Annotated in this window: 56 protein-coding genes (2 of these 56 running past the window's edge); 28 read left to right on the top strand and 28 right to left on the bottom strand. The window is 70.3% G+C overall.

All coding sequences use genetic code 11. From position 1 onward, the window contains the following. Together R4I43_RS15735 and R4I43_RS15730 are read right to left on the bottom strand one after the other, a co-directional pair. On the bottom strand, positions 1-694 hold the 5' portion of the coding sequence (locus R4I43_RS15735; protein ID WP_324266349.1) for an MFS transporter. The gene continues 623 nt to the left of window position 1, outside the view; the window shows 694 of its 1317 coding nt (coding positions 1-694); the start codon lies at positions 692-694; its stop codon lies beyond the left edge, outside the window. A gap of 47 nt (positions 695-741) precedes the next feature. After that, the gene (locus tag R4I43_RS15730) at positions 742-1503 is read right to left on the bottom strand and encodes a 3-hydroxybutyrate dehydrogenase (RefSeq protein ID WP_324266348.1); all 762 of its coding nucleotides are present in this window, start codon (positions 1501-1503) and stop codon (positions 742-744) included. Between the two features lie 125 nt (positions 1504-1628). Here R4I43_RS15730 and R4I43_RS15725 point away from each other — a divergent pair, with 125 nt between their 5' ends. The 5 genes from R4I43_RS15725 (at position 1629) to R4I43_RS15705 (ending at position 7734) form a co-directional block, all read left to right on the top strand. Next, positions 1629-1949, top strand: coding sequence for a hypothetical protein (locus tag R4I43_RS15725; protein WP_324266347.1), 321 nt, complete (start codon positions 1629-1631; stop codon positions 1947-1949). Positions 1950-2321: 372 nt separating this feature from the next. Further along, positions 2322-3272 carry a hypothetical protein gene (locus tag R4I43_RS15720; RefSeq protein ID WP_324266346.1) on the top strand — a complete coding sequence of 317 codons (951 nt, stop codon included), beginning with the start codon at positions 2322-2324 and terminating at the stop codon, positions 3270-3272. 110 nt (positions 3273-3382) lie between these two features. Next, positions 3383-4117 (top strand): hypothetical protein, encoded by a 735-nt coding sequence (locus tag R4I43_RS15715; RefSeq protein WP_324266345.1) that lies wholly within the window; start codon positions 3383-3385, stop codon positions 4115-4117. Positions 4118-4542: 425 nt separating this feature from the next. Beyond that, a complete protein-coding gene (locus R4I43_RS15710) occupies positions 4543-5940 on the top strand; it encodes a serine/threonine-protein kinase (protein WP_324266344.1) in 1398 nt (465 codons plus the stop codon). Between the two features lie 249 nt (positions 5941-6189). Beyond that, a complete protein-coding gene (locus R4I43_RS15705; protein WP_324266343.1) occupies positions 6190-7734 on the top strand; it encodes a serine/threonine-protein kinase in 1545 nt (514 codons plus the stop codon). Here the strand turns inward: R4I43_RS15705 and R4I43_RS15700 are convergent, their stop codons facing one another. Next, a complete protein-coding gene (locus tag R4I43_RS15700) occupies positions 7735-8634 on the bottom strand; it encodes a LysR family transcriptional regulator (RefSeq protein WP_324266342.1) in 900 nt (299 codons plus the stop codon). Positions 8635-8744: 110 nt separating this feature from the next. On the opposite strand from R4I43_RS15700, the gene R4I43_RS15695 reads away from it, so the two are divergent. Next, entirely contained in the window at positions 8745-9698 is a 954-nt protein-coding gene (locus tag R4I43_RS15695) for a DMT family transporter (RefSeq protein ID WP_324266341.1), read from the top strand. Positions 9699-9747: 49 nt separating this feature from the next. On the opposite strand, the gene R4I43_RS15690 is transcribed toward R4I43_RS15695, so the two are convergent. Then, positions 9748-10434 carry a response regulator transcription factor gene (locus tag R4I43_RS15690; RefSeq protein ID WP_324266340.1) on the bottom strand — a complete coding sequence of 229 codons (687 nt, stop codon included), beginning with the start codon at positions 10432-10434 and terminating at the stop codon, positions 9748-9750. Between the two features lie 39 nt (positions 10435-10473). Then, positions 10474-11724 (bottom strand): ATP-binding protein, encoded by a 1251-nt coding sequence (locus R4I43_RS15685; protein WP_324266377.1) that lies wholly within the window; start codon positions 11722-11724, stop codon positions 10474-10476. Between the two features lie 282 nt (positions 11725-12006). On the opposite strand from R4I43_RS15685, the gene R4I43_RS15680 reads away from it, so the two are divergent. The 3 genes from R4I43_RS15680 (at position 12007) to R4I43_RS15670 (ending at position 14487) form a co-directional block, all read left to right on the top strand. Beyond that, the gene (locus R4I43_RS15680; RefSeq protein WP_324266339.1) at positions 12007-13197 is read left to right on the top strand and encodes a PspC domain-containing protein; all 1191 of its coding nucleotides are present in this window, start codon (positions 12007-12009) and stop codon (positions 13195-13197) included. Next, positions 13190-13378 (top strand): hypothetical protein, encoded by a 189-nt coding sequence (locus tag R4I43_RS15675; RefSeq protein ID WP_324266338.1) that lies wholly within the window; start codon positions 13190-13192, stop codon positions 13376-13378. Before R4I43_RS15680 ends, R4I43_RS15675 begins: the two co-directional genes overlap by 8 nt. Positions 13379-13572: 194 nt before the next feature. Continuing rightward, positions 13573-14487: a glycoside hydrolase family 16 protein gene (locus tag R4I43_RS15670; protein WP_324266337.1), complete on the top strand. Its 915-nt coding sequence runs from the start codon at positions 13573-13575 to the stop codon at positions 14485-14487. Positions 14488-14539: 52 nt separating this feature from the next. Here the strand turns inward: R4I43_RS15670 and guaA are convergent, their stop codons facing one another. The 4 genes from guaA to guaB form a co-directional block, all read right to left on the bottom strand. After that, the gene (gene guaA / locus R4I43_RS15665) at positions 14540-16126 is read right to left on the bottom strand and encodes a glutamine-hydrolyzing GMP synthase (RefSeq protein ID WP_407691252.1); all 1587 of its coding nucleotides are present in this window, start codon (positions 16124-16126) and stop codon (positions 14540-14542) included. A gap of 203 nt (positions 16127-16329) precedes the next feature. After that, positions 16330-18030 (bottom strand): GMC family oxidoreductase, encoded by a 1701-nt coding sequence (locus R4I43_RS15660; protein ID WP_324266335.1) that lies wholly within the window; start codon positions 18028-18030, stop codon positions 16330-16332. 85 nt (positions 18031-18115) lie between these two features. After that, positions 18116-19246, bottom strand: coding sequence for a GuaB3 family IMP dehydrogenase-related protein (locus R4I43_RS15655; RefSeq protein ID WP_324266334.1), 1131 nt, complete (start codon positions 19244-19246; stop codon positions 18116-18118). A gap of 167 nt (positions 19247-19413) precedes the next feature. Next, complete coding sequence (gene guaB, locus R4I43_RS15650) at positions 19414-20925, bottom strand: IMP dehydrogenase (RefSeq protein WP_324266333.1); 1512 nt, start codon at positions 20923-20925, stop codon at positions 19414-19416. 287 nt (positions 20926-21212) lie between these two features. Between guaB and R4I43_RS15645 the strand changes: the two genes are divergently transcribed. Continuing rightward, complete coding sequence (locus R4I43_RS15645; RefSeq protein ID WP_132677023.1) at positions 21213-21584, top strand: DUF5319 domain-containing protein; 372 nt, start codon at positions 21213-21215, stop codon at positions 21582-21584. Positions 21585-21781: 197 nt separating this feature from the next. On the opposite strand, the gene R4I43_RS15640 is transcribed toward R4I43_RS15645, so the two are convergent. Further along, on the bottom strand, positions 21782-22849 hold the full coding sequence (locus tag R4I43_RS15640) for an anti-sigma-D factor RsdA (protein WP_324266332.1): 1068 nt from the start codon (positions 22847-22849) through the stop codon (positions 21782-21784). Next, entirely contained in the window at positions 22850-23422 is a 573-nt protein-coding gene (locus tag R4I43_RS15635; protein WP_093414059.1) for a sigma-70 family RNA polymerase sigma factor, read from the bottom strand. A 177-nt stretch (positions 23423-23599) separates the two neighbouring features. Between R4I43_RS15635 and R4I43_RS15630 the strand changes: the two genes are divergently transcribed. After that, positions 23600-23734 carry a hypothetical protein gene (locus R4I43_RS15630; RefSeq protein WP_324266331.1) on the top strand — a complete coding sequence of 45 codons (135 nt, stop codon included), beginning with the start codon at positions 23600-23602 and terminating at the stop codon, positions 23732-23734. Positions 23735-23917: 183 nt separating this feature from the next. Here the strand turns inward: R4I43_RS15630 and R4I43_RS15625 are convergent, their stop codons facing one another. Beyond that, on the bottom strand, positions 23918-24514 hold the full coding sequence (locus R4I43_RS15625; RefSeq protein ID WP_029536209.1) for a response regulator transcription factor: 597 nt from the start codon (positions 24512-24514) through the stop codon (positions 23918-23920). 296 nt (positions 24515-24810) lie between these two features. Next, positions 24811-25944 (bottom strand): MerR family transcriptional regulator, encoded by a 1134-nt coding sequence (locus R4I43_RS15620; RefSeq protein WP_324266330.1) that lies wholly within the window; start codon positions 25942-25944, stop codon positions 24811-24813. A gap of 200 nt (positions 25945-26144) precedes the next feature. Here R4I43_RS15620 and R4I43_RS15615 point away from each other — a divergent pair, with 200 nt between their 5' ends. After that, entirely contained in the window at positions 26145-26450 is a 306-nt protein-coding gene (locus R4I43_RS15615) for a WhiB family transcriptional regulator (RefSeq protein WP_093414062.1), read from the top strand. 155 nt (positions 26451-26605) lie between these two features. On the opposite strand, the gene groL is transcribed toward R4I43_RS15615, so the two are convergent. Both groL and groES read right to left on the bottom strand, forming a co-directional pair. Continuing rightward, positions 26606-28228: a chaperonin GroEL gene (gene groL / locus R4I43_RS15610; RefSeq protein ID WP_324266329.1), complete on the bottom strand. Its 1623-nt coding sequence runs from the start codon at positions 28226-28228 to the stop codon at positions 26606-26608. Between the two features lie 120 nt (positions 28229-28348). Continuing rightward, positions 28349-28639 carry a co-chaperone GroES gene (gene groES, locus R4I43_RS15605; RefSeq protein WP_324266328.1) on the bottom strand — a complete coding sequence of 97 codons (291 nt, stop codon included), beginning with the start codon at positions 28637-28639 and terminating at the stop codon, positions 28349-28351. Positions 28640-29360: 721 nt separating this feature from the next. Between groES and R4I43_RS15600 the strand changes: the two genes are divergently transcribed. Continuing rightward, positions 29361-30932, top strand: coding sequence for an alkaline phosphatase D family protein (locus R4I43_RS15600; protein ID WP_324266327.1), 1572 nt, complete (start codon positions 29361-29363; stop codon positions 30930-30932). 187 nt (positions 30933-31119) lie between these two features. After that, positions 31120-31692, top strand: coding sequence for a SanA/YdcF family protein (locus R4I43_RS15595; protein ID WP_324266326.1), 573 nt, complete (start codon positions 31120-31122; stop codon positions 31690-31692). A gap of 3 nt (positions 31693-31695) precedes the next feature. On the opposite strand, the gene tsaD is transcribed toward R4I43_RS15595, so the two are convergent. From tsaD to R4I43_RS15560, 7 genes are all read right to left on the bottom strand, one after another. Continuing rightward, the gene (gene tsaD / locus R4I43_RS15590; RefSeq protein WP_324266325.1) at positions 31696-32748 is read right to left on the bottom strand and encodes a tRNA (adenosine(37)-N6)-threonylcarbamoyltransferase complex transferase subunit TsaD; all 1053 of its coding nucleotides are present in this window, start codon (positions 32746-32748) and stop codon (positions 31696-31698) included. A gap of 71 nt (positions 32749-32819) precedes the next feature. Continuing rightward, positions 32820-33299 (bottom strand): ribosomal protein S18-alanine N-acetyltransferase, encoded by a 480-nt coding sequence (gene rimI, locus R4I43_RS15585; protein WP_324266324.1) that lies wholly within the window; start codon positions 33297-33299, stop codon positions 32820-32822. Continuing rightward, positions 33296-33934 carry a tRNA (adenosine(37)-N6)-threonylcarbamoyltransferase complex dimerization subunit type 1 TsaB gene (gene tsaB, locus R4I43_RS15580; protein WP_324266323.1) on the bottom strand — a complete coding sequence of 213 codons (639 nt, stop codon included), beginning with the start codon at positions 33932-33934 and terminating at the stop codon, positions 33296-33298. Before tsaB ends, rimI begins: the two co-directional genes overlap by 4 nt. Positions 33935-34133: 199 nt before the next feature. Further along, positions 34134-34733 (bottom strand): GTP-binding protein, encoded by a 600-nt coding sequence (locus R4I43_RS15575; RefSeq protein WP_132676949.1) that lies wholly within the window; start codon positions 34731-34733, stop codon positions 34134-34136. Then, positions 34714-35085, bottom strand: a complete 372-nt coding sequence (locus tag R4I43_RS15570; protein WP_132677025.1) for a DUF742 domain-containing protein — start codon at positions 35083-35085, stop codon at positions 34714-34716. Before R4I43_RS15570 ends, R4I43_RS15575 begins: the two co-directional genes overlap by 20 nt. A gap of 5 nt (positions 35086-35090) precedes the next feature. Continuing rightward, positions 35091-35507, bottom strand: a complete 417-nt coding sequence (locus R4I43_RS15565; RefSeq protein ID WP_145744423.1) for a roadblock/LC7 domain-containing protein — start codon at positions 35505-35507, stop codon at positions 35091-35093. After that, positions 35504-38239 carry a sensor histidine kinase gene (locus R4I43_RS15560; protein WP_324266322.1) on the bottom strand — a complete coding sequence of 912 codons (2736 nt, stop codon included), beginning with the start codon at positions 38237-38239 and terminating at the stop codon, positions 35504-35506. Before R4I43_RS15560 ends, R4I43_RS15565 begins: the two co-directional genes overlap by 4 nt. A gap of 792 nt (positions 38240-39031) precedes the next feature. On the opposite strand from R4I43_RS15560, the gene R4I43_RS15555 reads away from it, so the two are divergent. The 4 genes from R4I43_RS15555 to R4I43_RS15540 all read left to right on the top strand — a co-directional run bounded on the left by R4I43_RS15555 (position 39032) and on the right by R4I43_RS15540 (position 42962). Next, positions 39032-41251, top strand: a complete 2220-nt coding sequence (locus R4I43_RS15555) for a xanthine dehydrogenase family protein molybdopterin-binding subunit (protein ID WP_324266321.1) — start codon at positions 39032-39034, stop codon at positions 41249-41251. A 35-nt stretch (positions 41252-41286) separates the two neighbouring features. Continuing rightward, positions 41287-41745, top strand: a complete 459-nt coding sequence (locus R4I43_RS15550; protein WP_324266320.1) for a (2Fe-2S)-binding protein — start codon at positions 41287-41289, stop codon at positions 41743-41745. A gap of 156 nt (positions 41746-41901) precedes the next feature. Continuing rightward, positions 41902-42477 carry a hypothetical protein gene (locus R4I43_RS15545; protein WP_324266319.1) on the top strand — a complete coding sequence of 192 codons (576 nt, stop codon included), beginning with the start codon at positions 41902-41904 and terminating at the stop codon, positions 42475-42477. Beyond that, positions 42462-42962, top strand: a complete 501-nt coding sequence (locus R4I43_RS15540; protein WP_324266318.1) for a copper resistance CopC family protein — start codon at positions 42462-42464, stop codon at positions 42960-42962. The genes R4I43_RS15545 and R4I43_RS15540 overlap by 16 nt, the downstream gene beginning before the upstream one ends. 135 nt (positions 42963-43097) lie before the next feature. Here R4I43_RS15540 and R4I43_RS15535 read toward each other — a convergent pair whose 3' ends face one another. Then, positions 43098-44225: a glycerate kinase gene (locus R4I43_RS15535; RefSeq protein WP_324266376.1), complete on the bottom strand. Its 1128-nt coding sequence runs from the start codon at positions 44223-44225 to the stop codon at positions 43098-43100. 10 nt (positions 44226-44235) lie between these two features. Further along, positions 44236-45036, bottom strand: a complete 801-nt coding sequence (locus tag R4I43_RS15530) for a hydroxypyruvate isomerase family protein (protein ID WP_324266317.1) — start codon at positions 45034-45036, stop codon at positions 44236-44238. Positions 45037-45099: 63 nt separating this feature from the next. Here R4I43_RS15530 and R4I43_RS15525 point away from each other — a divergent pair, with 63 nt between their 5' ends. The 9 genes from R4I43_RS15525 (at position 45100) to R4I43_RS15485 (ending at position 51731) form a co-directional block, all read left to right on the top strand. Beyond that, positions 45100-45348 (top strand): hypothetical protein, encoded by a 249-nt coding sequence (locus R4I43_RS15525; RefSeq protein WP_324266316.1) that lies wholly within the window; start codon positions 45100-45102, stop codon positions 45346-45348. Positions 45349-45358: 10 nt separating this feature from the next. Then, entirely contained in the window at positions 45359-45721 is a 363-nt protein-coding gene (locus R4I43_RS15520; protein WP_324266315.1) for a helix-turn-helix domain-containing protein, read from the top strand. 171 nt (positions 45722-45892) lie between these two features. Further along, positions 45893-46393: a 2-oxo-4-hydroxy-4-carboxy-5-ureidoimidazoline decarboxylase gene (gene uraD / locus R4I43_RS15515; protein WP_324266314.1), complete on the top strand. Its 501-nt coding sequence runs from the start codon at positions 45893-45895 to the stop codon at positions 46391-46393. Next, positions 46390-46734: a hydroxyisourate hydrolase gene (gene uraH, locus R4I43_RS15510; RefSeq protein ID WP_324266313.1), complete on the top strand. Its 345-nt coding sequence runs from the start codon at positions 46390-46392 to the stop codon at positions 46732-46734. Before uraD ends, uraH begins: the two co-directional genes overlap by 4 nt. Positions 46735-46737: 3 nt before the next feature. Further along, positions 46738-47628, top strand: coding sequence for a factor-independent urate hydroxylase (gene pucL, locus R4I43_RS15505; RefSeq protein WP_324266312.1), 891 nt, complete (start codon positions 46738-46740; stop codon positions 47626-47628). A 276-nt stretch (positions 47629-47904) separates the two neighbouring features. Next, the gene (locus R4I43_RS15500) at positions 47905-49242 is read left to right on the top strand and encodes a nucleobase:cation symporter-2 family protein (protein WP_324266311.1); all 1338 of its coding nucleotides are present in this window, start codon (positions 47905-47907) and stop codon (positions 49240-49242) included. A gap of 173 nt (positions 49243-49415) precedes the next feature. Further along, positions 49416-49580 carry a hypothetical protein gene (locus tag R4I43_RS15495; protein WP_324266310.1) on the top strand — a complete coding sequence of 55 codons (165 nt, stop codon included), beginning with the start codon at positions 49416-49418 and terminating at the stop codon, positions 49578-49580. Between the two features lie 12 nt (positions 49581-49592). Further along, complete coding sequence (locus R4I43_RS15490) at positions 49593-50471, top strand: S8 family serine peptidase (RefSeq protein ID WP_324266309.1); 879 nt, start codon at positions 49593-49595, stop codon at positions 50469-50471. Between the two features lie 345 nt (positions 50472-50816). Beyond that, positions 50817-51731 (top strand): serine/threonine-protein kinase, encoded by a 915-nt coding sequence (locus tag R4I43_RS15485; RefSeq protein WP_324266308.1) that lies wholly within the window; start codon positions 50817-50819, stop codon positions 51729-51731. On the opposite strand, the gene R4I43_RS15480 is transcribed toward R4I43_RS15485, so the two are convergent. Further along, the gene (locus R4I43_RS15480) at positions 51728-52048 is read right to left on the bottom strand and encodes a hypothetical protein (RefSeq protein ID WP_324266307.1); all 321 of its coding nucleotides are present in this window, start codon (positions 52046-52048) and stop codon (positions 51728-51730) included. The genes R4I43_RS15485 and R4I43_RS15480 overlap by 4 nt on opposite strands. A gap of 184 nt (positions 52049-52232) precedes the next feature. Between R4I43_RS15480 and R4I43_RS15475 the strand changes: the two genes are divergently transcribed. After that, positions 52233-52892, top strand: coding sequence for a DUF742 domain-containing protein (locus tag R4I43_RS15475; RefSeq protein ID WP_324266306.1), 660 nt, complete (start codon positions 52233-52235; stop codon positions 52890-52892). Positions 52893-52921: 29 nt separating this feature from the next. Here the strand turns inward: R4I43_RS15475 and R4I43_RS15470 are convergent, their stop codons facing one another. From R4I43_RS15470 to R4I43_RS15460, 3 genes are all read right to left on the bottom strand, one after another. Then, positions 52922-54025: an alcohol dehydrogenase catalytic domain-containing protein gene (locus R4I43_RS15470; protein WP_324266305.1), complete on the bottom strand. Its 1104-nt coding sequence runs from the start codon at positions 54023-54025 to the stop codon at positions 52922-52924. 54 nt (positions 54026-54079) lie between these two features. Beyond that, positions 54080-55141: a protein phosphatase 2C domain-containing protein gene (locus R4I43_RS15465; RefSeq protein WP_324266304.1), complete on the bottom strand. Its 1062-nt coding sequence runs from the start codon at positions 55139-55141 to the stop codon at positions 54080-54082. A 287-nt stretch (positions 55142-55428) separates the two neighbouring features. Continuing rightward, positions 55429-55775, bottom strand: partial view of a DUF6986 family protein gene (locus R4I43_RS15460; RefSeq protein WP_407691251.1) — the final stretch only. The gene runs 838 nt beyond the window's last position; only the last 347 of its 1185 coding nucleotides appear in the window; the start codon falls outside the window, past its right edge; it ends in the stop codon at positions 55429-55431.

Raw genomic sequence — 55775 nt, 5'->3', positions numbered from 1 at the left:
TCTGCTCGGCACCGGACTCCTCGGCCTTGCGCTGGGCCTCCAGGAACACCGGCGACTCGGCGACCGCCAGCCGCACCCACAGGCCGATGAGCACCAGGACGCCGGAGAGCAGGAACGCGATCCGCCAGCCCCAGGCCAGGAAGGCCTCGTCGGACTGCACCGCCGCCAGCAGCGCCAGCACCGCGGTGCCGAAGACGTTGCCCAGCGGCACCCCGGCCTGCGGCCAGGACGCCCAGAAGCCGCGGCGCTCGGGCGAGCCGTGCTCGGAGACGATGAGCACCGCACCGCCCCACTCGCCGCCGATCGCGAAGCCCTGGATCAGCCGCAACGCCGTGAGCAGCAGCGGAGCGATCACGCCCACCGACTGGTAGGTGGGCAGCAGGCCGATCGCGAACGTCGCGCCACCCATCAGCACCAGGCTGAACACCAGCAGCTTCTTCCGGCCGATCCGGTCGCCGTAGTGCCCGAAGACCAGACCGCCCAGCGGTCGGGCGACGAAGCCGACCGCGTAGGTGATGAACGCGAGCAGGGTGCCCATCAGCGGGTCGCCCGCCGGGAAGAACAGCTTGTTGAACACCAGCGCAGCGGCTGATCCGTAGAGGAAGAAGTCGTACCACTCGACGGTGGTGCCGACGAGGCTCGCCAGCACCACCCTGGTGGTGGACGAGCGTGCGGGAGCGGGCTCGGTTGTCATGGCTGGCGTCCTCCTTGACGGGCCGTGGTCACCTCGGGAAGAGCTGGTCAGTTGGCCGTCCATCCCCCGTCCATCGACAGCGACGCCCCGGTGATCGACGTGGTCCCGGGACCGCACAGCCAGGCGGCGAACTCAGCGACCTCGTCGGGTTCGACCAGCCGCTTCACCGGGGTCCGGGCCAGCAGCACGTCCTCGGTGACCTGCTCCTCCGGCACCCGGTGCAGCCGCGCCTGCTCCGCGATCTGCCGCTCCACCAGCGGGGTTCGCACGAACCCCGGGCACAGGCAGTTCGAGGTGACGCCGTAGGGGGCGCCCTCCAGCGCGACGGTCTTGGACAGCCCTTCGATGGCGTGCTTGGCGGTGACGTAAGCGCTCTTGAACGGCGAAGCGCGCAGGCCGTGCACCGACGAGATGTTGATGACCCGCCCCCAGCCGTTGCGGTACATGCCCGGCAGCGCGGACCGCACGATGCGGAACGGCGACTCGACCATCACCCGCAGGATCGTGCCGAAGACCTCCGGCGGGAACTCCTGCAGCGGCGCGACGTGCTGCAACCCGGCGTTGTTGACCACGACGTCCGCGCCCTCGCCCAGGCCGTCGGCGTTGCCCGGGTCCGCCAGGTCGACCACCCGCGCGGTGGCACCCAGCTCCCCGGCGAGCGCGGTGACCGACTCCGCGGCCCTGTCCACGGCGATCACCTCGGCACCCGCCGCGGCGAATCTCCTGGTCACGGCGGCACCGATGCCGCTGGCCGCCCCGGTGACCAGGACGCGCTTGCCGTTCAGATCGAGACCGGTTCGCTCGCTCATAGCGACAGAACCTAAGCGTGACGACGATCTCAAACCAGACTTGATTCACAACCTTTTCGAACCGATCCGTGAATCAGGGCGATCCCCCATATCGGACATGCCCCGTCAAGGAGCAGACTGGGGGCATGGGCATGGTTATCGGTCTGGTCGCACTCCTGGTGACGCTGGGCGCCGTGATCGCGGCGGCCGGGCACGCGGGCTATCTGGCGATGCTGACCTCCGCTGCGAAGAAGCGCCCCGGTGGGCAGCCGGCAGCCGACTTCGCCAAGAAGCGCTACCCGATCGCCGGCGTCGGCCTCGGTGTGACGCTGCTGGCGCTGTTGATCGGCACCGGCGACACGGTGGGCGCGGACGTCTTCGCCACGCTGCTCGGCCTCGGCGGCGGCGTGGGGTCCCTCAAGGCCCTGCAGAGCACTCAGAGCCGCTTCCGAAAGGGAGAGTTCTGATCTGCTGGTCCTGAACTCGACCTGCTAGTCGGTGCGGGTAGCGGAACCTGACACGCCGTCTGGCTCCGGGCGCCACTCCTGATGTATGCCAATACACGGCGTCGCGGCGTCCTCACCAGACGACGCGTCAGAACCCGCGGCGGTGAGGCTGCGAGGGTGGTTCACACGACTCGCGGCTGCGCCGCTCGCACAGGACCGACACAAGTCTCGCGTCCTTCGCACCTCGGTTCCGTCTTTGGGTGACGTTCGTCCGGGTGATCCTTGATCCTTATCACCCGTTCGATGCATCAAGAGCGCCGTTCGGAGTACCGATCTTCTCGACGCGAAGCTCGCCGTGAAACCCTCGCGGGTTGCAGAAAGTCGAGATCTCCGATGCAGAGCGGCAGAACCATCGGCTGGAGCGGCCGACTCGATTGGCCGCCGCAGTCCCCGGCACCGGCTCCTGGCCGGCATCGCAAGAACGAGACCGGCGCCGCCTGGGCGCCGGTCCCCACGCAGCGGACCGGGTCGGAGGAGCCTTCGCCCCGGCTGGCGATCGATCCGCTGACCGACACCGCACCGGTGGGCGGGCTGCACAAGTTCGACCTCGGCATGGTGCCCGCCTCGGTGACCCCACCACCCACCTGGCGCCGCGCGGCGTGGTTCGCGATCGCCTCCTCGGTCGCCGCGCTGGGCGGGCTGGTGTTCGCCACGACGCTGGTGTCCAGCCACACCACCCGCATCGACGGCCTGGACCTGCCGTCCATGCCGCGCGGCGGCCAGTACCCGCCGATCCCGCGCGACCCCTACTTCCTCACCGGCGACCCGACCCGGCCCTCGACCGCGGGCGCCACGCCACCACCGAGCAGCCCGAACCAGCTGGTCGCGGGCCCCGTCCCGACCGCCACCCCCGTCCCGCAACCCGGCGAGGAGGACTCGGGCGCCGACCCCGAACCGGGCTCCCCGGGCAGCGGCACCCCCGGCGCGCCGCCGACCACGAGCCGACCGCCCACCAGCGAGGCCCCGCAGCTGCTGAAGCTGACCGACACCGAGGGCATGCAGCGCAGCAGCGAGCAGTACTACGCGGCGATCTCCGGGGGTGACCTGCCGGGCGCCTACGCGATGACCACCGGCCGGTTGCGCGAGGAGGGCTACGAGGCCTTCGCGGGCCGCTACTCGTACGCGAAGCGGGTCGAGGTCGAGCAGGTCTACGTGACGCCGACCAGCACCACCCACACGCTGCGGCTGACCCTGCCGGACGGCTCGGTGCGGACCGAGCGCCGGATGCTGCGCTACGAGATGGCCGAGAACCCGATGATCGCGGCGGACGACCGCCTCTCCTGATCACGGATCGTGAAGCACTGCTCCGTTCGTGATCTTCGGCGCCACCTCTTCCGGTGATCTATCTGAGAATCCTTCCTATTCGGACCGAAGGCGGGGTACGTCTTCACGCCGTGGACCACCCCAGCGATCGCCCGACCATCGACGACACCGTCACGGTCGCCGAGCTGATCCGGCGCGGCCCGCACACCCGCGAGCAGGGCCTGCTGGCCACCGAGCTCGGCTCCGACGCCGACAGCACGCCCACCCGGTCCCCGAAGGCCGGGTTGATCGTCCTGACCGCGCTCGGCGTGCTGCTGCTGATCTCCGCCGCCGGCGCCGGGGCGCTGATCATGACCAAGCCCGCGCAGCTGCCGCGACCGGCCCACTCCAGCGCCGCGATCAGCGGCGCCCTCGCGCTGCGCCCGGACCTGGTGCTGCAGGCGAAGTGGCCGTTCGAGGGCAACGGCGGGTTCGAGTCCGCCACCGAGGGCGGCGGGACCGTCGCCGCCGCCGAACCCGGCAACGCCTACCTGGCCAACCCGGCCGCGGGCAGCCAGAGCACCACGCTGCGCGTCGTCGAGGACTTCTACCGCCTCGCGCAGGACGCCCCGGCCCGGCTCGACGAGCTCCTCGCCCCCGAGCTCGGGCAGGCCGAGGAGCTCCACCGGGCGTGGGAGTCCGTTGACGCGGTGCGCGTCGTGAGCCTGCGGGCGCAACCCGACTCCTCGGTGTCCGCGCTGGTGGAGGCCGTCTACCCGGGTGGCGACCGGGTGCTGCTGGACCAGAACCTGCACGTCTCGCCCGGCCCGCTGCCGCGCATCGTCGGCGCCGAGCTGCGCAGCGCACGGCAGCTGCCGCCCGGCTGAGGTGCACAACAATGCGGCAACGACCCGCATCTGCTCACACCCGGGCCCACCGGGGCCACCGCCGCCGGTACCGTGGCGTGAGCCGGTCGGTGCCGAGGGTCACAAGCCCGCGGGCACCGGCCGCCTGGGGTCCGGACCACCAGCGCAAACGACTGCGGTGCGAGGCCGGATCACGGTGGTTCCGGGCGCGGTCGGCGTAGTCTCGAAATAGGTCGTACCGATCTTTTCGACTTCGGACCTACGCCCACACGGCGTCGGCTAGGCTGCCGTATCGCGGTTCGGTGGCAACCCGAGTCGTGCTTTGAACGTGTACTTGTGGGGGGCCGATGCCGGTCCGCCCTAATCCGCCGGTGTTCGGCGGGCCACCTCCGGGACTCCCGGTGGGCGGCGCCGCTGGGCATCGATAGCAGTACGGGGAGACGTCGGTGAGCGACGAAGGTCGCCTGGTCGCCGGACGCTACCGGGTGCAGCGACGCATCGGCAGTGGCGCGATGGGCGTGGTGTGGGAGTGTGTTGACGAGCGCCTGCACCGCACCGTTGCGGTCAAGCAGTTGCTGTTGCAGCCCGGTCTTGATCCGGGTGAAGCCGAGGAAGCGCGGCAACGGGCAATGCGGGAGGGCCGGATCGCGGCCCGGCTCCAGCACTCGAACGCGATCTCGGTGTACGACGTGGCCGAGGACGAGGGGCAGCCGGTCCTCGTCATGGAGTACCTGCCGTCGACGAGCCTGGCCGCGATGATGTCCGACCACGGCCCGCTGCCGCCGCGCGAGGTCGCGCGGATCGGTGCGCAGGTCGCGTCGGCTCTCGGCGCCGCGCACGCGGCAGGTGTCGTGCACCGCGACATCAAGCCGGGCAACATCCTGCTCGGCGACAACGGCCAGGTGAAGATCACCGACTTCGGCATCTCCCGGGCGCAGGGTGACGTGCAGGTCACCAAGACCGGCATGCTCGCCGGCACGCCCGCCTACCTGTCGCCGGACGTGGCGATGGGCCAGGAGCCGACGCCGGCCTCCGACGTGTTCTCCCTCGGCGCCACGCTCTACGCGGCCATCGAGGGACACCCGCCGTTCGGCCTCAACGAGAACACCTTGGCGCTGCTGCACGCCGTGGCCGCGGGCAAGATCGAACCGCCGCAGCAGGCGGGGCCGATGGCACAGCCGCTGATGGCGATGATGGCCGCACGCGTGCAGGACCGGCCCGACATGGCGCAGGTCCGCGAGATGCTGCAGGCCGTGGCCGACGGCGGTTCGGTGAGCTCGATCCCCACGATGGCCGCACCGATCCCGCCCGCGCTGGCCCCGGAACCCCCGGAGAACGCGACGAGCGTGATGGGCGCGGGTGCCGCGGCGGGCACCACGGTCGCCTACTACGAGGACGACCCCTACTCCGAGCAGCCCTACGAGGACGCCACGTCCTACATGGGCGCTGACCCGCGCGCCGACGAGGTGGCCTACGAGGAGCCGCGGCGCAGCAAGCGCCCGGTGATCATCTCGGCCATCGCGCTGGTCGCCGTCGCCGTGATCGCCGTGCTGGTCACCTCCGCGCTGCGCGGTCCGCAGGAGCCGACGCCTCAGCCGGCCAACCAGCAGACCGAGGCTCCGCAGCTCCCGCCCCCGCCGCCGGAGACCAGCAGCGAGGAGGAGACGACCACCAAGTCGACCCGCACCACGACGAGGGAGACGGAGACCTCCTCCGAGGAGCCGCCGACGACCTCGCAGCAGCAGCCGTCGACGACGCAGCAGCCGACGTCGACGACCGAGGAGACCTCCAGCCAGCCGACCCGGACCTCCACCAGCCAGAGCGGTAGCGTCACCACTCAGTGAGGTAGACCCGGACATTCGGTTCACGTGCTGCGGCCGGGGTGCTCATCGACAGGTGAGCGCCCCGGCCGCAGGCGCATTCCGGCCCCGGGGTGCCGTCGGGAACGCACGGCCCAGTAACGTGGCTGCGGGCGTGACACCGTCGGGTGAAGCCGGCAGCGGGGAGTCCGGTCCGCCCGCATCGCTAACGAGAAAACAGGCAGTCCTTAGACAGGCGAGCCCCGTCGGGCGAGCCAGTACCAGGAGACACCGGTGAGCGCCGAAGGTCGTTTGATCGCGGGCCGGTACCGCTTGCAGCAAAAGATCGGCAGCGGCGCCATGGGCGTGGTGTGGAAGGCCGTCGACGAACGCCTCCACCGCACGATCGCCGTCAAGCAACTGCTGCTGCAGCCCGGTTACACCCCCGAGGAAACCGAGGAAGCGCGCCAGCGGTCGATGCGCGAGGGCCGCATCGCCGCCCGCCTCCAGCACCAGAACGCAATCGTCGTGTTCGACGTGGCCGAGGACGAGGGCCAGCCCGTGCTGGTCATGGAGTACCTGCCCTCGACGAGCCTCGCCGCGGTCATCGACGAGCAGGGCGTGCAGCCGCCGATGCGGGTGGCCCGGATCGGCGTTCAGGTCGCCGGGGCGCTGGCCGCCGCGCACATGGCCGGCATCGTGCACCGCGACCTCAAGCCGGGCAACATCCTGCTCGGCGAGAACGACCTCGCCAAGATCACCGACTTCGGCATCTCCCGCGCGATCGGGGACGTCGCCGTCACCAAGAGCGGCATCCTCGCCGGCACCCCCGCCTACCTGGCCCCGGAGGTCGCGCTGGGCCGCGACCCGGCACCCGCGTCGGACGTGTTCTCGCTGGGTTCGACGTTGTACGCGGCGATCGAGGGCGGCCCGCCGTTCGGCACCGACGAGAACGCGATCAGCCTGCTGCACCGGGTCGCGCGCGGCCAGTTCGAGCCACCGCGCCAGGCCGGGCCGATGACGCCGGTGCTGATGCAGATGCTGTGCCCGGACCCGGTCGACCGGCCGACGATGGCGCACACCCGCGACCTGCTGCAGGCCGTCCTCGACGGCCGTCCGGTGCCCAACGCGGCCCCGGGAGCCGGAGCGGGCTGGCAGCGCCAGCAGCAGCCTCCCGCACCGGCCCAGCACGGTGCCGGGCCGACGATGGCGTACCAGGGCGGCATGGGCGGCGGCGCGAACCCGCCCACCCGCGTCGGTGGCGCCGCCCCGGTGGCCGCCGCCGCTGCGCCGCGCCGCGGCGGCAAGCAGGTGGCGCTGTGGATCGTGGCGATCGTGGTGGCGATCCTGGTGGGCGTGCTGGCCGCCAACGCGTTCGGTTCCGGCGCGCAGGAGCGCAGCGCCCCGCCGCCGGCGCCGAAACCCGTTCCCAGCGCCGCACCGGCCACGACGACCTCGGCCGCGCCCACGTCGTCCTCCGCCGCGCCGACGACCAGCCACGCCCCCACGTCCAGCGCGACGAGCACCAAGAAGCAGGTGACCAAGGAGGAGCTGGTCTCCACGGTCAAGAAGTACTACGGCCTGGTGCCCAAGCAGCTCGACGCCGCGTGGAAGCTCCTCGGCCCGAGCCTGCAGTCGCAGGGCAAGGAGCGGTACGAGGCGTTCTGGAAGCAGATCGACGACGTGAAGATCATCGGCGAGCCGGTCCAGTCCGGCGCCAACGTCGTGGTCACCCTGCAGCTCACCAAGGACGGCAAGAAGAGCACCGAGATGCACGTCCTCGGCATGGTCGCCAACACCGACGGCCAGGCCTTGATCAACACCGACAGCCGGAGCTGATCAGGCGGTCTTCGCGGTCTCCTGCAGGCATTCGAGCAGGGACCGCGTGGCCGGGAGGTCGGCGACGGCGTCCCGGGCTGCGACGTAGAGGCGGCGGGTCGGCTCCGGGTTGGTGACCGCGCGGACCTCCACGCCCGGGTGCACGACGTCGAGGCCGAGCCGCGGCACCAGGGCGATCCCCATGCCGGCCGCGACGAAACCCTGGGCGGAGTAGGTGCTGTCGGTCTCCACCGCGACGCGCGGCGTGAAACCGGCGCTGGCGTAGGCGTCCCGCAGCAGCCGCGAGCAGATCCCTCCGTCGGTCACCGCGCTGTTGACCCAGGAATCGTGGGCCAGCTTGGCCATGTCGACGCTGTCCTGGTCGACCTGCGGGTGGGAGCCGGGCAGCACGACCCGGTAGGGGTCGTCGGCCAGGTGCACCAGCCGCACCCCGCGCCGCTGCGGCACCGACTCGCCGACCACGATGACCGCCAGGTCCGTCTCACCTGACGCGACGTCCTCGAGCAACCCCTCCTCCTGCAGCTGCAGGTCCAGCTGCACCTCGGGGTGCTCGGCGCGGAACTTGGCCACGGCCTGCGGGATCAGGCCGACGGCAGCGGTGGTGAAGAACCGCAGCCGCAGCAGGCCCGTCCGGCCCGCGCGGATGTCGGCGAGCTCGGCCTCGGTCTCGTTGAGCAGCTCGGAGATCCGCCCGGCCCGCTCGGCCAGCAGGGTGCCCGCCGGGGTGGGCCGCAGGCCGCGGCCGGCCTTCTCCAGCAGCGGGGTCCCGGCCTCCTTCTCCAGCGTCGAGAGCTGCTGGCTGATGGCCGAGGGGGTGAAGCCGAGGTTGGACGCGGCAGCGCTCACCGAGCCGCTGGTGACCACCGCGCGCAGGACCTGCATCCGCCTGACGTCGAGCATGCCCCGATGCTACAGGATATCTTAACGGTTCGTTGAGATTAATTCGCTTGTCCTTACGCCTCAGCTTTTGCAAGCTGGTCTTGACGACACGACGGCACTGGGGAGCGGAGATGAACAACCCGACCAGCTACCTGCGGCTGGGGGCGCTCGCACTGTTCTGGGGAGCGAGCTTCCTGCTGATCAAGCTGGGCCTGGAGGCCCTGTCGCCGACGCAGCTCGCGCTGGCCCGCATCGTGCTGGGCGCGCTGACGCTGCTGGTGATCTGCGCGGTGCGCGGCCTGCGCATGCCCGGCGACCGGAACCTGTGGCGGCACGTCGCCGTCGCCGCGGTGTTCGCCAACGCGCTGCCGTGGGTGCTGCTGGCGGTGGGCGAGCAGAGCGTCGAATCCGGGCTGGCGGGCGTCATCAACGCGACGACGCCACTGTGGACGGTGCTGTTCGGGCTGCTCGCCGGGCGCGAGGCGCTGCCACCCCACCGCGCCGCCGGACTGCTGGCCGGATTCCTCGGCGTGCTGGTGATCTTCGCCCCGTGGCAGGGCGGCGGCCTGCTCGGCTGGGGCGTGCTCGCGTGCGTCGCGGCGGCGGCCAGTTACGGCATCGGGTTCGTCTACACAGGACGGTTCATCACCGGCCGGGGCACGCCGCCGCTGGCCCTGGCGAGCATGCAGCTCACCGCCGCGATCGGGTTCTCGCTGCTCGCGCTGCCCATCGACGGCCTGCGGATGGTGCACTGGAACCCGGTGGCGCTGCTGGCGGTCTTCGCCCTCGGCGTCGTCGGCACGGGCATCGGCTTCGCGCTGAACTACCGATTGATCGGCGACGAGGGACCGACGACGGCCTCCACCGTCACCTACGTGATGCCGATCTTCTCGGTGCTGCTCGGCTGGCTCCTGCTCGGTGAGCAGCTCCCGTTCCGGGTGCTGCTCGGCATGGCCGTCGTCCTCATCGGAGTCGCCCTCACCCACCGCAAGCCCCCGGGCCCGGCGGGCAACCGCTTCTGGACGGGCTTCACCCGAGCCTCCCAGCTCTACGCCGACCTCGCCTCGAACCACCCGATGAAGTGACCCTCACGCTGGGAAGTTCGAATTTCGCGCGAAATTCGAATCCCCCTGGTCACACGAGGCGGCGGTCCGAGGCCCAGCGGGAGAGCTCGTAGCGGTTGGAGAGCTGGGTCTTGCGCAGGACGCTGGAGACGTGGGTTTCCACCGTCTTGACCGAGATGAACAGCTCGGAGGCGATCTCCTTGTAGGCGTAACCCCGGGCCAGCAGGCGCAGGACCTCGCGCTCGCGGCGCGTCAGCAGGTCCAGCTCGGGGTCGCCGACGGGGGCCGCGTTGGGCCCCTCCGAGAACGCGTCGAGGACGAAACCGGCCAGGCGGGGCGAGAACACCGCGTCGCCCGCCTTCACCCGGGTGATCGCGTCCACCAGCTCGCGCCCGGAGATGGTCTTGGTGACGTAGCCCCGGGCGCCGCCGCGGATCACCGCTATCACGTCCTCGGCCGCGTCGGAGACCGACAGGGCCAGGAAGACGATCTCGCCCTTGTCCTCCCCGGACTTGCCGCGCACCTGGCGGAGGACCTCGGCACCGCCGCCGTCGGGCATGTGGACGTCGAGCAGCACGACCTCGGGCCGGTAGTGCCCGATGCCGGCCACCGCCTCGGCGACCGAGCCCGCCTCGCCCACCACCTCGACGCCGTCGGCGGCGGCGAGCTCGGCGCGAACACCGGCGCGGAACAACGCGTGGTCGTCGACGAGGAACACCCGGACCGGGCCGGTCTCCTCGGTGGCTTCACCGGTCACAACATCCTCCGAACGCCGTTTCCCCTGGCAGACTACGCGTCACGTCGCCGACCTGGGCATTTCCATCGCCACCTCGGTGCCCTGGCCGGGTGAGGTGCGCACCTTGACCGCACCGCCGTGCCGCTGCACGCGACCGCGGATCGAGTCGGCCAGCCCGTGCCGGTCCTCGGGGACCGAGGACGGGTCGAACCCGGCACCGCGGTCGCGGACGAACACCGACACCAGTTCGGGTTCGACCTCCGCGTAGACGCTGACCTCGCTGACCCCGGCGTGCTTGGCCGCGTTGACCAGCGCTTCCCGGGCCGCGTTGAGCTGGGCGGTGAGCCGGTCCTCGAGCTCGCAGTCACCGACGACGACCTGCTGCACGGTGATCGCGAAGTGGTCCTCCACCTCGCCGCAGATGCGGGCCACCTCGGCGGCGAGGGTCCCCTTCTCCTCGACGGGCACGTCACCGCCGTAGCCGTCCGGGCCGTAGAGCCAGCCGCGCAGTTCCCGCTCCTGGCCGCGGGCGAGCCTGCGGACCTCGCGCTCGGAAGCGGCCTGCTTCTGGATCAGCGCGAGCGTCTGCAGCACCGAATCGTGCAGGTGGGCGGCGATCTCGGCGCGCTCCTGGGAGCGGATGCGGCTCGCGCGCTCGACGTTGAGGTCGCGCACCAGGCGCACCCACCACGGAACGGTGAGCACGGCGACGCCGACGAGGGTGGCACCGGAGGCGAGCAGCCCGGTCGGCAGCGCGTCCAGCGAGCTCGTGCTTCCCACCAGCAGGGCCATGCCGAGCACGACCAGGACAGCACCGGACATGACGCGGATCCAGGCGCTGCGCGCTCCCGTGCCGAGCAGGGCGCCCGCGACCCCGGAACGGGCGCCCTGCCGCCAGCGGCGGCGTTGTGAGTCGTCCGCCTCCCGCCACACGACCGCCGCCCCCACCAGGGCCACCACGAGCGGAACCGTGAACCAGGCCGGCATCGACAGCACGGCGCCGAAGGCGGCCAGCGCGCCGACGCCGAGCAGCACGATGCCGAACCCCTGCTGCCACTCCCGCTTCGTCGCCGGGCGCGATCCGCCGCCCTGCGGCACGAAGACCCACAGCAGCGCGTACCCGAGGATTCCGGCACCGCCGAGCGCGGAGAGCACCGCGAAGGCCATCCGCACCCACAGGACCCGGACGCCCAGGTGTTCGGCCACGCCCGCGCACACCCCGGCCAGCAGCCGCCCGTCGCGCGTCCGGTGCAGCCGGGGCAGGGCCGTCGGCATCGGCTCGGTCGGTGCGTTCGAAGTCGACTGCCGCATACGCGGGTCGGTCCGCACCGGGTTCACCTTGCGCCGGGTGGGCGGGGTCTGATCGTCGGGGGCCGTCACGTTTTCGATGGTCACACGGTCGAGGTGACCCGGGCATCAGGGACCGCCCTGACATCCCCACGGGACCGAGGTCCCAGTGGGAACTCCCCCCTCCTGGCCAGACCACGAGCCCCACCGAGAGCTCGTTCCCCACCGGGAACCTCGCCGACCCCGGGGCGGATTCAGGGGGCTCCCCGATGCCCGCGGACGGCGCCGGATCGGATAGTGGTCGTCATGAACAGCACGCAGCAAACCGGTGGTGTCGAGGCCACCCTGCGCGACTTCTGGGCCACCCGCCCGGTCCGCCCGCGCAGCGGTTCCAAGGCGGCGGGTGTGTCGGCGGCGATCGCACGCCGGTACGGCGTCGACCCGATCCTCGTGCGCGTCGCCTTCGTGGTGCTCTCCTGCTACGGCGGAGCCGGTCTCGTCCTCTACATGCTGGGCTGGCTGCTGTTCCCGAAGGAGGCTCCGCCGCTGCCCGGCCAGACCACGCCGAGCCGCCAACCCACCGAGACCTGGATCGCGGTGGTGCTGGTGGTGCTGCTGGTCCCCGGCATGATGTGGATGATCAGCTCGATGGCGGTGCTGGGCCTGGCCGCAGGACCGGTCGCGCTGTACTTCCTGCACCGCAACCAGGGCGACCGCCAGGTGACCGGGACGTCGAACCCGCCACCGCAGGCTACGCCGACCGGCGAGAACACCTGGGTCTACCCGGGTGCCGCGCCGCAGCAGCAGACGCCACCCGCGTGGGATCCGCTGGGCGCGGCGCCGTTCGCGTGGGACCTGCCCGAACCGCAGGAACCCGAACCGGCGGAGCCGAAGTCCCGCCGGTTCCGCTGGTACAACCCGGTCGCGCTGCTCGTCGCGATCATCGGCGCCACCTTCGTCGCGTGGCTGGGCGCACCGGCGTACTTCGCTGCGGCGACCGGCCTGGGACTGCTGGGCGCGGCGATGATGCTCGGGGCGTACCTGCACGTGGGCCGCTGGCCGGTCCTGATCGCGGTGCCGCTGGCGCTGGTCGCGCTGGTCACCTCGGTCGCGCACCAGTACCGGATCGACGGAGACCTCAGCGTCGGCGACCTGCGGAGCGCACCTGTCGAGATCGCCGACGTGCAGCCGAACTACGACCGCTCGGCCGGAACCATCGACCTGGACCTCTCGCAGCTGCGGATCAGCACCGGTCAGGTCCTGCACACCGGCGCCACCGTGGGGGCCGGACGTGTGCAGGTCCGCGTGCCTCCGACGGCGGACGTGCGGGCGGAGTGCGGCGTCGACGTCGGCGAGCTCGACTGCCTGAACCGGCGTTCCAACGGCCAGGGGTTGCACCAGGTGATCACCGACGAGGGCCCGGACGGGCCTGGCGGTGGCGAAATCGTGCTCACCGCAACGGCGGGCACCGGCGACGTGGAGGTCATCCGTGACTGACGAGAGCAAGCCCTACGAGGGCCCCGACCCCGTCCTGCTCTTCGGGGGCGCCATCTCGGCGATCATCGCGGTCGCGGTCGCGCTCGACCTGGAGAGCCACCTGCAGTGGATCCTCGCGGGTGTGGCGGTGCTCGTCGGGATCGCGCTGCTGGTGGTGTCGCTGCGCCGCCGCGCCGAGTGAATTTGCCAGTTCCACCGGCATTTTCGCGGTGCGGTCGGGAGTTCTCCGGGAATTTTTCCCACTCGTCGCCCGATCGCTTCTCTGTCCTCTTCCAAAACACGACAACATCGCCCGAGCTCGGTTCCGGTCTGCTGATACTGCGGTCTTGATCGATCTGAACAGCGTTGCTCCCACAATCCCCGCAAGGAGCTGCTATGACCAGGAACCGCGTGCTCGCCGGCGGCGCCGTGCTCGCCCTGTTCGTCTCGCTCCCGTCCGCCGCTGCGGCGAACCCGAGCGAGGCGCCGAAGGACGTCAAGCCGCGCGCTGAGGTCTTCTTCGACGACTTCTCCGGCGGCGAGCTCGACCGCTCGAAGTGGCAGGTCGAGGTGACGGGCGAGAACTTCGGCACCGTGAACAACGAGCAGCAGGCCTATGTGGACTCACCCGAGACGATCTACATCGACCACGACGGCGGAACCGGCGCCCAGAACGGCGCGCTGGCGCTGCACCCGCGCTACAAGCAGGGTTTCCAGGCGCCCGACGGCGGCACCTACGACTTCGTGTCCGGCCGGGTGAAGACCGAGGACAAGTTCGAGTTCACCTACGGCAGCTACTCGGCGCGCATCAAGCTGCCGGAGAACGCCACGGGTTCCGGCCTGTGGCCGGCCTGGTGGTCGCTGGGAACCAGCATCAACGAGGGCAAGCCGTGGCCGCAGTGCGGCGAGGTCGACGTGATGGAGCACGTCGGCGAGCCGTGGACCAGCTCGGCGATGCACGGCCCCGAGTACAACGGCGACACGCCGATCACCCACCAGCAGAACTTCGAGGGCAAGGACCCGGCCGACTGGCACACCTACCGGGTGGACTGGACGCCGGAGGGCTTCACCTTCTTCGTCGACGACACCCAGACCTACCAGGTCACCAAGGCCGAGTTCGACGCCAACGGCTGGACCTGGGTCTTCGACGACCCGCAGTACATGATCCTGAACTTCGCCACCGGCGGCCAGTACCCGCAGAACGTCAACGGCGTCACCGAGCCCTACCCGGGCCTGCCGCAGGAGAGCGTCGACAAGATCAAGGCGGGAACGGCCCGCTACCTCATCGACTGGGTCAAGGTCGAGCAGTGAGGCGCTGACCGACGAAGGGCCCTTCTGACCAGGTCAGAAGGGCCCTCTCGCGTCACTCCCACTCGATCGTCCCCGGCGGCTTGGAGGTCACGTCCAAGGTGACCCGGTTGACCTCGGGGACCTCGTTGGTGATGCGGGTGGAGATCTGCGCCAGGACGTCGTAGGGCAGCCGCGTCCAGTCCGCGGTCATCGCGTCCTCGCTGGAGACCGGCCGCAGCACGACCGGGTGGCCGTAGGTGCGGCCATCGCCCTGGACACCGACGGAGCGGACGTCGGCGAGCAGCACCACCGGGCACTGCCAGATGTCGCGGTCCAGGCCGGCGGCGGTGAGCTCCTCGCGGGCGATGGCGTCGGCGGCGCGCAGCGTCTCCAGCCGGTCCGCGGTGACCTCACCGATGATGCGGATGCCCAGGCCGGGGCCGGGGAACGGCTGCCGGTGCACGATCGTCTCCGGCAGGCCCAGCTCCAGGCCGACCCGGCGGACCTCGTCCTTGAACAGCGCGCGCAGCGGCTCGACCAGCGAGAACTGCAGGTCCTCGGGCAGTCCACCGACGTTGTGGTGGCTCTTGATGTTGGCCGCGCCGGAGCCGCCGCCGGACTCCACCACGTCCGGGTAGAGGGTGCCCTGCACCAGGAACTCGATCTGCTCGCCGGCGGCACCCGCTTCGGCCTGCAGGTCGCGGGCGGCCTGCTCGAAGACGCGGATGAACTCCCGGCCGATGATCTTGCGCTTCTCCTCGGGGTCGCTGACCCCGGCCAGCGCGCCCAGGAACCGGTCGACGGCGTCGATGGTCACCAGCCGGACGCCGGTGGCGGCGACGAAGTCCCGCTCGACCTGCGCGCGCTCGCCGGCGCGCAGCAGGCCGTGGTCGACGAACACGCAGGTCAGCTGGTCACCGATGGCGCGCTGGACGAGCGCGCCCGCGACGGCGGAGTCCACGCCGCCGGACAGGCCGCAGATCGCGCGGCGGTCGCCGACCTGCTCGCGGATCGCCGCCACGGTTTCGTCCACGATGGACGAGGTCGTCCACTGCGGACGGACACCGGCGATGTCGTGCAGGAACCGGCGCAGCACCTCCTGGCCGTGCGGCGAGTGCACGACCTCCGGGTGGTACTGCACGCCGGCCAGCCGCCGCTCGACGTTCTCGAACGCGGCGACCGGGGTGTCCTTGGTGCCCGCGGTGACCTGGAAGCCCTCGGGAGCCTTGCTCACCGAGTCGCCGTGGCTCATCCACACCGGGTGGTGGCCGGGCAGGTCGTTGTGCAGCCGTCCACCGTCGCCGCTGATCTCGACCTCGGTGCGGCCGTACTCGCGGGTGCCGGTGTGCTCGACGGTGCCGCCGAGCGCGGCGGTCATCGCCTGGAAGCCGTAGCAGATGCCGAACACCGGGACCCCGGCGTTGAACAGCTCCGGGTCGACCTGCGGCGCGCCGTCGGCGTAGACGCTGGAGGGGCCGCCGGACAGGACGATGGCGGCGGGGTTGCGGGCCGCGATCTCCGACACCGGGGTGTCGTGCGGGACGACCTCGGAGTAGACCTGCGCCTCGCGCACGCGCCGAGCGATCAGCTGGGCGTACTGGGCGCCGTAGTCGACAACGAGAACAGGCCCGTTGGCGCTGTTGCTTGCGGAACCGGACACGTGGTCGCCGACCTCCTTGGCCATCGCACTGCGGTCCGGCCATTGTCGCAGGTAACGAAGGCCACAACCGCATCGGCCCGGCCAACCGCCCGACGCACCCCCACCCCGGGCGACGCGATTTCAAGGGAACTCGGGTTTCCGATTTCAATGGAAGTCGGGAACAAGATTTCCATTGAAATCGCGGCGCCCCCGGAGGGACGGGGTCAGACGAGGGGGAGTTGGAGGGCGGCGGGGGCCGACGGCGGGACGGCCGGGGACTTCGGCTCGACCGGGGCGATCTTGCGGTAGCCCGCGGACTGGTCAGGGCGGGTGTCCGCCTCGCCCTTGTTCGGCCACATCGAGAAGGCGCGCTCGGCCTGGGCGGTGATCGTCAGCGACGGGTTCACGCCGAGGTTCGCGCTGACCGCCGAGCCGTCCACGATCGACAGCGTCGGGTAGGACCACGCCCGGTGGTACGCGTCGATGACGCCGGTCTCGGGACTGTCGCCGATCGCGCAGCCGCCGAGGAAGTGCGCGGTCATCGGGATGTCGAACATCTCGCCCCAGGTGCCGCCCGCGATGCCGCCGATCTTGTCCGCGACCAGCTCATTGGCCTGCTCACCGGACTCGATGTAGCTCGGGTTCGGCGCACCGTGCCCCTGCTTGGAGGTCAGGAGCCGCTTGCCGAGCACCCGCTTGACGCTGGTGGTCAGCGAGTTGTCGAGGCTCTGCATGACCAGCAGGATCACCGTGCGCTGGCTCCAGTTGCGCACCGAGAGCATGCGCAGCGACAGCTTGGGGTTCTCGCGGATGAACTTGCCCAGCTGCTTCCACCGCGAACCCCGCCCGCCCCGGGTCGCCGGGATCTGCAGCAGCCCCATCGCGTTGGCGCCCTTGGTGTAGCGGACCGGCTCGACGTGGGTGTCCTCGTCCGGGTGGAACGAGGAGGTGATGGCCACGCCGGTGGAGAAGTCGCGGTCCGGGTCGACCTTCGCCACCTGCGAGCCGATGATCGCCTCGGAGTTGGTGCGGGTCAGCATGCCCAGCCGCTTGGACAGCTTCGGCAGGTCGCCGTTGTCGACGCTGCGGTGCAGCAGGTTCTGCGTGCCCCAGGTCCCGGCGGCGACCACGACCTGGTCGGCGCTGAAGATCTTCGGCTTGCGGTTGAGCTTCGCGCCGGTGCGCGAGGTGGCGATCCGCCAGCGGCCGTCGCGGCCCTTGCCGAGCCGGTTGACCGTGGTGAGCGGGAAGACCTCCGCCCCGTTCTTCTCCGCGAGGTAGAGGTAGTTCTTGACCAGGGTGTTCTTGGCGCCGACCCGGCAGCCGGTCATGCAGGCGCCGCACTCGGTGCAGCCGGTGCGCGCCGGGCCCGCCCCGCCGAAGTACGGGTCGGCGTCGGTGCGGCCGGGCTCGTTGAAGTACACGCCGACCGGGGTGGTGTGGAAGGTGTCGGCCACGCCCATGTCGGCCGCGACCTGCTTCATCACCACGTCGTGCGGGGTCTCGGACGGCTGGTCGATGACGCCGAGCATCTTGGTGGCCTGGTCGTAGTGGGGCGCGAGCTCCGACTCCCAGTCGGTGATGTGCGCCCACTGCGAGTCCTGGTAGAAGGGCTTGAGCGGTCGGTAGAGCGTGTTGGCGTAGTTCAGCGATCCACCGCCGACGCCGGCACCAGCGAGGATGAGCACGTCGCGGAGCATGTGGATCCGCTGCACGCCGAAGCAGCCCAGTTGCGGGGCCCAGAGGAACTTGCGCAGGTCCCAGGAGGTCTTCGGCAGCTCCTCGTCGGAGAACCGGCGACCCGCTTCGAGCACCGCGACCCGGTAGCCCTTCTCGGTCAGGCGCAGGGCGGCAACGCTGCCGCCGAAGCCCGAGCCGATGACCACCACGTCGAAATCGGTACCGCCACCACCACGTTGTGCCATGCGCGACAGCGTAAGCGAAACTACTCGCGAGTAGCTAGCCCCGTTCCGGGCTCTGAGAGGTGGCGGATTTCCGCCCGGAACCTCGTCAGCCGCGGAGCATCAGGCCGACCTTCTGGAACTCCTTGAGGTCGCGGTAGCCCGTCTTGGCCATAGCGCGGCGGAGGCCGCCCATGAGGTTCAGCGTCCCGTACGGGTCGCTGCTCGGGCCGAAGAGCATCTTCTCGAGGTCGGCATCCGTACCGGCGAAGCCGACGATCTCGCTGCGCGGCATGTTCGGGTGCGCGGCGGCGGACGTCCAGTAGTAGCCCTGCGCGGGCGACTCGGTGGACTCGCTCAGCGCCTCGCCCAGCATCACGGCGTCGGCGCCGCAGGCGATGGCCTTGGCGATGTCGCCGGAGTAGGACAGCGCGCCGTCGGCGATGACGTGCACGTACCGGCCGCCGGTCTCGTCGAGGTAGTCGCGGCGGGCCGCGGCGGCGTCGGCGATCGCCGTCGCCATCGGGACGCCGATGCCCAGCACCTGCGTGGTCGTGGCCGCGCGGGACTGGCCGAAGCCGACGATCACACCGGCCGCACCGGTGCGCATCAGGTGCATCGCGGTGCGGTAGTCGCCGACGCCGCCGGCCACCACGGGCACGTCCAGGTCGTTGATGAAGCGCTTGAGGTTCAGCGGCTCGCCGTCCCGGGCCACGTGCTCGGCGGAGATGATCGTGCCCTGCACGAACAGCAGCTCGACACCGGCGGCCAGCAGGTCGGGTGTCAGCTCCTCGGCGTGCTGCGGGCTGACCCGCGCGGCGACCGTGACGCCGGAGTCCTTGACCTGCTTGAGGGCCTCGCTGAGCAGGTCCAGCCGGATCGGGGCGGCGTGCAGCTCCTGCAGCCGCCGGATCGGGGCCTCCAGGTCGCTGCTCTCCTCGGCGATGCGGACCACGTCGGCGATCTTGTCCTCGACGTTGGTGTGCCGCGCCCACAGGCCCTCGGCGTTGAGCACGCCCAGCCCGCCGAGCTCGCCCATGCGCACCGCCGAGGCGGGGGAGACGACCGCGTCGGTCGGGTGCGTGATCGCCGGGATGTCGAAGCGGTAGGCATCGATCTGCCAGGCCAGCGACACGTCCTTGGACGAACGGGTGCGCCGCGAGGGCACGATCTCGACGTCGTCCAAGTCGTAGCCGCGCATGGCGGTCCGGCCCATGCCGATCTCAACCTGATCCCGCACCGTGTGTCCCTCCTAGCGGCGGATGTCCAGCGAAACATTCTCTCCGCAAGCACCGCGTCTCCGCCGCGCGGGGTCCCTCGATCACCACCCGAACCCGCGAGATCACGCACAGCGACCGAGAGCCCGGCGCCGCACCGGGCACCGGGCTCTCACGAGATCAGCCGACCTCAGCGGGTCGTGTAGTTCGGAGCTTCGACGGTCATGGTGATGTCGTGCGGGTGCGACTCCTTGAGCCCGGCCGCGGTGATGCGGACCAGCTTGGCCTCCTGGAGCTCCGGGATCGTGGTCGACCCGGTGTAGCCCATGCCGGAGCGCAGACCGCCGACGAGCTGGTCGACGACCTGGGACAGCGGGCCGCGGAACGGGACCCGGCCCTCGATGCCCTCCGGGACCAGCTTGTCCTCGGAGAGCACGTCGTCCTGGAAGTAGCGGTCCTTGGAGTAGGACTTGCCCTGGCCGCGCGACTGCATCGCGCCCAGCGAACCCATGCCCCGGTAGACCTTGAACTGCTTGCCGTTGACCAGCACCAGGTCGCCGGGCGACTCGGCGGTGCCGGCGAGCAGGCTGCCCAGCATCACGGAGCTGGCACCGGCGGCGATGGCCTTGCCGATGTCACCGGAGTACTGGATGCCGCCGTCGCCGATGATCGGCACACCGGCCGGTTTGCAGGCCACGCTGGCCTCGTAGATCGCGCTGATCTGCGGGACGCCGACACCGGCGACCACGCGGGTGGTGCAGATCGAGCCCGGGCCGACGCCGACCTTCACCGCGTCCGCGCCCGCGTCGACCAGCGCCTGGGCGCCGGCGCGGGAGGCCACGTTGCCGCCGATGACGTCGACGGAGTTGCCGAGCTCCTTCTTCAGCGTCGCGACCGTGTCCAGCACCGCGCGGGAGTGGCCGTGGGCGGTGTCCACGATCAGCACGTCGACACCCGCGTCGACCAGGGCCATCGCGCGCTCGTGCGAGTCGGCGCCCACACCCACGGCGGCGCCGCACAGCAGCCGGCCGTCCGGGTCCTTGGTGGCGCTCGGGTACTGCTCGGTCTTGACGAAGTCCTTGACCGTGATCAGGCCGCGCAGCTTGCCCGCGCCGTCGACGATCGGCAGCTTCTCGATCTTGTTGCGGCGCAGCAGGCCCAGGGCCGCGTCGGCGGTGACCCCGACCTGCGCGGTGATCAGCGGCGCCGTGGTCATCACCTCGCGCACCTTGCGCGTGTAGTCGACCTCGAAGCGCATGTCGCGGTTGGTGATGATGCCGACCAGCGTTCCGTCCGGGTCGGTGACCGGCAGACCGGAGATCCGGAAGCGGGCGCACATCGCGTCGACCTCGGCGAGGGTGTCCTCCGGCGAACAGGTCACGGGCTGGGTGACCATGCCTGCCTCGGAGCGCTTGACGACCTCGACCTGGGCGGCCTGCTCCTCGACGGAGAGGTTGCGCTGCAGGATGCCGACGCCGCCCTGGCGGGCCATCGCGATCGCCATCCTCGCCTCGGTCACGGTGTCCATCGCCGCGGACAGCAGCGGAACGCGCAGGCGGATGTTGCGCGAGAGCTGGGTCGACGTGTCCACGGCGCTCGGGATGACATCCGATTCGTCGGGCAGCAGCAGCACGTCATCGAAGGTCAGACCCAGCGTCGCGAACTTATCGGGGAGGCCGGGAGCGGAGAGTTCGCTGGTCATGGCGAGGGATGTGCCTTCCTTCACGATATGGCCCACAAACCTTCAAGGTGCGGCTTGCTGGGATTACCACGGCGATCGCGTCGAAGCGTTCAGCTGTGCTGAGTAGCAACGCGGTGTCGAGATATGGGATTCCCCAGATGATAGAGACCACAGGTCAGGGCGCAGTTGCCCCGTCCCGGCAGGGGTGCGCCAGACCACGGACGGTGGTCGCAGGCGTGTGAAACCCGCCCCGACAGCCCCGCACGGGCGATCCGCCCGGTACCGTGCGGGCCGTGCCGCACGATCCGATGCCACCAGACCCGTTCGCGGGTGATCCGGAAGATCCGAGCATGGCACTCGGTGATCACGACGCCGAGGACGGTCCGCCGCTCGGTGACGAGGAGCGCGCCGAGCTGCTCGCCGACCTGACCGACCTGGCCGTCTACCAGGCGCTCCTGGAGCCCCGGGGCGTCCGGGGCATCGTGGTCGACTGCGCGGACTGCGGCGAGTGCCACTACCACGACTGGGAGTTGCTGCGCTCCAGCCTTTCCCAGCTGCTGCACGACGGCCGCATGCGCCCCCACGAACCAGCCTTCGACCCGGACCCGGGCCAGTACGTCACCTGGGAGTACTGCCGCGGCTACGCAGACGGGATGACCGAGAGCGAAACCGCCCTCTAGCCTTCTTCTCCTGATGTTCCAGGCTCAACTCGCTCGGCGGTGCGGGTAGGGGAACCTGAGCGGCTCCGTGGACCCCCGGAGGGGACGACACCGCGGTGCCAGCTGCTCAGGTGGCGCGACGAGAAAGCGCCTGCTGACGCTCGCCTGACGTGAAGAAGGGGTTCCCGAACCAGTTCGGGAACCCCTTCTTCACGGACTCAAGGCGTTGAGGTCTGCGGTTGGTTGGGCCAGAACCATCCGCCTGACGAGCTCTCCGAGCTGCTGGTCTCGCTCGGCGAGGTGGTCGGCGAGGTCGGGCCGGTGGTGCTCGACGGCGGGGTCGTGCTGCCGGTGGGCGGGACGCCCGGGTTCGGCGGGAGCGGCTGCGACGGGGACGGCTGCGTCGTCGGCGGCAGCGTCGTGGTCGGCGTCGAGGACTGCGAGGACTCGCCGCTGCCGTGGTCGATGCGCTTGGTCAGCGACTCGTGCGCGGCCCTGAGCTCGGACAACCCGTTCTCGGCGTCGACCTTGGCCATGTGCTCCTTGGCCGAGCGCAGCGCCTCCTCGGCGGCGATCCGGTTGCCCCGGTCCACGGCGCTCTCCGCCGTGTCGAGGTCCGTGCGCGCCGAAGCCGCAGCCTGCACCGCGCGGGTGTGGTCGGTGTAGAGCACCTGGGCCACGCCCCACAGCATGTCGCCGGGCTGCGCGTCGCGAGCGGCCACGCCGACACCGGTGAAGGTGATCATCAGAACCGCTGCCGCGGTGGCCACCGGGACGAGGTGCCTGCGGCGCAGGAAGCTGCGCGGCCGGCCGGCCTCGGCGATCGCCGCGGCGGCGGTGTCGGTGTCCACCAGGTCACCGATCGGCGCCGAGTCGACGTCCTGACGCCAGGCCACCAGCAGTTCTTCCAGGCTGGGACCGCCGTCGGCCGACACGGGCACGTCGGGGTTCGTTCCGCCCAGCGCGTCGAGCAGGACGTCGTCATCCTGCAGCGCGGCCAGGTCGATCGGTTCGTCGCTGAAGTCGTCGAGGTCGGCGAGCTCCGCGTCCGCGTCACCGCGCGGACGGAAGGTCAGCACCTCGGCACCGGCCTCTTCGCGGGAGGTCTCGGGCTCCTCGGAGCCGGAGTCCCGGTGGTTGTCGCTCAGTTCCGTTCCCTCGTCTGCGGATCCCTCAGCGGGAGCCGAGTCCCGCTCGTCTGCATGGGTCGAACGGTCCTGCTCCAGGGCGGACTCCTCGGTGGGGTCGCCTCCCAGCTCCCCTCCGGGCCCTTTCCGCTCAGCCATTCAGACCACCTCCTCCGCGGACAGCGTCTTCCGCAACCGGGCCAGTGCGCGATGTTGTGCCACGCGCACAGCGCCCGGTGTCGAGCCGACCGCTTCGGCGGTTTCCTCCGCCGACAGCCCGACTACCACCCGGAGCAGCAGGATTTCCCGCTGCTTGGCCGGGAGGATTTGGAGCAACTGCGCCATCCTGCCCGAGAGCTCACCCTGCATCGCCCGCTGCTCTGGACCGGCCTCGGACTCCGGGGTGTCCGGCATGTCCGCGACCGGTTCGGAACGGTTGCGAGCTGACGCACGGTGCGCATCAGCCACCTTGTGCGCGGCGATGCCGTACACGAACGCCAAGAACGGACGACCCTGGTCCTTGTAAGTGGGCAGCGCGGTCAGAACCGCCAAGCACACTTCCTGGGCCACGTCGTCCGCCGAAGCGAACGACCTCTCGTTTCGTCCGACCCTGGCGCGGCAGTACCGCACCACCAAAGGACGGATTTCGGCCAGCAAGCGCTCAATCGACTGACGATCGCCGTCGACGGCGGCGCTTACAAGAGCGTCCAGCCCGTCCCCCACATTGGTCATCGCAGACAGCAGCCCTGGTGTTACGCGTTCAAGCGATTCGGATTTGCCCGGCGAGTTTCGCGTGCACCGCACGCCGCGCCGTGGCCACCGTACCGGGCAGGAGGCGTTCGCAGAACAGGGACCGGGGATCGGGGGCCGTCGTCGTCACGCATCCACATCTACCAGAAGCCGGGGCCGGTGGTGTTCGTCCAGGCCACCGGCATCTTGGTGGTGCGCGGAAAAGCTCTCGGAGACGAGCTTCACATCGTCTCGCGCTGCCGCCCGGCGGCGGTGACGGCCGAGGTGGAGAAGGTTCTCGCCGCCGGCGGCTGAAAGTCGGGCCGACCGGAGGTGACTATGGCGCACATCACGAAATCCCGTGCGCCGCGGTGAAACGCGGCGCGGGGCGCGATGCGAGCCATAGCCACTTCCGAAGCGTCAGCTCACCCGAAGGCACTCTCGTCGGGCGGTCACCGGCGTCCCCCAACTCCGTGCCGGTGCCACCCGATCACTGGCTCAGGCGACGAGGCCGCGGCGGAACCCGTGCGCCACCGCTTGAGCGCGGTCGCGGACGCCGAGCTTGCGGAACAGCCGGCGCGCGTGGGTCTTGACCGTGTCCTCGGAGAGGTAGAGCTCGCGGCCGATCTGGCCGTTGCTCTTGCCCTGGCTCATGCCGCGCAGCACCTGGAGCTCGCGCTCGGTGAGCTGCACGCCGGGGTCGGACGGTTGGCGCGGTGCGGGCACCGAGGTGCTTGCCAGCGTGTGCGCCAGCGCCGCGACCAGTTCGGGCCGGGACGCGTCCCAGCGGAGGTAACCGCGGGCACCACCGGCGATGGCCGCGGCGATGCTCGCCGCGTCGTCGGGGGCACCGAAGACGATCACGTTGGCTTGGGGATGCGCGGACACGAGCCGCCGGGTGGCTTCGACGCCGTTGGGCACGGCGCGTTGCGTTCCCACCAGCACGACGTCCACGGCTTGCCGCGAGAAGCGAGCCAGCAGCTCGTCGCCGTGGGCGACGCAATCGATCCGGCTCACTCCGGGGACAGCCGACATCACACGAGTGAGCCCTTCCCGGACGCTACGTCGGTCATCGCAGATCAGGACCGTCGTCACGGGAACTCCTTCCTGCAGGCGAGTGACGTTCCACAAGCCCTATCGGACGCATGAGGCCAAACCTTGACACGATCCGGTGCTTAATCCGTCCAGAAATCCGGCCGCAGACACTCGTGAGGGACGTTCACCGGAACGGAGCAGAGTCGAACCGTCACCCCCTGCAGGGGTCGGCTCACCCGCCATACCTGCGGTGTTCACCCGATCGCTGCGAATGAGACGATCACTTCGCCCGTCTGAACGAACCTCGAAATCGACCCCGCAAATGGTTCTGTGATTTGAGTCACACCATACGCGATTCAGCCGAGGACGGTAGCGGAAACCCGCGAGACGGCGGTCTCCAGCGACCCCAGCTGCTCGACGTGAGCGGGCAGCGCCTCGGGCGACCAGCCGGCGCCCGCGACGAACGCGCGAGCCCGCTGCCGGGTGATCGGGATGTCGTCGAGGACGCGCGGAGCCGCGTAGTACGGCTGGTCCGCCCACAGCACCACGGCGGCCGGCGCGGAGCGCTTCACGGCGGCGGCCAGCCCCTCGCGCGGCAGCGCAGCGCCGAACAGACGGTGCCCGACGCGGTTCGCGGCCAGCGCCGCCGCCAGCGCCACCAGCTCCAGCTCCTGCCCCTCACCGGGGACGGGCGCGAGCACGACCGGGCGCGGGTTCTCCGGCTTCGGAGCCCGCGCGATGACCGAGCGCAGGGCGGTCGACGCGCAGTCGTTGAGCAGCTGCAGCACCTCGACGCCGGTCCCGGAGCGCTGCCTGCGCTCGCTGACCGCGCGCAGCACCGGCTGCAGCATCTCCTGCCAGGTGCGCAGCACGCCGTCGCCGTCCATCGACTCGATCAGCAGCTGCTGCACCGACCAGGAGTCCAGCGCCAGCGCCGCCCGGCCCAGACCTCGGGCTCGGGGGCCGGCACCGGAGAGCTTGAGCCCGCGGCCGCCGGTGTTGGCGCCGGCCAGGGCGAGCTCCTCGTCGCCGCTGTCGAGAACGCCGGACAGCAGCAGCGGGCCGTCGGCCTCCTCCGGCCCGACGGAGGGCTCGTTGGGGTCGTCCGAGCGGCGCTGCGGCGGCGGCGCGGCGACCGTGCGCGCGTAGCGGGCGGCCTCCATCGGTGAGGCGCCGCGCAGCAGGGCGCGCTGCATCTGCTCCAGCCGGGCGATGTCGTCCGGGCCGTAGCGGCGGTGCCTGCCGCTGGTGTGATCGCTGGGCCCCAGGCCGTAGCGGCGATCCCAGGTGCGCAGCGTCGCGGGCGCGACGCCGAGCCTGCGAGCGACCGCGGCGACGCTGAGCCTCGGCTCGTCGTCCAGGGCGATCCCCTCCGGCTCCTCCGCTGACGCCTCCGACGCGCCCGCCGGATCGCCCGTGGGCGAACCGCCGGGCGCTTCGGGGGCGTCCACCCCCGCAACTGGTTCAGGCCGCGTCGTCACGCGGGACATATTCCGGTTCTCACGTTCCCAGGGCAAGCCTGTCGGACTTCGATCACCCCATTTCCAAGGATCACACCAACGATGAACAGCTTTTGGCGCGAAAGGGGTTGAACAAGTTTTGACTCGGTTCTACGGTCGGATCATGCGAGGCTGCGGCGGTTCCGCCGTAGCGAGGGAGGGGACCCACCAAATTGGAGGTGGTTGTCGCAATGGCAGACACTCGACGTCTTCCAGGACCGAACGCCGATATCTGGGATTGGCAGATACGGGGCTCGTGCAGGGGGATGGACAGCGCGTACTTCTTTCATCCGGACGGAGAGCGAGGTCCGGCACGAGCCAGGCGTGAGGCGAAGGCGAAGGAGGTGTGCCAGCACTGCCCTGTTCTGGCCCAGTGCCGCACTCACGCACTGGCGGTGCAGGAGCCGTACGGCATCTGGGGCGGACTGTCCGAGTCCGAACGCGAAGTGATCATCAAGGCGCGCAAGCGCCAGCAGCTGGCGGTAGCAGCCAGCTGACAACAAGCCCGTGACCAGCGGTGGGGGAAAGCGCCGCAGGTCAGGTGAGCCGGGATCGAATGACTCGAGGGGCGTCATTCGCCCCCGGCGAAGACGAAAAAGGATCGGGGCGGCACCCAGGCATGGGTACCGCCCCGATCTTCGTTCTCGGCAGGTCAGTGACCGTGACCGTGACCGTGGCCGTGCCCGGCCGACTCCTCGGTCTCCTCCGGCTTGTCCACGATGGCGCTCTCGGTGGTGAGCACCATGCGGGCGATGGAGGCCGCGTTGGCGACCGCGGAGCGGGTCACCTTCAGCGGGTCGACGATGCCGGCCTGCACCAGGTCGCCGTACTCGCCGGTGGCGGCGTTGTAGCCGGCGCCCCAGTCGAGGTCGCGGACCTTGGACACCACGACGGCGCCCTCCTGGCCCGCGTTGGCGGCGATCCAGTACAGCGGAGCGTCCAGCGCGCGGCGGACCAGCTGGACACCGGTCGCCTCGTCACCGGTCAGGCCGAGGTTGCCCTCGAGGGACTTGGCGGCGTGGATCAGCGCGGACCCACCACCGGGCACGCTGCCCTCCTCCGCAGCCGCCTTGGCGGCCGAGACGGCGTCCTCGATCCGGGACTTGCGCTCCTTGAGCTCGGTCTCGGTGGCGGCACCGACCTTGATCACCGCGACGCCGCCGGCGAGCTTGGCCAGCCGCTCCTGCAGCTTCTCGCGGTCCCAGTCGGAGTCGGTCGCCTCGATCTCCTTGCGGAGCTGGGCGGCGCGGTCGGAGACGTCCTCGGCGGAGCCGCGGCCGTCGACCAGGGTGGTCTCGTCCTTGGTGACGGTGACCCGGCGGGCCGAACCCAGCACCTCGGGGCCGACCTCGGACAGCTTCAGGCCCAGCTCCGGCGCGATGACCTGGGCGCCGGTGACGATCGCCAGGTCGTCCATGAAGGCCTTGCGGCGGTCGCCGAAGTACGGCGCCTTGACCGCGACGACCTTCAGCGTCTTGCGCACGGCGTTGACGGCCAGGGTGGACAGCGCCTCGCCCTCGACGTCCTCCGCCACGATCAGCAGCGGCTTGCCGTCCTGCACGACCTTCTCCAGCAGCGGCAGCAGCTCCTGGATGTTGGAAATCTTCTCCCGGTGCAGCAGGATCTGCGCGTCCTCCAGGACGGCTTCCTGGCGCTCGGCGTCGGTGACGAAGTGCGGCGAGACGAAGCCCTTGTCGAACTGCACGCCCTCGGTGAGGTCCAGCTCGGTGGCCAGCGTCGAGGACTCCTCGATGCTGATCACGCCGTCCTCGCCGACCTTCTCCATCGCCTCGCCGATCAGGTCGCCGATGGCCTCGTCGCGCGAGGACACGGTGGCGATCTGGGCGATGTTGTCCCGGCCCTTGACCGGGGTGGCCTTGGCCTTGAGCGCCTCGACGACGGCCTCGGCGGCCAGGGTGACGCCCTTGTTCAGCGCCGCCGGGTTCGCGCCCGCGGCCAGGTTGCGCAGGCCCTCGCTGACCAGCGACTGGGCCAGCACGGTGGCCGTGGTGGTGCCGTCGCCGGCGACGTCGTTGGTCTTGGTCGCGACGTTCTTGGCGAGCTGGGCGCCCAGGTTCTCGAACGGGTCGTCGAGCTCGATCTCGCGAGCGATGGTGACGCCGTCGTTGGTGATCTGCGGTCCGCCGAACTGCTTGTCCAGCACGACGTGCCGGCCGCGCGGCCCGAGCGTGACCTTCACCGCGTCGGCGAGCTGGTTGACGCCGCTTTCCAGCGCACGGCGCGCCTGCTCGTCGAAGGTGATCTGCTTAGCCATCTTTGCTACAGCCCTTCAGATGAGTGCCTGATCCCCGACATGCGACCGCCCCGGCGGTCCCGCGGTCGGGACCGCCGGGGCGGCAGTGCCCACGCTGGGTGGGCGCACGATGATCTGGCGTCAGTTGACGACGGCCAGCACGTCGCGGGCGGAGAGGATCAGGTACTCCTCGCCGTTGTACTTGACCTCGGTGCCGCCGTACTTCGAGTAGATGACGACGTCGCCTTCCTTCACATCCACCGGGATGCGGTTGCCCTTGTCGTCGATGCGACCCGGGCCGACAGCCATGACCTTGCCCTCCTGGGGCTTTTCCTTGGCAGTGTCCGGGATCACGATGCCGGACGCAGTCGTCGTCTCGGCCTCGCTCGCCTGGACCACGATCTTGTCCTCAAGCGGCTTGATGCTCGCCACGGTGTGACCTCCACCTTCTGGGGCCTTCGAAGCGTTGGCTGGGAATGACGGCTCCGTTGCTCCCCGTCGTCGCGGGTGCCGGGTCGCGGTGTCGCCGTGCTGCTAGCACTCTACCCAGGAGAGTGCCAGCGCTCAACAACCACCCGCTCACCCGAACGCCGGAACGCGACTCGGGGCATTCAACGGCAAGGTCCACGAGGTCCGGCGGGCGGGGTTCATTCAACCCGCCCGACGCCTCCGGCGTGTCGTTTCGGGACGGATTCACCCAACGGGTCGGCGACATCACCGAAAGTGGTGGCACCAGCTGTCGATCACCCCGCCCAGGCCCACCTGCGACATCGTCACCTCCGCTGCGCGCAGAGTGATCATCGCTGGTAGATCGGCATGCGGGGAATCTCACCAATGCAGCCGGGTGGTTCACACCTGCGGTGTCCGGTGGCCTAGGTTGCACGGCATGCCAGCCCTCTCCAAGCCCGCGAACCGGCCGTGGGAGCGACGTCCCCGACCCGCTCGCCCGCCTGGTCCCTCCGGCCCCCCGACCCGCAGCGGCTGGCGTCCGAAGTAACGGTCGCCCCCGTACAGACCTGACCGCGCTGGTGCGGTCGCCCCATTTCGCCGAGAATTCACCAAACCCTCCAGGCATGTCGGTAGTTTTCGCCTTCGCCAGGCGAGCACCGTCGAACTCCGGATGCGTCCGCAGCCAGAGCTGGAGGGCTTTGAGATGTCCGATTCCAACGTTCCGTTATCCGGCCGAGTCACCCGCCGCGCCGTGCTGCTGGGCGCCGCCGCCTTCGGCGCGACCGCGCTGGGTGGCTCGGCCGTCGCCAACGCGCTGGCGATGCCCGGCGCAGGAATGCGCAAGCTGGCCGACCCCTTCACCCTCGGCGTCGCCTCCGGTGACCCGCTGTCCGACGGCGTGGTGCTGTGGACCCGGTTGGCCACCGACCCCACCGCCGACGACGGCCTCGGCGGCATGCCCGACAAGGTCGTGCCGGTGCAGTGGGAGGTCGCCACCGACGAGAAGTTCAGCGACGTCGTGCAGTCCGGCGAGGCGCAGGCCGCGCCCGACCTCGGGCACAGCGTCCACGTCGAGCTGCAGGGCCTGCAGCCGGGCGCCGAGTACTTCTACCGGTTCAAGACCCAGGACGCGATCTCGCCGGTCGGCCGCACCCGGACCGCGCCCGCCGCGGGCGCGCTCGGCGAGCTGACCATGTGCTTCGCCTCGTGCGCCCACTACGGCGAGGGCTACTTCACCGCCTACAAGCGGATGGCGGAGGACGAGCCGCACCTGATCCTGCACCTCGGCGACTACCAGTACGAGTACGCCGCCGCCGACGACGACGTCCGCGAGGTGCTCGGGCCGGAAACCCGCACGCTGGCCAACTATCGGCAGCGGCACGCCCAGTACAAGACCGACCCCGACCTGCAGCTCGCCCACGCCACCGCTCCGTGGGTGGTGGTCTGGGACGACCACGAGCTCGAGAACAACTGGGCCGACGAGACCCCGGAGAAGCCCGACGACGGGTTCCTCGACCGCCGCGAGGCCGCGTTCCAGGCCTACTACGAGAACATGCCGCTGCGGTCGAGCTCCAAGCCCAGCGGCATCGACCTGCAGCTCTACCGGCGGCTGTCGTGGGGGTCGCTGGTGAACTTCCACATGCTCGACACCCGGCAGTACCGCAGCAACCAGGCCTGCGGCGACGGCGTGCAGTCCGGCTGCGACGACCGCGAGGACCCGAAGCGCTCGCTGACCGGCGCCGAGCAGGAGCAGTGGATCATCGACGGGTTCAACAGCACCTCGTCCCGCTGGGACGTGCTGGGGCAGCAGGTGTTCTTCTCCAAGATCGACCTGACCCCGGGCTCCGAAGAGGGCTACAACATGGACGCCTGGGACGGCTACGTCGCCAACCGCGACCGCATCGCCAACGCCATGTCCGACAGCAAGGTCCGCAACGGCGTGGTGCTCACCGGTGACGTGCACCGGCACTGGGCGGCGGAGATCAAGCGCACCCACGACGACCCGGACTCCCCCGCCGTCGGCACCGAGCTCGTCACGACCTCGATCACCAGCGGCGGAGACGGCGACGACGGCGGCAACGACGACGTCCTGTCGGAGAACCCGCACGTGAAGTACTACGCGAACCGCCGGGGCTACGTGCGCACCAAGTTCACCGAGACGCAGCTGCGGGCCGACTACCGGACGCTGAGCAAGGTGTCCGAGAAGGACGCCCCGGCCACCACGTCCAAGACCTTCGTCGTCGAAGACGGAAACCCTACCCTCAACCCGGCCTGACCCACGGGTCCGGGCGCGCCCGAGGCAACCCGGATTACGGCCGTAATCCGATACCCGATTACGGCGGTAATCCGGGTCCCACCCCGATTACCGCCGTAATCGGGGTCCTGAATACCGGCGTGATCCGGGTGCTGGGTGGGGCGTGATCGTGTCACGGGGGGTGGAGCGGGGGTGGGAGACTGTTGGTGTGCGTCTGGTGTGGGTGGTTCTCGGGGTGGTCGCCGGCGGGTTCTTGCTGCCCTTGGTGTGGGCTTGGGGCCGCAGCTTCGGCCGGGTCCGGGACGTCGACGACGTGCCCGCCAAGGACGTGGCGCTGGTGCTGGGGGCCGGGGTCCGGTGGGACGGGATTCCCAGCCGGATCCTCCAGGGACGGCTGGACGTCGCCCGCGAGCTGTTCCGCACCGGCAAGGTCCAGCGGATCATCGTCAGCGGGTCGCCCGAGTCGCGGGGGCACAGCGAGCCGGTGGTGATGCGGCGGTACCTCGTCTCGCACGGCGTGCCGGAATCCGGTGTGGTGCTCGACGAGTCCGGTGTGGACACCTACTCGTCCTGCAGGCGGGCCTCCGAGGAGCACGCGTCGTTGACGATCGTGACCACCCGGTTCCACCTGCGTCGGTCGATCGCGCTGGCGCGGCGGCTGGGCGTCGACGCCTGCGGGGTCGGGCACGACGCCGCGGCCGAGGGGCTGCGCCGGGTCAACGCGCGCGCGACCCGCCGCGAGGTCCTCGCGACCGTGAAGGCGTTCTGGATGCCCCGCTGAGCGTCAGTTCACGACGATGGTGTGCACCGGCAGACCCGGGTTCGCCGGCATGTCCAGCGGCGACGGCTTCGCACCGGAGTGCAGCACGTGCGCGCCCAGCGCCGCGATCATCGCGCCGTTGTCGGTGCACAGCCGGGGCCGGGGGACGCGCAGCGTGATACCGGCCGCGGCGCAGCGCTCGCGCGCCAGCTCCGACAGCCGCGAGTTCGCCGCCACCCCACCGGAGATCACCAGCGTGTCGATGTCGTGGTCGCGCGCGGCGCGCACGGCCTTCATGGTGAGCACGTCGGCGACGGCTTCCTGGAAGGAGGCGCACACGTCCGGCACCGAGATCTCCCGGCCCTCGCGATGCTCGGTCTCCACCCAGCGGGCGACGGCGGTCTTCAGACCGGAGAAGGAGAAGTCGTGCTTGGCGTCGCGCGGGCCGGTGAGGCCGCGCGGGAACGCGATCGCCTTCGGGTCGCCGAGCTTGGCCTGCTTGTCGATCGGCGGACCACCCGGGTAGGGCAGGTCGAGGATGCGGGCGACCTTGTCGTAGGCCTCGCCCGCGGCGTCGTCGATGGTCGTGCCGACCTCGGTGATCTTCTCCCCGACGCCCTCGACCAGCAGCAGCTGGCTGTGCCCGCCGGAGACCAGCAGCGCCATGCAGCGCTCCGGCAGCGGGCCGTGCTCCAGGGTGTCCACGGCGACGTGCCCGCCGAGGTGGTTCACGCCGAACAGCGGCACGTCGAGCGCGGTCGCATAGGCCTTGGCGGAGGCGACGCCGACCATCAGCGCACCGGCCAGGCCCGGTCCCGCGGTGACCGCGATCGCGTCCACATCGGACAGCGAGAGCCTGGATTCGTCCAGCGCGCGGCGCATCGTCGGCGCCATCGCCGTCAGGTGCGCGCGGCTGGCGATCTCCGGCACGACGCCGCCGAACCGCGCGTGCTCGTCCACACTGGACGCGACGGCGTCCGCCAGCAGCTCCACGCGACCGTCACCGGAGAGCCGGACCAGGCCGACTCCCGTTTCATCGCAGGAGCTCTCGATCCCCAGAACGATCCGGTCGCTCATGACGCCTCCCGTGTCATGCGGGGCACCCGCACCCGGTCGGCTTGCATGAGCGCGGGAAAGCGCAGTGTCGTTCATGACGCCTCCACAGCTTCACGTCGCATGGTGTGCGCGTCCGCCCCTGAGGGCTGGTAGTAGCGGGGGCGCAGCCCGACGATCTCGAAACCGTGGTCGCTGTACATCGCGATCGCGGTCTCGTTGTCGGTGCGCACCTCCAGGAACGTGGTCGCGCGCCGCTCGTCGGCGCGCCGCAGCAGCGCGCGCAGCAGCGCCTTGCCGGCACCGCGTCCCTGGTGGTCGGGGTCGACGCCGATCGTGTGCACCTCGGCCTCCGCGTGCGGCGGGCGGCCGTTGACCGCCAGGCCCGCGTAGCCGATCAACCGTTCGCCCAAGTAGGCGCCGATGTAGTAGCGCCCCTGGTCGAGCTCGGAGGAGAACGCGGCGTGCGACCACGGGTCGTCACCCGGGAACAGCACCTGCTCCAGCTGCGCGCAGCGGCGCAGGTCCGCCCGCCGCAGCTTGAGCACCTTGACCTCGGTGACCGGCTCGCTCACCGGGTGAGCACCGACTTCCGCTTGCCGGGCTCCTCCGCATCCGGGCGCCGCAGGTACAGCGGGACCAGCGGTTCGGGGTCGGCGTCCAGCGACGCGGCGGCCACCAGACCGGCGGGCGTGGGGAACTTCGGCTCGATCGGCCGCAGCCCGAGGGCCTCGGCCAGCTCACCGGCGGCGACCTGGTGCCCCTCGGTGGGCACGTCGGCGGGCTTGGCGACGTGCGGGCCGTCGAGGCGGGTGGCGCCGTCGTAGGCGGCCCAGTAGGTCTCCTTGCGGCGCGCGTCGGTGGCGACCAGCAGCGGGCCGCTCACCTCAGCGGCGGCGGCGATCGCGTCGAGGCTGCAGACCGGGTGCACCGGCACGTCGCAGGCCTGACCGAGGGCGGCGGCGGTGGCCAGACCGACCCGCAGGCCGGTGAACGGGCCCGGTCCGATGCCGGCGACGATCGCGTCGACGTCGGCGAAGCCGCGACCGGCCTCCTCCACGACGTCGACCAGCTGCGGCATCAGCAGTTCGCCGTGCGCGCGCGGGTTGATCGTGACGCGCTCGGCGAGGACCCGCGGGCGGCCTTCGTCGAGGGCGACCAGCCCCGCCGTGACCGCGGGCGTCGAAGTGTCCAGCGCTATGACGAGCACAGCTACTCAGCGTACGTCAGCGCTGGTCACGAGCGGTCATCGGGTCGGCCGCCGCATCTGGGGGCGCTGGTCCCGGGACCAGCGCCCCCAGATGCGCGGCGGGGCCCCCCCCGCCCCGGGGGGGGGCTGGCCCCGCCACCAGCCCCCCCAGAGGCGCGGCGGCCCCCGACCGGACGTCGGGGGCCGCCGCGCTGGGGTGTCAGCGCATCGCGTGCTGCTGCTTGGCCCTGGTGACGGCCATGACGTGCTCCATCAGGGTCGTCAGCAGCTGCTTGTTGGAGTCCCGCTGGCGGGCGTCGCAGAGCATGATCGGCACGTTCTCGTCGATGTCGAGCGCGCGCCGGACCTCCTCGGGGTCGTAGATCTGCGTGCCGTTGAAGCAGTTCACACCGATGATGAACGGCAACCCACGACCCTCGAAGTAGTCGATCGCCGCGAAGCAGGTGTCCAGTCGCCGGGTGTCGGCCAGCACGATCGCCCCGAGAGCCCCGTTGGCCAGTTCGTTCCACATGAACCAGAAGCGCTCCTGGCCCGGGGTGCCGAACAGGTACAGGATCAGGTCCGAGCTGATGGTGATGCGGCCGAAGTCGAAGGCCACCGTGGTGGTCGTCTTGCGCTCCACACCCGTCAGGTCGTCGACCCCGGCACTGGCCTCGGTCAGAGTCTCCTCGGTCCGCAGCGGCACGATCTCACTGACCGACCCCACCAGGGTGGTCTTGCCGACACCGAATCCGCCGGCGATGAGGATCTTCGCCGCGACCGCGTTCAGGCTGGCTTGTTCAGAGTTTGCGGATCCCATCCAGCACCTTCTGCATCATGTCGAGGCTCGGCCCGGTCGTCGGCGACGAATCCGGCCCGAAGACCACGTAGTCCCGCTCGATCAAGTCACTGATCAGAATCTTCACCACGCCCAGTGGCAGGTCTGCTCGCGCGGCGACCTCGGCGACCGAGACCGGATACCCGCACCCCTGCAGCACCCGCTGGTAGTTGGGTGAGAGCGCACGCGCGTTCGGGGGCAGCGGCTGACGCGCCACGACGAGCGTGATCAGGTCGAGCTCGTAGCTCGTGGCCCGCGTACGCCCCTTGGTCAGGGCGTACGGGCGCACCACCGGTCCCGCGTCCTCGTCGAACCATCCTCGCCCGCCTGACATGGCACTCACACATCAACGGGAGAACCGGCGGCACGGGGCGCGGAGCTCAGGTAGTTGCCCACCCGGGTCACCATGCGGTTCGCCTCGAAGGCGATCATGCCGAGGTCGGCGTCCGCCGCGGCGATCAGCGCGAGGCAGGCGCCCTCGCTGGCCGCGGTGACCATCAGGAAGCAGTTCGCCATCTCCACGACGGTCTGGTAGACCTCGCCGCCGTCGAACTGCAGCGCAGCTCCCTTCGACAGGCTCTGGAAGCCGGAAGCCACCGCCGCCAGGTGCTCCGCGTCGGCCTGGCCCAGCTGCGGCGTCTTGCCCAGCAGCAGACCGTCGGAGGACAGCAGCGCCGCCTTGTCCGCACCGGCCAGCCGCTGCACGAGATCGTTGAGCAGCCAGTCAACTTCCTTGCTGTAAGCCTTCAGCGTCATGCCTCGTTTCCTCCTGGCCGCGCAGCATCGTCGTTCACGTTGTTGGTGCGCGCTCGCTTGGTGCCTGTCTGGAAGGCGTTCATGCTGTTGCGGAACCTGTCCGGCGTCCGCGGCGGACCGCTGCTGGGAGCGGGCTGCTGCGGAGCGGCTTCGGTCTTCTGGGTCTGGTCGATCTGGGCGCGCAGCGGCGCCGCGAGATTGGCCTTCTGACCACGCCGGCGCTGCGGCAGCGGCGGCTTGTCGGCAGGGTTCGAAACCGAAGTGTTCACCGAAACTCCGGCAGTGGTACCGCTCTTCGGCGGACCAGAGCCGTTGGTTCCATTCGCAACCGCCTCCGTCGGGAGGATTTCACCAGACGCGTTGGGCATGTTCGACGACAGCCCCAGCATGTTCGCCGGTGTCTCCGGCGTGATTCGACGCCCCGAGACCGGACGCTGCTGGTCAAGGCGCTGCTCGTGGAGCCGGTGGTCGGACTGGCGCGGTTCCGCCGGGCGCTGCTGCTGCGACGGCGCGGCGGGACGGCGCTGCTCGGCCGGGTTCTGCTGCGGCAGGCCGCCGATCTCACCGGTGGCCGGCCCGGAACCGTTGGTGCCCGGGCGGGACCAGCGCTGCGTGCCCGCGTCGGGGCCGATCGGGTTGTGCGGGGTGATCGGGCTGTCCGGCCCGATCGGGTCGGGCGCGACGTCCGGGTCGAGCCGTCCCTCCATCCAGCGCTTGCGCGGGATCTTGGGCCGGGTCTCCGGCTCGGGCGCGGCGGCGACCGCGGGCTGCTGCCCGCTCTGCTCGACGCGGTCCTGGCGCTCGGTCTGCGGACCGCGCTCGGCGACGATGTGGTTCGGGATCAGCGCCACAGCGCGGATCCCGCCGTAGGCCGAGTCGCGCAGGGTCACCTTGATGCCGTGTCGGCCGGCCAGCTGCGCGACCACGAACAGACCCATCCGGGCCTCCTCGGACAGCGCCATCACCGCGAAGTCCGGTGGGCTGGCCAGCATCTGGTTGAGCTCCTCGAGCTTCTCCGGCTCCAGGCCGATGCCCTGGTCCTCGATCTCGACGATGATGCCCTTGCCGACGACGTTGCCGCGCACCTCGACGTGCGATTCCGGCGGCGAGAACGAGGTCGCGTTGTCGACCAGCTCGGCGAGCAGGTGCACGAGGTCGGCGACCGCGCGGCCCTGCACCGAGATCTCGGGCAGCTGCTGGATCTCGACCCGCGCGTAGAGCTCGGTCTCGGCGACCGCGCCCTGCACGACGTCGTGCAGCAGGACCGGGTTCCGCCACTGCCGGCCGGGCCGCTGACCACCGAGGATGATCAGGTTCTCGGCGTTGCGGCGGGACTGGGTGGCGAGGTGGTCGAGCTGGAACAGCAGCTCCAGCTGGTCGGGGTCCTCCAGCTTGCGCTCGGCCTTGTCCAGCACCTGCAGCTGGCGGTGGACCATGACCTGGCTGCGGTGCGCGATGTTGAGGAACACCGAGCGGACACCCTGCCGGGTCTCGGCCTCGGCGACGGTCGCGCGGATGGCGGTGCGCTGCGCCTCGTTGAAGGCGTTGGCGACCTCACCGATCTCGTCGCGGCCGAAGCGCAGCCAGGAGACCTCGCGCTCGACGTCGACCTGCTTCCCGTTGCGCAGCCGGGCCACGACCGACGGCATCTCCTTCTCGGCCAGCGCCAGCGTCTGGCTGCGCAGCCGGTTGAGCCGCCGGACCAGCAGGTTGGACAGCCGCAGCGCGACCAGGAACACGATCAGGACGATCAGCACGATGATCGCGCCGGTGATCCCGGAGGTCAGCAGCGTCTCGTTGACCACGACCGAGCCGAGTTCCAGCGCGTACTGGAAGTGCGAGGTCGACAGGGCGTTGAGCTCCTGGGCCAGGTCGTGCGAGGCGCTGATCCAGTCGGTGGTGCCGACCGGGACCTTGATGACCTGGCCGGCCGCGGCCTGACCACCGGCGACCTCCATCGCGTCCTGCACCGCGTCGACGCGGGTCCAGGCCGAGCCCTTCTGCAGGTCCTTGTAGGTCTGCTGCTCGACCGGCGTCATTCGCGGCGTCAGCGAGTTCAGGTTGTCGTGGAAGGCGCCGATCTGGTGCGCGTACTCGTGGTACTGCGCCGGGGTCATGCCCACCGAGGTGCGGCCCAGCGCCAGCGCGTGGCCTCGGGCCATCGCGTCGGCGGCGTCCATGAGGTCGGCGGAGACCGAGCTCTCGTAGGAGACCTGAGCGTCCGGCGCGTACCGGACGTAGGTCCGCAGGCTCATGTTGTAGGCGTCGAAGAGCCCGTTGTAGAACTTGTAGACCGCGTCCAGCTCGGCCGGGCCGCTGTCGACCTGCTTGCGCACCTCTTTGACGGTGCCCAGCTGCGAGCGGAACTCGTCGAAGTTCTCCCGCGCGTCGCTCGGCACCGAGTCGGCGAAGTCCTCCGCCACGCCGTCCATTTCGGCCAGCGAGGCGTCGAGCTTCTTGCGGACGTCGTCGAGGTTGCGGCGCTCGTTGCGGTTGCTGAGGTAGACGAGGGTGAGCTGGCGCTCGTCCTGCAGGTTGGCGACGAATCTGGCCGAGGGGTCCTTGGCGTCGGCGAGTCTGCCGACGTAGTTCTGCACGCTCAGGCCGTGGAAAATCAGGTACCCGGACAAGCCCACGCCCACGAGCAGGGCCGCGACACTCGGGACGAGTGCGATGGCCAGCAGTCGCGCCTGGATCGTGCCGGAGGCGAAGAGGCGTTTCAGCGTTGACATGGACCTCGTCTCAAACCTTCTCCGTTGGTTAGCCGCAGCAAGAAGAGCTCACGCTGGCCCGGTGTGCCTCGAAACGACCGGACCCGCGGTCGCGCCGAAAAATTTCGGGCCCGCAGGCGCATCAGATGACGACGCAGCCTAGGGCCGCAGCCATACGTGGTCAACGCGCCTTTGGGACCTATCGACACAATTGTTATATACGCTGGTCGAACAGTATGCGCGGGAAGATTAGCAGACGACCCGAGCAATCCTGAATTGCATTGCCACATATCCCACAGGCCCTGGAACTGCACCCGAACTCCGAGCGCCAGTTCGCCCGCCCTGCACCGATTCCGGCTGGTTGGCCATCCGACCAAAAAAGGCTGGAACTATGCGAAATTGCTCCGTTCGGCCTAGCTCAAACACTGCCAGAAGGGCGATTCAGGCAGCTCTCTACCGTCAGGTAGGCTCTCGCGACGATGGCTGGCGAAAAGCTGGCCACACCGATCTTTTCAAGCACCATTTCCCCCGACCCCAGAGGAAGTCAAACAACCCCGGAAAGTCATCTTCGAATAGCTTCTGGTCACTGGAAGTGACGCTCGCGGCCAAACGTCGCAATTTGATTACTCCTGGCGACCGGAAATGAATTTTCGATGACGCGGTGCATGCCCACCCGCATCGCAGGGGTTAGTGACGGCCCTGAAGTCGGACAAGTCCTGCCTTGGCCTGTTTGAGTACGTCGGCACGTCTTTTCCGCTCGGTGAATGGTCCCCGGTCGGCCACATGGAGTGCCGGCGCGCGAGAGGAGTTTGGATGGTTCACCCCGCCACCGATCACGAGGAAGCCGCACCGCCATCCGGCACGCGACGCCGCCGCTTCCTCACCTACGTCGCGGCGGCGCCGATGCTCACGATCGCCGGCAAGTTCGTGCTGGAAGGCGAAGCCGCCGCTGCCGCGCCGGTCGCAGGGCAGCTCCCGCTCCCTCCCGTCTCCGGGCTCATGGACTTCGGCGACGTCATGGAGATCGCCAGCGCGCCGACGATGGAACTGATGAAGCTGGAGTTCACCGGGGACAACAAGGTCCGCTTCGAACTCCCGCGCCTGGAGGTCGGCCAGGGGCTCAACACCGCGGTCGTGATGATGCTGGCCGAGGAGCTCGGCGCGCGCACCCAGGACGTCGTGGTCGAGCTCTCCGACGCCCGTCCCGAGCTGATGTTCAACCAGTTCACCGCGGCCTCGTCCTCGGTGCGCACGTTCTGGAAGCCGCTGCGCCAGATGGCCGCCACGGCTCGCTCGCGGCTGCTGACCGCCGCCGCCAAGAAGTGGAGCGTCTCCGCCAACGGCCTGGTCACCCAGGGCACCGGCGTGGTCGGCCCGGGCGGTCGCAAGGCCACCTTCGCCGAACTGGCCAAGGACGCCGCCAAGGTGACCGTCCCGTCGGTCCCGGCCACGCCCAAGAAGCCCTCGGAGTTCAAGGTCCTCGGCAAGGGCCTGAACCGCGCCGACGCCAACGCCATCGTCACCGGCAAGGCGCACTACGTCTCGGACATGAAGATCCCGAACTCCGTGGTGGCCGTCGTGGTCCGCCCGCCGACGCTGGACGGCGAGGTCGAGTCCTTCGACGACTCGGCGATCCGCAACGCCCCCGGCTTCAAGGGCACCGTCGAGCTCTCCACCGGTGTCGCGGTCTGCGCCGAGTACACCTGGCAGGCGATGGAGCTGGCCAAGAAGCTCGAGGTCTCCTGGAAGCAGGGCCCGATCGCCGGCATGTCCTCCTCGGACATCCAGGAGAAGCTCGCCGGGATGACCGGCAGCCTCGACGACGCGGTCTCCGACGGTGACGGCGACGAGATCGACGAGAGCTTCGACTTCGCCTTCGTCAGCCACGCGCCGATGGAGGTCAACTACGCGATCGCCGACGTCAGGGGCAGCAGCGCCGAGATCTGGGTCCCGGCCCAGTCCCCGCAGGTCGCGCAGAAGGACATCGCCGCGGCGATCGGCGTCCTCGACGTCAAGGTGCACGTCACCCGCGCCGGCGGTTCCTTCGGCCGGCACCTGTTCCACGAAGCGGCGATCGAGGCCGCCGAGGTCTCCAAGGCCATCGGCAAGCCGGTCAAGCTGATGTGGACCCGCAACGACGACACCCGGCACGGCCGGATGCGTCCCGCCTCCCACCACCGCGTCAAGGCCTCCTTCCGCAGCGGCAAGGTCCGCTCCTGGGCGCACAAGATGGCCAGCGTCTCCACCGACTTCAACCACGGCATGGGTGACCTGATCACCTCGACCGCCGTGCAGTCGGGTCTCGCCAAGCTCCCGGCCGCGCAGCTGTACTTCAACCTGACCCAGTCGGTGCCCTACGAGTTCGGCTCGACCACCATCTCGCTGAACGACCTGCCGCTGGAAGGCGTGCACACCGGCAGCTGGCGGTCGGTGCACTCGGCGACCTTCCGCACCGCGGAGGACCTGGTCGTCGACCAGATCGCGGAGAAGGCCGGTTCCGACCCGGCGAACTTCCGGCTGGAGAACGCCAAGACCGACCGCGCGAAGGACGTGCTGCGCAAGGTCATGAAGGACGGCAAGTGGGGTCGTCCGATGCCCAAGGGCCACGCGCAGGGCATCTCGATGCACGAGGAGTTCAAGTCGGTCGCGGCCTGCCTGGTCGAGATCAACGCCACCGACCCGAAGAACCCGCGGGTCACCAAGGCCGTGATGGTCGTCGACGCCGGTCTGCCGCTGAACCCGAAGGGCATCGAGGCCCAGATGATGGGCGGCCTGACCGACGCGATCTCCACGGTCCTGCAGGCGGGCATCCACATCGACGACGGCGCGGTGCGCGAGGGCAGCTACGCCGACTTCAAGTGGGCCCGCCAGCGCAACACCCCGCCGGAGCTGCAGATCCACGTCATGCCGGCCACCACCGACGAACCCGGTGGCGTGGGCGAGCTGGGCGTTCCGGTGTCCGCGGGGGCGATCGCCTGCGCCTACGCCCGGGCGACCGGCACCAAGCCGCGCAGCTTCCCGGTCAACTACTGATTCCGGCCTGATCCGCTAAGGAGTCCCCGAACGACATGCCCAAGTACTCGTTCACCGTCAACGGAAAGGACGTCGAGGTCGACGTCCCCGCGGAGATGCCCCTGCTGTGGGTGCTGCGCGACGAGCTGCGCATCACCGGTCCCAAGTACGGCTGCGGCGTCGGCGTCTGCCGCGCCTGCACCTGCCTGCAGGACGACGAGGAAGTCCAGACCTGCATGGTCAAGGCCGAGGACGCCGACGGCACCGAGATCACCACGATCGAGGGCCTGGCCGACGGCGACGAGCTGCACCCCGTGCAGCAGGCGTGGCTGGACCGCGACGTCGCGCAGTGCGGCTTCTGCCAGCCCGGCCAGATCATGACGGCTGTCGCCCTGCTCAACGACAAGGGCGACGACGTCACCGACGCGGACATCGACAAGATCGAGAACGTCTGCCGCTGCGGCACCTACGGCCGGATCCGCCAGGCCATCAAGCAGGCCGCGCAGAACATGTGAGCCGCGTTGCCGCCCCGGGCTCGCGCTGAGCCCGGGGCGGCAACTGGCTTTGGTCCACACCGTCCGTCCGAATCGGACATCCATCGTGGACGGTGGCGACCAGGGCGCTGAACGTCGCGCTCCGACGCGGTTCCAGGAAGCACTCAAGAGAAGTTGATGAGGGCATTGACACTTCGCAAGTCCTTCGCCGCCGGGCTGGTCGTGGCCTGCGCGGCTCTTTCCGCTTGCAGCGGTGGTTCTTCGCAGGACCACAACGCGCACATGCAGCACGCCGGCGGCGAGCAGGCCGGTGGTGGCACCCAGATGAACATGGGCGACCCGAACGCCACGCCCGCCAAGGACGTGCCGGGTGCGCAGCTGCGCACCAACAAGTTCGTGCTGCTGCCGACGCGTCCGCCGGGCCTGGACCAGGCCGCGGGCACCGCGTGGCTGGCGACCCACCCGGGCGGCACCACCGTCACCCTGGAGATGACCGGTCTGGCGCCGAACGGCAAGTACATGGCACACGTGCACGCCAAGCCGTGCGCGGAGGAGAACGGCGGCGGTCACTTCAAGTTCGACCAGGCCGGCCCCGAGGTGCCGCCGAACGAGATCCACCTGGCCTTCAGCGCCGATGCCGGCGGACGCGGCTTCATGACCGCCGAGAACGACAAGCCCGCCGAGGCCGCCAAGTCGCTCGTGGTGCACCCGGCCGAGTTCTCCGACAACCGCATCGCATGCGCCGACTTCTGAGCCCCACCCTCGGTGCGGTCCTGACCGCGCTGCTGGCACTGCTGCAACCGGGCACCGCGCTCGCGCACAGCGGGCTCAACGTCGCCTCCCCCGGCCCGGGCGAGACCGCACAGGCCGGGGTGGACCGCATCGAGATGGACTTCGCCGGAGCGCTGGACGAGTCGCGGCCGCCGCGCATCGAGGTCAAGGACCCGTCGGGATCCGACAAGGTCTCGGGTGACGTGGAGGTCAGCGGCAACCACCTGACCGTCCACATCGAAGCGTTGAAACCCGGCCTGCACACGGTGAAGTACCAGACCGTCTTCGACGACGGCCACACCACCGAGGGCGGCTACTACCTCAACGTCGCCCCCGCCCCGCCGGGCGAGTCAGACAGCGGCGGCTACACCTTCTGGCTGGCCGTCGGCGGCGGCGCGGTCATCGCGGTCCTGCTGCTCGTGGTGATCGCCCTCATCCCCCGCCGCTCGAAGTCCGAGACCGACTAGCCCCGGCACCACGCGAACGTCCCCCACCCGGGTTCACCTGGGCGGGGGACGTTTTCGAATTTCGCGCGAAATTCGAGGCCCAGGTTTCCCCGTCGAAATTCGCGCGAAATTCGAATCCCACCTCGGTACCGCAGGTCAGAGGTGGGTCTTGGCCAGCGTCCTCGCGAGGGTGGTGAGGATGGGGGCTGGGTCGGCCATGCAGCGCTGCGGGTCCGGTTCGACGTCGAGGAGGGCGTGGGCGGCGTCGATGCCCGCCTCCGCGAGGCGTTCCGGGGTGAGGTCGCAGCGACCCGCGATGGCGATGACCGGGATTCCCGCCGCGATGGCGCGAGCGGCGACTCCGGCCGGGGCCTTGCCGTGCAGGGTCTGCTCGTCGAGCGCGCCCTCGCCGGTGATGACCAGTCCCGCCCCCTCGAGGTGGCGGTCGAAGTCCACCAGGTCGAGCACCACGTCCACGCCCGGCCGCATCGTCGCGCCCAGCGCCGCCAGGGCCGCGAAGCCGACCCCGCCGGCCGCACCCGCGCCCGGCTGGTCGGCGACGTCGCGGCCACCTGCGGCCTTCATCGCCTCGGCGTAGCGGCCCAGCGCACCGTCCAGCAGCTCCACCTGCTCCGGGTTCGCGCCCTTCTGCGGGCCGTAGACGTGCGCGGCGCCGTGCGGACCGGTGAGCGGGTTGTCCACATCGGACGCCAGGACGAGTTCGACCTCGCGGATGCGGGGATCCAGCCCGGACAGGTCGATCTCGCCGACGTTGGCCAGCGGACCGCCACCGGGCGCGACCGGATTCCCGTTGGTGTCCAGGATCTTCGCGCCGAGCACGGTGAGCAGCCCGGCACCGCCGTCGGTGCAGGCGCTGCCGCCGACGCCGAGCACGACGCGCCGGGCACCGGTGCCGAGCGCTGCCAGCAGCGCTTCGCCGGTGCCGTCGCTGGAGGCGCCGAGCGCGTCGAGGTCGTCGGGGTCCAGCAGCGCGAGACCGGAGGCGGAGGCGAGCTCGACGACGGCGGTCTCCCCGTCGTAGGCGATCTCGGTGTCGACCGGGTACCCGGTCGGGCCGCTCACCGGCACCGTCATCCGGGCGTACCCGGCGGCCAGCGCGGCGTCCACGGTGCCGTCACCGCCGTCGGCGACCGGCGCGAGCCGCACCTCCACGTCGGGGCGCTCCTCGCGCAGCCCGGCAGCGACCGCCTCGGCGACTTCCGGGGCGGTGAGGGTGCCTTTGAACTTGTCCGGTGCGATGAGAACGGGACCGGGCAACTGCAGCCTCCTAGGTTCAGCGCGAGATCCAGCCGAAGGCTTCGGTACTGGCGCCGCTGGGTTTGTATTCGAGTCCGATGTGGCCGGTGTAGCCGACCTCGTCGAGCCTGGCGAAGTAGTGCGCGAAGTCGATCGTCCCGGTGCCGGGTTCTCCTCGCCCCGGCGAGTCCGCGATCTGCACGTGCCCGATCGACTCCGGCCGTTCGTCGAGCACCACGTCCGGATCGTCTCCGTTGGTGACCAGGTGGTACACGTCGAACAGCAGGCGGACGTTGTCCACCTCGCCGGCTTCGCGCACCCGGTCGACGACGGCGAGCCCGTCGGCGGCGGTCCGCAGCGGATAGGCCGGGATCCCGCTGACCGGTTCGATGAGCACGGTACCGCCGATCCGGGCGACGTCGCGGGCGGCGCGCACGAGGCTCTCGGTGGCGGCCTCGTCCTGGGCGCGCGGATCGACGCCGTCGATGCGGTTGCCGTAGAGCGCGTTGAACGCGCGGCAACCGAGCCGCTCGCCGATCTCGCAGAGCACGTCGATGTTGGCCGCGAACTGCCCGGCCCGGTCGGGATCGGACAGCACTCCGCGCTCACCGGCGGCGAGGTCGCCGCCGAAGAAGTTCAGTCCTACCAGCGAGACCCCCGCTTCGTCGATGGCCCTGATGAACTTCTCCACGTCGGCCTCGGCGGGCACCGGGCTGTCGAACGGCCACCAGAACTCGACCTGCTGGAAGCCCGCAGCCTCGGCGGCGGCCGGTCGTTCCAGCAGATCGAGCTCGGTGAACAGGATCGACAGGTTGACGTCGAATCGGTCCGTCTTCATCGGCTTCCCGTCTGGGTCGTTGTTGCGGGCGGACGCTACCGTCTCGGACAGGGAGGTCGGTCCATGATGCTGCGCGCAGAGTTCACCACGGAACCGTTCGAGGGCGAAGGGGAGCCGCCGGCGCACGCCCTGGCGGCCCGGGACTGCCTGCTGGCGGCGGGCCTGGATCCGGACTTCGGTCCGCTGGGCACGGCGATCACCGCCGACCGGGAGCGGCTGCTGCCCGCCCTGGCCGAGGTGCTGGACAAGGCGCTGGCATCGGGGGCGAGCCGGATCACCCTGCAGGTCACCGCCGAGGACGACCGGGTCTAGGCTGGTCGCGATGCATCCGCTGGCCACTGCGATCGCCCCGCTGCTGGAACACGTCGGCGGCACCGCCGTACCCGCTGACCAGCGGGAACCCGGCGACATCGTGCTGTACTGGGAGGGTGCCCCGGCGGTCGCCGTGCGCGTGCCCGGCCAGGAGCTCACCAGCGCCCTGGACCGCATGATCCGCGCCGTGGAGGGCGAGCTGGGCGCCAAGCTGCCGGACCTGCCCCGCGCGGACAAGCAGAAGGCGGTCCGGCTGCTGGAGGAGCGCGGCGCGTTCAACATGCGCAAGTCCGTCGAGTCGGTCGCCAAGGCGCTCGGAGTCAGCCGCTTCACGGTCTACAACTACCTCAACCGGGACCAGGCAGATCGCTGAAGCCACACCTCCCGTTCACCTTCAGCAACACCGTTAACCTGGGTTTTTCAACAAACTGTTGACACCCCGTCAAGGCGGTCGTAGCTTTTTGCGCACCGGACCGGCACTGCGGTCACCGAGTTCTCTCGGGACGATCGAGCCGGCATGTGAACCACTTCAGCGGAGAAGCGCATGGCTACGACCACCGGTGTTCAACGGCTCAACGAATCATCCCGGGCCGAACTCATCGACAGGCTCCTGAGCTGCCTGGACATCACCCGTTGGGCGGCCGACATCGCCGACGCGCGCCCGTTCGCCGACGCCGAAGCCGTGCAGAACGCCGCTGCGGACGCCGCCCCCGGATTCACCGACTCCGAGATCTTCCAGGCCCTGGCCGCCCACCCCCGCATCGGGGAACGCCCCAAGGACATCGGCCAGAGCGCCGACTTCTCCCGCCGCGAGCAGGCGGGTGTGAGCGACGAGCTGGCCGATGAGCTGCGGGCGGCCAACCTGGAGTACGAGCGCCGCTTCGGGCACGTCTACCTGGTGTGCGCCAGCGGGCGCAGCGGCGAGGAACTCCTGGAGATCCTGCGCTCCAGGCTCGACAACGACCCCACCGACGAGCTGCGCATCGTCGACGCCGAACTCCGCAAGATCGCCGCGCTGCGGCTGGCGAAAGTGATCGAAGAATGAGCGCTGTCACCACCCACGTCCTCGACGCCGCCCAGGGCACACCGGCGGCCGGCGTCGCCGTCCGACTGGAGACCGCCGACGGGAAACCCCTGCCGGACGGAAACCCAGCGGCAACCGGCCGGACCGACGCCGACGGCCGCTGCCGCGACCTCGGCCCGGGTCGCCTCGAAGCGGGCGACTACCGGCTGACCTTCGACACCGGCGAGTACTTCGACCAGCGGGGTACCGCCACCTTCTACCCGCAGGTGTCGATCACCTTCCGGATCACCGATCCCGGCCAGCACCACCACGTTCCACTGCTGCTGAGCCCGTTCGCCTACTCCACCTACCGAGGGAGCTGAATCATGGGCATCGTCATGGGCCCCAACCAGTACGGCAAGGCCGAGGTCCGCATCGTCACCGTGGACCGCTCCACGCCGCGGCACACCATCAAGGACCTCAACGTCAGCAGCTCGCTGCGCGGCGACCTCGACGAGGCGCACCTGTCCGGCGACAACAGCAAGGTCCTGCCGACCGACACCCAGAAGAACACCGTCTACGCCTTCGCCAAGCAGGAACCGATCGGCGAGATCGAGGACTTCGCGCTGCGGCTGGGCAGGCACTTCGTCTCCAGCGCCGAGGGCATCAACGGTGCCCGGATCCTCATCGAGGAGCACGGCTGGCAGCGGATCCCGGTCGAGGGCACCGGCCACGACCACTCGTTCTCCCGCGCCGGCGATGAGAAGCGCACCACCGCGATCACCATCGACGGCGACCAGGCCCACGTGGTGTCGGGCCTGAAGGACCTGGTCGTGCTGAAGTCGACCGGATCGGAGTTCTGGGGGTACCCGAAGGACCAGTACACGACGCTGGCCGAGACCAACGACCGGATCCTGGCCACCGCCGTCACCGCCCGCTGGCGCTACCAGCACACCGACGTGGACTGGGGCAAGAGCTTCGAGTCCATCCGCGCCACGATGCTGGAGGCCTTCGCCACCACGCACAGCCTCGCGCTGCAGCAGAGCCTCTACGAGATGGCCAAGGCCGCGCTGGAGAAGCACCCCGAGCTCGCCGAGGTCCGCCTCTCGCTGCCGAACAAGCACCACTTCCTCGTCGACCTCTCGCCCTTCGGCCTGGAGAACGACAACGAGGTCTTCTACGCCGCGGACCGCCCCTACGGCCTCATCGAGGGCACCGTCCGCCGCGACGACGTGGAGGACCAGCCGATGGCCTGGTACACCACCCCGGAGTTCTGAGAACCCCTCCGGCGGGGCTGGTCCGAGAACCCGCTGCGGCGCCCGTCTCGAGGGTGGACAGCACGCCTCGCGGCCCCGCCGCTCGCACCTACGCGCAACACAGATCCGGAGAAATCCCCTCGAAGTGAAGGCGTTCCGAAAGGGACGCCGGGTCCGCCGTGCCCAAAAGTCCACTGTGGATCGTAATTGCGTTGCAACACAACGAAAACCGGGAAAGAACACCTCGTGCCGATAGTGACTTGACGACATGACCCAGCGGGTTTGGGAGCTGAAAACATGGCCAGAACCGACACATCCAGCACCGTGCACCCGGTCGACGAAGTACTACCACCCACTCGGCTGATCGCCTTCGGCATCCAGCACGTCGCTGCGATGTACGCGGGAGTGGTGGCACCACCGCTGATCGTCGGCGAGGCCATCGGGCTACCACCGCTGCAGATGACGTTGCTGATCGGCGCGAGCCTGTTCACCGCGGGCATCGCCACGGCGCTGCAAGCCTTGGGCGTGTGGAAGATCGGCGCCCGGATGCCGTTCGTCAACGGTGTGACGTTCGGGTCCGTGGCGCCGATCCTCGCGATCGTCGCCCAGCAGAGCGGGTCGCAGAACCCGCTCTCGGTGGTCTACGGATCGGTCCTCATCGCCGGTGTGCTGGCGTTCCTCGCCGCGCCGTACTTCTCGCGGCTGGTGCGCTTCTTCCCGCCGGTGGTCAACGGCACCGTGATCACCCTGATCGGGCTCTCGCTGATGCCGGTGGCGATCAAGTGGATCGCCGGGCAGGACAGCGACGCCCCCGACTACGCGGCACCGCAGAAGGTCCTGCTCGGTGGGATCACCTTCGTGCTGGTGCTGCTGTTCAACCGCTTCCTCACCGGCTTCCTGAACCGGATCGCGCTGCTCATCGGCCTGCTCGTGGGCACCCTGATCGCCTGGCCGATGGGCCTGATCGACACCAGCACCTTCGCATCGGCGCCGCTGTTCAACCTCCCGGTCCCCTTCCAGCTCGGAACGCCGACCTTCAGCATCACCGCCACGCTGTCCATCTGCATCGTGATGCTGGTGGCGATGATGGAGAGCACCGCCGACATGATCGCGCTCGGCGAGATCGTGGACCGGCCCGCCGACGAGAAGACCATCGCCGCCGGTTTGCGCGCCGACGGCGCGGGCAGCGCCCTCTCGGCCATCTTCGGCGGGTTCACCTGCAGCGCGTTCGCGCAGAACATCGGCCTGGTCGCGCTGACCGGCGTGCGCAGCCGCTTCGTGGTCGCCACCGGTGGCGGCGTGCTGGTGCTGCTCGGGCTGTTCCCCGTCGCGGGCGCGGTCGTCTCGCTGGTGCCGCAGCCGGTGCTCGGCGGAGCCGCGCTGGTGCTGTTCGGATCGGTGGCCACCAGCGGCATCCGCACGCTGAGCACGGCCGGTCTCGGCGACCCGCAGCACGCGCTGATCGTGGCCGGTGCGCTCGGGCTCGGCCTGATCCCGGTCGTGGCGCCCTCGTTCTACGACCACTTCCCCGAGGCGCTGCGGACCGTCCTCGACTCCGGGATCAGCACCGGCTGCATCGCCGCCCTGCTGCTGAACCTGCTGTTCTCCAAGCGGCGCGAAACCCAAATGTCGTAATTGCCGAGCAACGACCGCTTTTCGGTGTCACCAAAATGGAATGATCACATTCCGCATTGCTCCAGCCGAAGGAACCTGCCTCGGTGATCGGAGGCAATCACGGTTGCGCGGGAAACTATTGCCGACCGGGCTCGTTGATCCCCGAAATGCCGCACCAACACATGGGAGTCGCAATGCGGATGCGGACCCTGATCACCACGAGCCTGGTCGGCTTATCACTGGTGGCAACGCAAGCGAGCGCCGGAGCCGCCGCCGGCGACCCGCTGACCGAGAAGCAGTGGGGACTGCAGCAACTGCACGCCCCGGAGGCCTGGGCGAGCAGCACCGGCTCCGGGTAGACCATCGCGGTGGTGGACACCGGCCTCGACCTCGGGCATCCCGAGTTCAGCGGGAAGCTCGTCCCGGGCGCCACCTTCTCCTGCGGCGGAGGCCCGGCGCCCTGCGGCAACGGTGACTGGACCGGCGCCGACGGCGTCGGGCAGGAATCCGACGTGCACGGCACGCACGTCGCGGGGATCGCGGCCGCGGCCGCGGGCAACGGCGTCGGCGGCGCCGGTGTCGCACCGGACGCCAAGATCATGCCGATCAAGGCGCTGGAGAACGGTTCCGGCACGTTCGAGGAGATCGGGGCGGGCGTGCGCTACGCCGCCGATCACGGCGCGAACGTGATCAACCTGAGCCTGGGAGCCCAGCCGGGCATCCAGGTGCTGACCCTGCTGGGCGTCCAGTCGGCCACCAAGGAGGCCATCGCCTACGCCCGGGACAAGGGCGTGGTCGTCGTGGCCTCGGCAGGCAACGAGACGGCGCCGCTGTGCGACACCCCGTCCTGGGAGCAGGGCGCGCTGTGCGTGGCGGCCACCGACGCCGACGAGATGCACGCGGTGTACTCCAACCTCGGCGTCAAGCTCAACCTCCGGGCGGTCTCGGCCCCGGGCGGTTCGTCGCTGGGCGACTGCGACGGCGACGTCTGGTCCAGCGTTCCGCGCGGGACGGGCAGGCCGGAGTGCGGGCAGGCCGACTACGACGCCCTCGCCGGGACGTCGATGGCGGCCCCGCAGGTCGCCGGGGTCGCCGCGCTGCTGGGCGCGCAGGGACGTGACGCCGCCGGTGTCGAGGACGCGCTGATCTCCACGGCGCGCACCCCGGTCGCCGGTCTGCGCGGGGTCTACAACCCCGTGTACGGCTACGGCATCGTCGATGCCGCGGCCGCGGTGGCCTTCCAGGGCTGACCCTCCCCCGAAACCGCGGCTGGTAGTAGTTCTCGCTATTACCAGCCGCGGTTCTTCATTCGCTGCCCGAAGCGCTTTTCATTCGAAACCGGTCGCATCAGCCACTCGATCTACGGAAGAATGGTCCGATGGGTTGCCGCCGAGTAACCCAAATGATCATGAAATTCGGGAGTGTGCAGTGGACCTTTCCAAGCTGTTCCAGATGGTGTCCCCGGCGAAGCAGCACCATTCGCGCGGAAGCGATCACCACCACCGCCGTCACGGCAGCAGCGACGACCACCGCCGTCGCCGGCACGACAGCAGCGACCACCGCCGTCGCCACCGCAGTCACAGCTGACCCCAGCGGTGTTGATCGATTCCTTGACCTCGTCCTACTACTACGGAGAGCCGGAGCAGAACTGGGGACCAACCGGTGCGCCGCTGGCGCCCGGCGACTCCCTCGCCTCCGGCTACCGGGTCGTCGACCACCTGCGGCGCGGCAGCAGGCTCGACGTCTACGACGTGTGGAGCGAGCAGCGGTCCTGCCGCTGCATCGCCAAGACGATCCGGCCCGAGCGCGCCACCGACGAACGCGCGATCGCCTGGCTGCGCAACGAAGGAGTGCTGCTCACCCAGCTCACCCACCCGCACCTGGTGCGCGGCTACGAGATCGTGCGCAGCGCCGAACCGGAGCGCCCGGTGGTGATCACCGAGACGCTGCCCGGTCACACCCTGAGCTACCTGATCGGCGAGCTGAGCAGGCTCCGGCCGGTCGACGCCGCGGTGCTGGGCATCCAGCTGTGCTCGGTGCTCGGTTACCTGCACGGGCACGGCTGGGTCCACCTGGACGTGAAACCGTCCAACGTGGTGGAGATCGGTGGCCGGGCGGTGCTGCTCGACCTGAGCCTGGTGTGCCGGATCGGTGAGAAGAGCTCGGCGGGCACGTTCGACTACCTCTCGCCGGAGCAGGCCCGGGGTGAGCGGATGTCACCCGCCGCCGACGTCTGGGGGCTCGGTGTGACGCTGTACGAGGCGCTGTCGGGCACCACGCCGTGGGCCTCGGCGTCGCACCGGGAACGCACCACCGGCGGCAGCCGCTACTACCCGCAGCGCGACGAGCAGGCCGCCCCGCTGCGCACCCACCGGCGGCTGCCCGCGGCGCTCTCGCGCACCGTGGACGCCTGCCTGACACCGGACCCGAAGTCGCGGCCGAGCATCGCGGAGGTCTCCGCCAAGCTCGTCGAGTGGTCCGGCATGGACCCCCAGTCCATCGGCACCTAGCGGCGGCGCCGGAAGGCGATCGAGCAGGCCACGACGGCCGTCGCCAGGGCGAGCTGTCCTCCCCAGACGATCCGGTTGACGTTCACCGCCGGATGCCAGGCGACGGCTCCGTCAGCGTTGACGGAGAAGGCTCCGACCGGCCGGGCCACCACTCCGCCTCCGCCGCCCGCTCCTTCCGCGCCACCGCCGCCCAGGCCGCCGCCGACCCGCACGGAGGCCACGGGCACCAGCGTCGTGTCGCCCTGCCGCACGGGTTCTCCGAAGACCTGGTGGTCGCCGAGCCGATCGGCCAGCTCCCGCAGCACGTCGTCCTGCATCTCGCACCCCTCTCACGTGGTCGTGCCGACAGTCTGCCCGGCATCACCGTTAACACGCTCTGCACATGACCGGAACGCCTGCGTCACGATCACCGGCTCCGATGTCCGTACTTTTGATGACTGTCGGATTCGTTGATCACAGGGAGTTCAGCGTGGACACTCTCCGCATCCCAGGGTCGCGGCGGTGAGCAGGAAGGGCGTCGTCGGACGAACGGGGGCGCGGTTCGGCTCGGCAGCGATGCGCGACGTGTGGGAGGAAGCGGAGTCCGAGGAGGCGGATCTCCCGGCCGGGGACGACGACTCGATCGTCGAGCTCACGGGCGCCAGGTTCGGCTCGCCGTCGCTTCGCCGCCGCTGGAAGCGGGAAGTCGAGGGAACCCGCGATCGCGCGGAACCCGAAGCACCGCAACCGGTTCCACCTCCACCGGAGCCCGAACCCGAACCGCCCGCGGCGATCGAGCCCGGGCCTCCGGCGCCGCTGCGGCGTCCGGAGAGCGACTGGGACGAGCCGCCCGCCTCGATGATCCGCCCCTACGCGCACACCGCGGGCCGCACCCGGACGACGCTGTCGCTACCGCTGGAAGCGCTGATCTCCACGACCGGGCGCTGCCCGCTCGGCGATCGCCCGCCGGAGTGGCGGACGATCGCCGGGCTGTGCGTGGTGCCCCGGTCGGTGGCCGAGGTCGCGGCCGCGCTGTCGCTCCCGGTCGGCGTCGTGCGGGTGCTCATCGCCGACATGGCGGGCTCGGGCGCGGTCACCGCGCACGAGACCGTGAGCACCTCCAGCACCGCCCCGAGCCAGGCGCTGCTGGAGCGCGTCCTCGAAGGGCTCCGCCGCCTCTAGGCCCCATTCCAGCCGGTACCGACCAGCCTCTAGAACCGGATGACCTGGCGCATGGCTCGGCCGGAGGCGAGTTCGTCCATCGCGTGGTTGATCTCGTCGAGGCCGATCGTGCCGGAGACGAGCTCCTCGACGGGCAGCTTGCCCGCGCGCCACAGCTCGGCGTACTCCGGGATGTCCTGCTGCGGCAGCCCGGACCCCAGGAACGAACCGACGATCGTGCGAGTCTCGCTGACCAGCGCCAACGGCGAGATGCTGGCGCGCGCGTCCGGCGAGGGCAGGCCGACCGACACCGTGCGCCCGGCGGGAGCGGTCACCTGGACGGCGGTCTCGAACGCGCGGGCGTTGCCGCTGGCGTCGATCACCACGTCGCTGCGGTGCCCGCGGTCGACGGCCTCGTCGGGGCCGAGCGCCTCGGTCGCACCCAGCTGCAGGCCGCGCTCCCGCTTGCCCTCCAGGGGGTCGACGACGGTGACGCTGCCCGCGCCGAGGGCCTTCGCGACCAGCACCGCAGCCATCCCGACCCCGCCGATGCCGACGACGGTCACGTCCTCGCCGGGCTGCAGCGCGGCCGCGTTCTTCACCGCCCCGCCACCGGTGAGCACGGCGCAGCCCAGCAGCGCGCCGATGTCCGGCGGCACGTCGTCGGGCACCGGCACCAGCGAGTGGCGGTCGACCACGGCGTGCGTGGCGAAACCGGAAACCCCGCAGTGGTGGTGCACTTCGCGGCCGCCCCAGCTCAGCCGGCGCTGCCCGGACAGCAGGGTTCCGGCGCCGTTGGCCGCCCACCCCGGAGTGCACAGCCGCTTGCCGCCGGCCTGGCAGGCCTCGCACTCCTCGCACCGCGGCACGAAGAACAACACCACGCGCTGCCCGGCCGAAACATCGGTCACCCCGGGTCCGATCCGCTCGACCAGGCCGCAGGCCTCGTGACCCAGCAGCATCGGCACCGGCCGCACCCGATTGCCGTCCACAACGGACAGATCGGAATGGCAGACCCCGGCGGCCTCCATCCGCACCAGCAATTCGCCCGGACCGGGCTCGTCCAGCTCGACCTCGGTCACCGCAAGCGGTTTCGTGGCCTCCCACGGCCCCGAACGCCCGCACTCCTGCAGCACCGCACCCCGGATCTCCATGCGCACACTCCTTCCACCCCCATCCCCACACACCGAACCCGCCCGGGCAACCCCTCAGCCGACGTCGAGCACGAGAGCCGTGACGTTGTCGTCGACGTCGCGGGCGAGGGCGGCCTCGACCAGCCGGTCGCAGGTCTGCTGCGGGTCGGAGTCGGAGCTCAGCAGCGCCTTGAGCTCCTCGGGGCCCTGGGTGTTGTAGAGCCCGTCGGTGCACAGCAGCAGGCGATCTCCCGGTTTGACCGACGCGCCGGCGTGGTCGACCTCGACCTCCGGCCCGACGCCGATCGCCCTGGTCAGCACGTGCCGGTGCGGGTGGTTGCGGGCCTGCTCGTCGGTGACCTGGTGGGCGCGCAGCAGTTCGGCGGGGACCGTGTGGTCCTGGGTGAGCTGCTCCAGGCGGTCGTCGCGCAGCCGGTACAGGCGGGAGTCGCCGACGTTGAGCACCACCGCGCCCGCGTCGGTCGTCATCGCCAGCGCCACCGCGGTGGTGCCCATCGACGTCCCGTCGGAGTGGGCTCGCCGCCACACCGCCTCGTTGGCCTGCCGCGCTGCGTCGAGCAGTCCGGCGATCGTCCGGTCCGCGGCGAAGGCGCGCTCCAGGGTGTCGAGAGCCAGCCTGCTGGCGACGTCACCGCTGGAGAAGCCGCCGATGCCGTCGGCCACCGCGAACAGCTCCTCGGCGACGAGCGTGGCGTCCTGGTTGCTCTCCCGGCCGCCGGTGTGCGTGCTGGCTCCGGAGTTGAGTGTGCTGGTCACAGCGGTTCCCTTCCTCGGCGGGGCTGCTGGGGCGACATCGGCGAGGAGGTCCGCGCGGGCCTCGGCCAGGGCTTTCCGGCGCGCTTCGGAGGACTCCACGATCTCGCGGTCCCAGCGCTCCCACTGCTCAGCGCTCGGGTCGGCGAAGTAGCGCGCGATGTCGTCCACCGGGACGTCCGCCTGCCGGAGCAGGGCGATGACGCGGGCCCGCTGCAGCTGGCGGGTCGAGTAGTAGCGGTACCCCGACCAAGCTTCGACCGCTTCGGGCAGCAACAGCCCGACGGCGGCGTAGGAGCGCAGCATCTTCGCGGACAACCCGCACTGCGCCGAGAACTCCCCGATGCTCAACAGCTCGTTCACACCACGAGCATGAGCCTTGACCGCGGGGAAGAGTCAACAACACGCGGAACCCCTCCGACCCACATACCCGACGACCGGAGTCTCCCCACCCCGATTACGGCGGTATTCAGGGCCCCGATTACCGCCGTAATCCGGGGAACGCTCGGGGTCAGAGGCGGCCGAGGGAGCGGAGGTCGGGTTCTGCGAGGCCGCGGTAACCCGGGCCCCGATTACCGCCGTAACCCGGGTTCCGATTACGGCGGTAATCGGGGGTCCGAATACCGCCGTAATCCGGGGAACGCTCGGGGTCAGAGGCGGCCGAGGGAGCGGAGGTCGGGTTCTGCTAGGCCCGTGAGGGTCTTGACCTCGTCGGCGTCGGTGGCGCCGTTGTCGAGGGCGCGGACGAAGGAGGCCGCCAGGGCGCGGGCCGTGGCGGGTTCGTCGAGGACCTCGGCGGAGCCGGTGCCGGTGTAGGCGGCGAGGCGGGCCGCTTCGGCGGGTGCCGAGTCGCGGAAGGCCGCGAACACCGCCGCGTAGCGGGTCGCCAGCTGCGCCGGGTGCAGGTCCCAGCCCTGGTAGAAGCCGTGCGCCAGGGAACGCCGCACCAGCTCGTAGTGGGTCTGCCAGCCCTTGATGACCTGGTCGCCGACCGGCA

Origin of the sequence: Saccharopolyspora mangrovi, assembly GCF_035320975.1 — a bacterium.
GTDB lineage: Bacteria > Actinomycetota > Actinomycetes > Mycobacteriales > Pseudonocardiaceae > Saccharopolyspora > Saccharopolyspora mangrovi.
This window is presented reverse-complemented; position numbering and strand designations above follow the sequence as displayed.

Excerpts from the sequence above, each read along its gene's own strand:
- R4I43_RS15730 (WP_324266348.1), bottom strand. The coding sequence starts at position 1,503 with ATGAGCGAGCGAACCGGTCTCGATCTGAACGGCAAGCGCGTCCTGGTC.
- R4I43_RS15725 (WP_324266347.1), top strand. The coding sequence starts at position 1,629 with ATGGGCATGGTTATCGGTCTGGTCGCACTCCTGGTGACGCTGGGCGCC.
- R4I43_RS15720 (WP_324266346.1), top strand. The coding sequence starts at position 2,322 with ATGCAGAGCGGCAGAACCATCGGCTGGAGCGGCCGACTCGATTGGCCG.
- R4I43_RS15700 (WP_324266342.1), bottom strand. The coding sequence starts at position 8,634 with ATGCTCGACGTCAGGCGGATGCAGGTCCTGCGCGCGGTGGTCACCAGC.
- R4I43_RS15695 (WP_324266341.1), top strand. The coding sequence starts at position 8,745 with ATGAACAACCCGACCAGCTACCTGCGGCTGGGGGCGCTCGCACTGTTC.
- R4I43_RS15685 (WP_324266377.1), bottom strand. The coding sequence starts at position 11,724 with ATGCGGCAGTCGACTTCGAACGCACCGACCGAGCCGATGCCGACGGCC.
- R4I43_RS15680 (WP_324266339.1), top strand. The coding sequence starts at position 12,007 with ATGAACAGCACGCAGCAAACCGGTGGTGTCGAGGCCACCCTGCGCGAC.
- R4I43_RS15670 (WP_324266337.1), top strand. The coding sequence starts at position 13,573 with ATGACCAGGAACCGCGTGCTCGCCGGCGGCGCCGTGCTCGCCCTGTTC.
- R4I43_RS15660 (WP_324266335.1), bottom strand. The coding sequence starts at position 18,030 with ATGGCACAACGTGGTGGTGGCGGTACCGATTTCGACGTGGTGGTCATC.
- guaB (WP_324266333.1), bottom strand. The coding sequence starts at position 20,925 with ATGACCAGCGAACTCTCCGCTCCCGGCCTCCCCGATAAGTTCGCGACG.
- R4I43_RS15645 (WP_132677023.1), top strand. The coding sequence starts at position 21,213 with ATGCCACCAGACCCGTTCGCGGGTGATCCGGAAGATCCGAGCATGGCA.
- R4I43_RS15640 (WP_324266332.1), bottom strand. The coding sequence starts at position 22,849 with ATGGCTGAGCGGAAAGGGCCCGGAGGGGAGCTGGGAGGCGACCCCACC.
- R4I43_RS15635 (WP_093414059.1), bottom strand. The coding sequence starts at position 23,422 with ATGACCAATGTGGGGGACGGGCTGGACGCTCTTGTAAGCGCCGCCGTC.
- R4I43_RS15620 (WP_324266330.1), bottom strand. The coding sequence starts at position 25,944 with ATGTCCCGCGTGACGACGCGGCCTGAACCAGTTGCGGGGGTGGACGCC.
- R4I43_RS15615 (WP_093414062.1), top strand. The coding sequence starts at position 26,145 with ATGGCAGACACTCGACGTCTTCCAGGACCGAACGCCGATATCTGGGAT.
- groL (WP_324266329.1), bottom strand. The coding sequence starts at position 28,228 with ATGGCTAAGCAGATCACCTTCGACGAGCAGGCGCGCCGTGCGCTGGAA.
- R4I43_RS15600 (WP_324266327.1), top strand. The coding sequence starts at position 29,361 with ATGTCCGATTCCAACGTTCCGTTATCCGGCCGAGTCACCCGCCGCGCC.
- tsaD (WP_324266325.1), bottom strand. The coding sequence starts at position 32,748 with ATGAGCGACCGGATCGTTCTGGGGATCGAGAGCTCCTGCGATGAAACG.
- R4I43_RS15575 (WP_132676949.1), bottom strand. The coding sequence starts at position 34,733 with ATGGGATCCGCAAACTCTGAACAAGCCAGCCTGAACGCGGTCGCGGCG.
- R4I43_RS15570 (WP_132677025.1), bottom strand. The coding sequence starts at position 35,085 with ATGTCAGGCGGGCGAGGATGGTTCGACGAGGACGCGGGACCGGTGGTG.
- R4I43_RS15565 (WP_145744423.1), bottom strand. The coding sequence starts at position 35,507 with ATGACGCTGAAGGCTTACAGCAAGGAAGTTGACTGGCTGCTCAACGAT.
- R4I43_RS15560 (WP_324266322.1), bottom strand. The coding sequence starts at position 38,239 with ATGTCAACGCTGAAACGCCTCTTCGCCTCCGGCACGATCCAGGCGCGA.
- R4I43_RS15555 (WP_324266321.1), top strand. The coding sequence starts at position 39,032 with ATGGTTCACCCCGCCACCGATCACGAGGAAGCCGCACCGCCATCCGGC.
- R4I43_RS15550 (WP_324266320.1), top strand. The coding sequence starts at position 41,287 with ATGCCCAAGTACTCGTTCACCGTCAACGGAAAGGACGTCGAGGTCGAC.
- R4I43_RS15545 (WP_324266319.1), top strand. The coding sequence starts at position 41,902 with ATGAGGGCATTGACACTTCGCAAGTCCTTCGCCGCCGGGCTGGTCGTG.
- R4I43_RS15540 (WP_324266318.1), top strand. The coding sequence starts at position 42,462 with ATGCGCCGACTTCTGAGCCCCACCCTCGGTGCGGTCCTGACCGCGCTG.
- R4I43_RS15530 (WP_324266317.1), bottom strand. The coding sequence starts at position 45,036 with ATGAAGACGGACCGATTCGACGTCAACCTGTCGATCCTGTTCACCGAG.
- R4I43_RS15525 (WP_324266316.1), top strand. The coding sequence starts at position 45,100 with ATGATGCTGCGCGCAGAGTTCACCACGGAACCGTTCGAGGGCGAAGGG.
- R4I43_RS15520 (WP_324266315.1), top strand. The coding sequence starts at position 45,359 with ATGCATCCGCTGGCCACTGCGATCGCCCCGCTGCTGGAACACGTCGGC.
- uraD (WP_324266314.1), top strand. The coding sequence starts at position 45,893 with ATGGCTACGACCACCGGTGTTCAACGGCTCAACGAATCATCCCGGGCC.
- uraH (WP_324266313.1), top strand. The coding sequence starts at position 46,390 with ATGAGCGCTGTCACCACCCACGTCCTCGACGCCGCCCAGGGCACACCG.
- pucL (WP_324266312.1), top strand. The coding sequence starts at position 46,738 with ATGGGCATCGTCATGGGCCCCAACCAGTACGGCAAGGCCGAGGTCCGC.
- R4I43_RS15500 (WP_324266311.1), top strand. The coding sequence starts at position 47,905 with ATGGCCAGAACCGACACATCCAGCACCGTGCACCCGGTCGACGAAGTA.
- R4I43_RS15495 (WP_324266310.1), top strand. The coding sequence starts at position 49,416 with ATGCGGATGCGGACCCTGATCACCACGAGCCTGGTCGGCTTATCACTG.
- R4I43_RS15480 (WP_324266307.1), bottom strand. The coding sequence starts at position 52,048 with ATGCAGGACGACGTGCTGCGGGAGCTGGCCGATCGGCTCGGCGACCAC.
- R4I43_RS15470 (WP_324266305.1), bottom strand. The coding sequence starts at position 54,025 with ATGGAGATCCGGGGTGCGGTGCTGCAGGAGTGCGGGCGTTCGGGGCCG.